The 57,671-nt window shown below is 71.1% G+C and carries 49 protein-coding genes and 1 pseudogene (2 of these 50 only partly in view); 22 read left to right on the forward strand and 28 right to left on the reverse strand.

Annotated features, from left to right (window positions below; translation table 11 throughout):
* From HJG52_RS12320 to HJG52_RS12330, 3 genes are all read left to right on the forward strand, one after another.
* Positions 1-708, forward strand: the 3' portion of a protein-coding gene (locus HJG52_RS12320; RefSeq protein ID WP_171243852.1) for a phytoene desaturase family protein. Its footprint begins 879 nt before the window's first position; only the last 708 of its 1,587 coding nucleotides appear in the window; its start codon lies beyond the left edge, outside the window; its stop codon occupies positions 706-708.
* Positions 709-874: 166 nt separating this feature from the next.
* The gene (locus tag HJG52_RS12325) at positions 875-1,252 is read left to right on the forward strand and encodes a YciI family protein (RefSeq protein ID WP_171243853.1); all 378 of its coding nucleotides are present in this window, start codon (positions 875-877) and stop codon (positions 1,250-1,252) included.
* A gap of 104 nt (positions 1,253-1,356) precedes the next feature.
* Entirely contained in the window at positions 1,357-2,670 is a 1,314-nt protein-coding gene (locus tag HJG52_RS12330; protein WP_171243854.1) for an RNA polymerase sigma factor, read from the forward strand.
* On the opposite strand, the gene HJG52_RS21665 is transcribed toward HJG52_RS12330, so the two are convergent.
* The 4 genes and pseudogenes from HJG52_RS21665 to HJG52_RS12345 form a co-directional block, all read right to left on the reverse strand.
* Positions 2,620-3,072: an alpha/beta hydrolase family protein gene (locus HJG52_RS21665; RefSeq protein ID WP_346767742.1), complete on the reverse strand. Its 453-nt coding sequence runs from the start codon at positions 3,070-3,072 to the stop codon at positions 2,620-2,622. The genes HJG52_RS12330 and HJG52_RS21665 overlap by 51 nt on opposite strands.
* 65 nt (positions 3,073-3,137) lie before the next feature.
* Positions 3,138-3,560, reverse strand: a pseudogene (locus HJG52_RS21670) (alpha/beta fold hydrolase); the annotation flags it as partial.
* A 141-nt stretch (positions 3,561-3,701) separates the two neighbouring features.
* Positions 3,702-4,982: an MFS transporter gene (locus HJG52_RS12340; RefSeq protein ID WP_171243855.1), complete on the reverse strand. Its 1,281-nt coding sequence runs from the start codon at positions 4,980-4,982 to the stop codon at positions 3,702-3,704.
* A gap of 140 nt (positions 4,983-5,122) precedes the next feature.
* On the reverse strand, positions 5,123-5,833 hold the full coding sequence (locus HJG52_RS12345) for an SDR family NAD(P)-dependent oxidoreductase (RefSeq protein WP_171243856.1): 711 nt from the start codon (positions 5,831-5,833) through the stop codon (positions 5,123-5,125).
* Between the two features lie 34 nt (positions 5,834-5,867).
* Here HJG52_RS12345 and HJG52_RS12350 point away from each other — a divergent pair, with 34 nt between their 5' ends.
* A complete protein-coding gene (locus HJG52_RS12350; protein WP_171243857.1) occupies positions 5,868-6,380 on the forward strand; it encodes a MarR family winged helix-turn-helix transcriptional regulator in 513 nt (170 codons plus the stop codon).
* A 122-nt stretch (positions 6,381-6,502) separates the two neighbouring features.
* On the opposite strand, the gene HJG52_RS12355 is transcribed toward HJG52_RS12350, so the two are convergent.
* Positions 6,503-7,105 (reverse strand): pentapeptide repeat-containing protein, encoded by a 603-nt coding sequence (locus tag HJG52_RS12355; RefSeq protein ID WP_206070539.1) that lies wholly within the window; start codon positions 7,103-7,105, stop codon positions 6,503-6,505.
* Between the two features lie 110 nt (positions 7,106-7,215).
* On the opposite strand from HJG52_RS12355, the gene HJG52_RS12360 reads away from it, so the two are divergent.
* From HJG52_RS12360 to HJG52_RS12370, 3 genes are all read left to right on the forward strand, one after another.
* Positions 7,216-8,313 (forward strand): citrate synthase 2, encoded by a 1,098-nt coding sequence (locus tag HJG52_RS12360; RefSeq protein WP_171243858.1) that lies wholly within the window; start codon positions 7,216-7,218, stop codon positions 8,311-8,313.
* Between the two features lie 210 nt (positions 8,314-8,523).
* Entirely contained in the window at positions 8,524-9,669 is a 1,146-nt protein-coding gene (gene serC / locus HJG52_RS12365) for a phosphoserine transaminase (protein WP_171243859.1), read from the forward strand.
* Between the two features lie 135 nt (positions 9,670-9,804).
* Positions 9,805-11,091, forward strand: a complete 1,287-nt coding sequence (locus tag HJG52_RS12370) for a lytic transglycosylase domain-containing protein (protein ID WP_206070541.1) — start codon at positions 9,805-9,807, stop codon at positions 11,089-11,091.
* Positions 11,092-11,325: 234 nt separating this feature from the next.
* Here HJG52_RS12370 and HJG52_RS12375 read toward each other — a convergent pair whose 3' ends face one another.
* Positions 11,326-12,621: an MFS transporter gene (locus tag HJG52_RS12375; protein WP_171243860.1), complete on the reverse strand. Its 1,296-nt coding sequence runs from the start codon at positions 12,619-12,621 to the stop codon at positions 11,326-11,328.
* On the reverse strand, positions 12,618-13,085 hold the full coding sequence (locus HJG52_RS12380) for a MarR family winged helix-turn-helix transcriptional regulator (protein ID WP_206070543.1): 468 nt from the start codon (positions 13,083-13,085) through the stop codon (positions 12,618-12,620). The genes HJG52_RS12375 and HJG52_RS12380 overlap by 4 nt, the downstream gene beginning before the upstream one ends.
* 219 nt (positions 13,086-13,304) lie before the next feature.
* Here HJG52_RS12380 and HJG52_RS12385 point away from each other — a divergent pair, with 219 nt between their 5' ends.
* Complete coding sequence (locus HJG52_RS12385; RefSeq protein WP_171243861.1) at positions 13,305-16,436, forward strand: BTAD domain-containing putative transcriptional regulator; 3,132 nt, start codon at positions 13,305-13,307, stop codon at positions 16,434-16,436.
* 62 nt (positions 16,437-16,498) lie between these two features.
* Here the strand turns inward: HJG52_RS12385 and mraY are convergent, their stop codons facing one another.
* The 4 genes from mraY to HJG52_RS12405 all read right to left on the reverse strand — a co-directional run bounded on the left by mraY (position 16,499) and on the right by HJG52_RS12405 (position 21,303).
* Complete coding sequence (gene mraY / locus HJG52_RS12390; protein ID WP_171243862.1) at positions 16,499-17,611, reverse strand: phospho-N-acetylmuramoyl-pentapeptide-transferase; 1,113 nt, start codon at positions 17,609-17,611, stop codon at positions 16,499-16,501.
* Positions 17,612-17,755: 144 nt separating this feature from the next.
* Positions 17,756-18,610: an ABC transporter permease gene (locus HJG52_RS12395; RefSeq protein WP_171243863.1), complete on the reverse strand. Its 855-nt coding sequence runs from the start codon at positions 18,608-18,610 to the stop codon at positions 17,756-17,758.
* Positions 18,607-19,596, reverse strand: coding sequence for an ATP-binding cassette domain-containing protein (locus tag HJG52_RS12400; protein WP_171243864.1), 990 nt, complete (start codon positions 19,594-19,596; stop codon positions 18,607-18,609). Before HJG52_RS12400 ends, HJG52_RS12395 begins: the two co-directional genes overlap by 4 nt.
* A 162-nt stretch (positions 19,597-19,758) precedes the next feature.
* Positions 19,759-21,303: an MFS transporter gene (locus HJG52_RS12405; protein WP_171243865.1), complete on the reverse strand. Its 1,545-nt coding sequence runs from the start codon at positions 21,301-21,303 to the stop codon at positions 19,759-19,761.
* An 88-nt stretch (positions 21,304-21,391) separates the two neighbouring features.
* Here HJG52_RS12405 and HJG52_RS12410 point away from each other — a divergent pair, with 88 nt between their 5' ends.
* A complete protein-coding gene (locus HJG52_RS12410; RefSeq protein WP_171243866.1) occupies positions 21,392-21,799 on the forward strand; it encodes a MarR family winged helix-turn-helix transcriptional regulator in 408 nt (135 codons plus the stop codon).
* 149 nt (positions 21,800-21,948) lie between these two features.
* On the opposite strand, the gene HJG52_RS12415 is transcribed toward HJG52_RS12410, so the two are convergent.
* Positions 21,949-23,454: an NCS2 family permease gene (locus HJG52_RS12415; protein ID WP_171243867.1), complete on the reverse strand. Its 1,506-nt coding sequence runs from the start codon at positions 23,452-23,454 to the stop codon at positions 21,949-21,951.
* Positions 23,455-23,509: 55 nt separating this feature from the next.
* On the opposite strand from HJG52_RS12415, the gene HJG52_RS12420 reads away from it, so the two are divergent.
* Positions 23,510-23,842 (forward strand): DUF2530 domain-containing protein, encoded by a 333-nt coding sequence (locus tag HJG52_RS12420; RefSeq protein ID WP_346767715.1) that lies wholly within the window; start codon positions 23,510-23,512, stop codon positions 23,840-23,842.
* Positions 23,843-23,980: 138 nt separating this feature from the next.
* On the opposite strand, the gene HJG52_RS12425 is transcribed toward HJG52_RS12420, so the two are convergent.
* From HJG52_RS12425 to HJG52_RS21290, 3 genes are all read right to left on the reverse strand, one after another.
* Positions 23,981-24,916, reverse strand: a complete 936-nt coding sequence (locus HJG52_RS12425; protein WP_171243869.1) for a type IV toxin-antitoxin system AbiEi family antitoxin domain-containing protein — start codon at positions 24,914-24,916, stop codon at positions 23,981-23,983.
* A 177-nt stretch (positions 24,917-25,093) separates the two neighbouring features.
* Positions 25,094-25,843, reverse strand: a complete 750-nt coding sequence (locus HJG52_RS12430; protein ID WP_171243870.1) for a DUF3027 domain-containing protein — start codon at positions 25,841-25,843, stop codon at positions 25,094-25,096.
* A complete protein-coding gene (locus HJG52_RS21290) occupies positions 25,843-26,277 on the reverse strand; it encodes a cold-shock protein (RefSeq protein WP_346767716.1) in 435 nt (144 codons plus the stop codon). Before HJG52_RS21290 ends, HJG52_RS12430 begins: the two co-directional genes overlap by 1 nt.
* A gap of 144 nt (positions 26,278-26,421) precedes the next feature.
* Between HJG52_RS21290 and HJG52_RS12440 the strand changes: the two genes are divergently transcribed.
* The gene (locus tag HJG52_RS12440) at positions 26,422-27,795 is read left to right on the forward strand and encodes an MFS transporter (protein WP_171243871.1); all 1,374 of its coding nucleotides are present in this window, start codon (positions 26,422-26,424) and stop codon (positions 27,793-27,795) included.
* Here HJG52_RS12440 and HJG52_RS12445 read toward each other — a convergent pair.
* Positions 27,723-28,640 carry an aldose epimerase family protein gene (locus HJG52_RS12445; protein WP_171243872.1) on the reverse strand — a complete coding sequence of 306 codons (918 nt, stop codon included), beginning with the start codon at positions 28,638-28,640 and terminating at the stop codon, positions 27,723-27,725. The two genes, HJG52_RS12440 and HJG52_RS12445, sit on opposite strands and share 73 nt — an antisense overlap.
* Before the next feature lie 24 nt (positions 28,641-28,664).
* On the reverse strand, positions 28,665-29,378 hold the full coding sequence (locus HJG52_RS21295) for a hypothetical protein (protein ID WP_171243873.1): 714 nt from the start codon (positions 29,376-29,378) through the stop codon (positions 28,665-28,667).
* Between the two features lie 140 nt (positions 29,379-29,518).
* Between HJG52_RS21295 and HJG52_RS12455 the strand changes: the two genes are divergently transcribed.
* Positions 29,519-31,828 (forward strand): helicase-associated domain-containing protein, encoded by a 2,310-nt coding sequence (locus tag HJG52_RS12455; RefSeq protein ID WP_346767717.1) that lies wholly within the window; start codon positions 29,519-29,521, stop codon positions 31,826-31,828.
* A 23-nt stretch (positions 31,829-31,851) separates the two neighbouring features.
* Here the strand turns inward: HJG52_RS12455 and HJG52_RS12460 are convergent, their stop codons facing one another.
* Positions 31,852-32,787, reverse strand: a complete 936-nt coding sequence (locus HJG52_RS12460; protein ID WP_171244156.1) for a hydroxymethylglutaryl-CoA lyase — start codon at positions 32,785-32,787, stop codon at positions 31,852-31,854.
* A gap of 182 nt (positions 32,788-32,969) precedes the next feature.
* Here HJG52_RS12460 and HJG52_RS20405 point away from each other — a divergent pair, with 182 nt between their 5' ends.
* The 3 genes from HJG52_RS20405 (at position 32,970) to HJG52_RS12475 (ending at position 36,514) form a co-directional block, all read left to right on the forward strand.
* Positions 32,970-33,818 (forward strand): hypothetical protein, encoded by an 849-nt coding sequence (locus HJG52_RS20405; RefSeq protein WP_206070545.1) that lies wholly within the window; start codon positions 32,970-32,972, stop codon positions 33,816-33,818.
* Between the two features lie 5 nt (positions 33,819-33,823).
* Complete coding sequence (locus tag HJG52_RS12470; RefSeq protein WP_171244157.1) at positions 33,824-35,470, forward strand: DNA repair helicase XPB; 1,647 nt, start codon at positions 33,824-33,826, stop codon at positions 35,468-35,470.
* 177 nt (positions 35,471-35,647) lie between these two features.
* The gene (locus HJG52_RS12475) at positions 35,648-36,514 is read left to right on the forward strand and encodes a M23 family metallopeptidase (RefSeq protein WP_171243874.1); all 867 of its coding nucleotides are present in this window, start codon (positions 35,648-35,650) and stop codon (positions 36,512-36,514) included.
* A gap of 68 nt (positions 36,515-36,582) precedes the next feature.
* Here the strand turns inward: HJG52_RS12475 and HJG52_RS12480 are convergent, their stop codons facing one another.
* From HJG52_RS12480 to HJG52_RS12500, 5 genes are all read right to left on the reverse strand, one after another.
* Positions 36,583-37,938, reverse strand: coding sequence for a hypothetical protein (locus HJG52_RS12480; protein WP_171243875.1), 1,356 nt, complete (start codon positions 37,936-37,938; stop codon positions 36,583-36,585).
* A gap of 34 nt (positions 37,939-37,972) precedes the next feature.
* Complete coding sequence (locus tag HJG52_RS12485) at positions 37,973-39,013, reverse strand: ABC transporter permease subunit (RefSeq protein ID WP_171243876.1); 1,041 nt, start codon at positions 39,011-39,013, stop codon at positions 37,973-37,975.
* A complete protein-coding gene (locus HJG52_RS12490; RefSeq protein WP_171243877.1) occupies positions 39,006-40,529 on the reverse strand; it encodes a sugar ABC transporter ATP-binding protein in 1,524 nt (507 codons plus the stop codon). The genes HJG52_RS12485 and HJG52_RS12490 overlap by 8 nt, the downstream gene beginning before the upstream one ends.
* 60 nt (positions 40,530-40,589) lie before the next feature.
* A complete protein-coding gene (locus HJG52_RS12495; protein ID WP_171243878.1) occupies positions 40,590-41,552 on the reverse strand; it encodes an ABC transporter substrate-binding protein in 963 nt (320 codons plus the stop codon).
* A 164-nt stretch (positions 41,553-41,716) separates the two neighbouring features.
* Positions 41,717-42,745 carry a LacI family DNA-binding transcriptional regulator gene (locus HJG52_RS12500; protein ID WP_346767718.1) on the reverse strand — a complete coding sequence of 343 codons (1,029 nt, stop codon included), beginning with the start codon at positions 42,743-42,745 and terminating at the stop codon, positions 41,717-41,719.
* A gap of 320 nt (positions 42,746-43,065) precedes the next feature.
* Between HJG52_RS12500 and HJG52_RS12505 the strand changes: the two genes are divergently transcribed.
* From HJG52_RS12505 to HJG52_RS12525, 5 genes are all read left to right on the forward strand, one after another.
* Positions 43,066-43,773 carry a response regulator transcription factor gene (locus HJG52_RS12505; RefSeq protein WP_346767719.1) on the forward strand — a complete coding sequence of 236 codons (708 nt, stop codon included), beginning with the start codon at positions 43,066-43,068 and terminating at the stop codon, positions 43,771-43,773.
* A gap of 14 nt (positions 43,774-43,787) precedes the next feature.
* On the forward strand, positions 43,788-45,458 hold the full coding sequence (locus HJG52_RS12510) for a sensor histidine kinase (RefSeq protein ID WP_171243881.1): 1,671 nt from the start codon (positions 43,788-43,790) through the stop codon (positions 45,456-45,458).
* Positions 45,459-45,510: 52 nt separating this feature from the next.
* The gene (locus HJG52_RS12515; RefSeq protein ID WP_206070549.1) at positions 45,511-47,130 is read left to right on the forward strand and encodes a S1C family serine protease; all 1,620 of its coding nucleotides are present in this window, start codon (positions 45,511-45,513) and stop codon (positions 47,128-47,130) included.
* A 289-nt stretch (positions 47,131-47,419) separates the two neighbouring features.
* Positions 47,420-49,429 carry a HelD family protein gene (locus HJG52_RS12520; RefSeq protein WP_346767720.1) on the forward strand — a complete coding sequence of 670 codons (2,010 nt, stop codon included), beginning with the start codon at positions 47,420-47,422 and terminating at the stop codon, positions 49,427-49,429.
* Positions 49,430-49,470: 41 nt separating this feature from the next.
* A complete protein-coding gene (locus HJG52_RS12525) occupies positions 49,471-50,121 on the forward strand; it encodes an HD domain-containing protein (protein WP_171243882.1) in 651 nt (216 codons plus the stop codon).
* On the opposite strand, the gene HJG52_RS12530 is transcribed toward HJG52_RS12525, so the two are convergent.
* Together HJG52_RS12530 and HJG52_RS21675 are read right to left on the reverse strand one after the other, a co-directional pair.
* On the reverse strand, positions 50,111-50,620 hold the full coding sequence (locus tag HJG52_RS12530; RefSeq protein ID WP_171243883.1) for an NUDIX domain-containing protein: 510 nt from the start codon (positions 50,618-50,620) through the stop codon (positions 50,111-50,113). The two genes, HJG52_RS12525 and HJG52_RS12530, sit on opposite strands and share 11 nt — an antisense overlap.
* Positions 50,617-51,354 carry a DUF4031 domain-containing protein gene (locus HJG52_RS21675; protein ID WP_346767721.1) on the reverse strand — a complete coding sequence of 246 codons (738 nt, stop codon included), beginning with the start codon at positions 51,352-51,354 and terminating at the stop codon, positions 50,617-50,619. Before HJG52_RS21675 ends, HJG52_RS12530 begins: the two co-directional genes overlap by 4 nt.
* Positions 51,355-51,470: 116 nt before the next feature.
* Here HJG52_RS21675 and HJG52_RS12540 point away from each other — a divergent pair, with 116 nt between their 5' ends.
* Positions 51,471-51,761: a WXG100 family type VII secretion target gene (locus tag HJG52_RS12540; protein WP_171243884.1), complete on the forward strand. Its 291-nt coding sequence runs from the start codon at positions 51,471-51,473 to the stop codon at positions 51,759-51,761.
* 148 nt (positions 51,762-51,909) lie between these two features.
* On the opposite strand, the gene HJG52_RS12545 is transcribed toward HJG52_RS12540, so the two are convergent.
* The 3 genes from HJG52_RS12545 to HJG52_RS12555 all read right to left on the reverse strand — a co-directional run bounded on the left by HJG52_RS12545 (position 51,910) and on the right by HJG52_RS12555 (position 57,208).
* A complete protein-coding gene (locus HJG52_RS12545) occupies positions 51,910-54,456 on the reverse strand; it encodes an FtsX-like permease family protein (RefSeq protein ID WP_171243885.1) in 2,547 nt (848 codons plus the stop codon).
* Between the two features lie 3 nt (positions 54,457-54,459).
* Positions 54,460-55,290 (reverse strand): ABC transporter ATP-binding protein, encoded by an 831-nt coding sequence (locus HJG52_RS12550; protein WP_171243886.1) that lies wholly within the window; start codon positions 55,288-55,290, stop codon positions 54,460-54,462.
* Between the two features lie 214 nt (positions 55,291-55,504).
* Positions 55,505-57,208: an alkaline phosphatase D family protein gene (locus HJG52_RS12555; protein WP_346767722.1), complete on the reverse strand. Its 1,704-nt coding sequence runs from the start codon at positions 57,206-57,208 to the stop codon at positions 55,505-55,507.
* A 275-nt stretch (positions 57,209-57,483) separates the two neighbouring features.
* Between HJG52_RS12555 and HJG52_RS12560 the strand changes: the two genes are divergently transcribed.
* Positions 57,484-57,671, forward strand: the start of a protein-coding gene (locus HJG52_RS12560) for a DUF6069 family protein (protein ID WP_171243887.1). 292 nt of this gene lie beyond the right edge of the window; the window shows 188 of its 480 coding nt (coding positions 1-188); its start codon is at positions 57,484-57,486; its stop codon lies beyond the right edge, outside the window.

Here is a 57,671-nt window from a genome sequence, read left to right on the forward strand (position 1 = left end):
TTGCTGACGTCGGACCAGGTGCCGCCAGGGTTGTTGCGGGACCTCGAGTCGTTCGAGTGGGACCTGCCGACGGTCAAGGTCAACCTGCGCCTGTCGGCACCCCTGCCGTGGACTGCGCAGTCGGCCCGCGGCGCCGGTGTCGTGCACGTCGGCCGCGACAGCGCGGGGCTCGTGCGGTGGGGCGCCGACCTCGAGGCCGGCGTCATCCCGGACGAGCCGTTCGCCCTGCTGGGCCAGATGACGACCACCGACGCCAGCCGGTCCCCCGACGGCACCGAGACGGTCTGGCTCTACTCGCACCTGCCCCGCGAGGTCACCGACGACGCCAGCGCCAACCGGCTCGCCGACCAGCTCGGGGTGATGCTCGACCGGTTCGCACCCGGGTGGCGCGACCTGGTCGTGGACGGCTGGGTGCAGCTGCCGTCCGACCTGGCCGGCGCCGACGCCAACCTCGTTGGCGGCGCGGTCGGCGGGGGCACGTCGCAGCTGCAGCAACAGCTGGTGTTTCGCCCGACCATCGGCCTGGGCGGCCCTCGCACCCCCGTCGCCGGGCTCTACTTGGGCAGCGCGGGCGCCCACCCCGGGGGCGGTGTCCACGGCGGCTGCGGCTACCTCGCAGCGCGCGCCGCGCTGTCCGACCACGCCTGGTGGGGTCGCCCCCGCGCGAAGGCTGAGCTCGCCGCCCTGCACTGGCTGCACGGCCGCTGACCACCCGGGTGGGGGTATCCGCGCGGCCCACCTGCCTGCAAGAGGCATCGGTGAGCACGCGGCATACCCGTCGCAGTATTTTTCGCGAGTCGATGTCGAAAGCCGCGCTTCCCGCTCGACGTACGGGCACGAAGAGCTCCACCCACCTAGCAAAGGACTGATCGAGATGCCGCGTTTCATGGGATTCGTACGGATGGAAGAAGGACAGGGCAACCCGCCGCAGGCCCTGTTCGACGCGATGGACGAGTACATCGGCAAGGAGGCCGCGGCCGGCCACTTCCTCGATGGCGGCGGGCTCTACGGCACCGAGGACGCCGTCAACTTCGTCGTCAAGAAGGGCGAGGTGACGAGGGTCGACGGCCCGTACGCCGAGTCCAAGGAGGTCGTCGGCGGCTGGGCGATCATGCAGTACGACTCACTCGAGGAGGCCATCGCGGGCCAGCAGGACTTCGCCGAGCTGCACCGCAAGTACTGGCCCGAGGTGTCGATGGTCGCCACGCTGCGCCAGATCCCGGACGAGCCGCCCACGCCCGCCGAGGACTGACGCACCGCCCTCGCTTGCGTCTGCGTGAGTGGTTGCCATAGCCACGACTCACGCAGACGTTGCGGGTATGCCGCGGGGTCACCGCCGCCCCCTACGCTCGCCTCATGCCCGAGGCCAGCACGAGCGACACCGCGACCGCTGAGGCGATCACGGCCACCTGGCGCGCGGAGTCGGCGCGGCTCGTCGGCGCGCTGACCCGCATGACCCGCAACGTCGACCTGGCCGAGGACCTCGCCCAGGACGCGCTCGTCGCCGCGCTCGAGCAGTGGCCAGGCCACGGCATACCGGGCAACCCGGCCGCGTGGCTCATGACCACCGCCAAGCGGCGCGGCATCGACCAGATCCGGCGCGCCGAGACGCTGCGCCGCAAGACCGCTGAGCTCGAGCACCAGGCCCGGGAGGAGGACCCCATGCCGGACCTCGACGCCCAGGTCGACCACATCGAGGACGACGTGCTGCGGCTGGTCTTCCTCTGCTGCCACCCGGCGCTGACCCCCGAGTCCCGCGCCGCGCTGACGCTGCGGCTCGTCGGCGGACTGACGACGACCGAGATCGCGCGCGGCTTCCTCGCCGCGGAATCGGCGATGGGACAACGGATCTCGCGTGCCAAGAAGACGCTGACCGAGGCACGGGCGGAGTTCGAGCTGCCCGTCGGAGCCGACCGCGAGAAGCGGCTCGACGACGTGATGGCCGTGATCTACCTGATCTTCAACGAGGGGTATAGCGCGACCGCAGGCGACGACTGGATGCGCCCCGACCTGGCGCAGGAGGCGATGCGGCTCGCGCGGATGCTGGCCGATCTCGCGCCCGACGAGCCCGAGGTGCACGGCCTCCAGGCGTTGCTCGAGCTCCAGGGCTCGCGGATGGCGGCCCGCACCGACGAGGATGGCGAGCCGGTGCTGCTCGAGGACCAGGACCGCAGCCGCTGGGACGAGCTGCTGGTCCGCCGCGGGCTCGGCGCGCTGCGCAGGGCCGAGGCGTTGGCCGCGCGCGGCCGCCCGGTCGGCCGCTACTACCTGCAGGCCGCGATCGCCGCCCAGCACGCCCGCGCGGCCCGCGCCGAGGACACCGACTGGCGCGCCATCGCGGGTCTTTACGACGTCCTCGCCCAGGCCGCGCCGGGGCCGGTCGTGGAGGTCAACCGGGCCGTCGCCCACGGGCGCGCGTTCGGGCCGGATGCGGGGCTGGCGGTCCTCGACGCGGTCGATCCCGACGCCCTCGGCGACTCGCCGGCCGTCCCGAGTGTCCGCGGTGACCTGCTGGCTCGCGCCGGCCGGCATACCGAGGCAGTAGAAGCCTTCACCGAGGCCGCGAGCCGCACCCGCAACGCCGGCGAGCGCACCCTCCTCGAGCGGCGGGCGCAGGAGTCACGCGAGGCGCTCGGCCAGGCGGGCGATCCCGGCCCGCAGCTCGGCTGACCACGACCCACCGCCGTGCCCGGCATCGCCGACGACGACGAGCTCGGCGTCGGGCCACCCCTGCGCCACGCGCCACGGGACGTCGAGGGGGCTGCTGATGTCGGTGCGGCCGTGGACGAGGACTCCCGGGATGCCGGCCAGCCGCGGCAGGTCGCGCAGCAGCTGCCCGTCCTCCACGAACCCGGCGTTGGCCCAGTAGTGCGTCACCAGCCGCGCGAACGTCATCCGGAACACCGGGTCGTCGTAGCGCGGGTCGTGCGTGGCGCCCGGGAAGGTTGCCACGTGCGTGTCCTCCCAGGCGCACCAGTCGAGCGCCGCCTGCTCGCGCACCGCCGGGTCGGGGTCGTGCAGCAGACGTGAGTATGCCGCCGCGAGGTTGCCTTCGCGGTCGGCCTCGGGCACCCCGGCGACGAAGCGTTCCCATTCGCGGGAAAGACCCGACCCATGTCGCTGGTGATCCACTCGACCTCGCGGGCGCTGGTGTTGGTGACGGCGCCGAGGGCCAGGGCGGTCACCCGGTCGGGGTGCACCTCGGCGTAGGCGAGTCCGAGCGTTGCACCCCACGAGACCCCGACGACCATCCACCGGTCGACGCCGACGTGCTCGCGCAGCCGTTCGATGTCGGCAACGAGGTGCGGTGTGGTGTTGGTCGAGAGGTCGACGACGGGCTCCGAGGCGCTGGGCGTCGACCGGCCGGAGTTGCGCTGGTCGAACAACACGATGCGAAACACGTTGGGGTCAAACGTCTTTCGTCGCGATGGAGCGCATCCGCTGCCAGGTCCGCCGTGGAGGAAGACGACAGGTATGCCGCTGGGGTTGCCGGACTGCTCGTAGTGCAGCCGGTGCCCGCCCCCGACGTCGAGCATCCCCTCGTCGAACGGCTCGGTCATCGGCCACGGCTCGGGCAACAGGCGGGCTGGCTCGGACACGCCACCATCCAACCAGCCCCCGCGCCTGCGAGTCTTCGGAAGAATGCCGACGTTCCAGCGTGCACATTGTTCCGAAGACTCGAGGGTCAGGGGGTCCGCGAGTCAGGGGGTCGGGTGGCGGGCGTCGTAGCGGACGAAGCCGGGCTGCAGCCGGGCGAGCACCACCATGGCCAGCACACACGCCACCCCGCCGAACAACGCCGTCCGCCCCTCACCGACGTGCGAGGCGAGGAAGCCACCGGCCATCTCGCCCAGCCGGGGCCCGCCGGCGACCACGACGATGAAGACGCCCTGCAACCGACCGCGCAGGTGGTCCGGCGTCGCGGCCTGCAGGATGGTCTGCCGGAAGACCGAGCTCACCGAGTCCGAAGCCCCGGCGACCGCCATCGCCAGCAACGCGGCATACAACGCCTGGGTGCGGGTGAGCACGCCCCCGGCGGCCAGCATCGACGCCCCGAAGCCGGCGATCGCCGCACCCCACCCCACGATCGCCACGAGGATCGCCAGTCCCTGACGGCGGACGACACCCAGCCGACCCGAGAAGAACATCGCGCCGATCCCGCCGACGGCCGCCGCGGCGGCGAGCGCGCCCACAGTCTTGGCGCCGCCGCCGAAGATCACGGCACCCGCGGCGGGGAAGAGCACGCGCGGTTGCGCGAGGAACATCGCCGCGATGTCGGCGACGAAGGTCATGCGCACGTTCGGTCGGGTCGCGAGGAACGACAGCCCATCGAGCACCGACCGCAGGCCCGGCCGCGTCGGTGCCTCGGTCGCGTCGCCGGCCCGCTCCGGTGGCAGGGGTGGCAGCGTCGACAGGCCCCACAGCGCCGCCGTCGTGATGACCGCATCGACGGTGTAGGCCGCCTTGAACCCGCCCCAGTCGACGAGGAACCCGGCGAGCAGCGGCCCCACCGTGAGCGAGGCGTTCATCGCGAAGACCGACAGGGCGTTGGCCGCTGGCAGTTGGTCACGCTCGAGGATGCGCGGGTAGATCGCGGTCCGCGCGGGCGAGGTCACCGCGAACGCGCCGTTCCAGACCGCGACGAGCAGGTAGAGGACCCACACGTGGGTGTTGCCGAGCCAGGCCTGGAGGGCGCACGCGATGCTCGTGACGAAGGCGACAGCCTGCCCCGCCAGGCCCACCACGCGCCGGTCGAAGTGGTCGACCAATGCCCCGCCGTAGAGCCCCATCGCGACCAGCGGCACCAGCGCGAACAGGCCGACAAGTCCTACGGCCGCAGTCGATTTCGTGAGGTCATAGACCTGGAGCCCCACCGCAACGACCGCCAGCTGCGAACCGACGTTGGCGAAGGTGAACCCCGCATAGAGCCGCCGGTATGCCGCATTGACCCGCAACGGGGTCAGGTCCAGGAGCAACGGCACGACAGCGAGCGTATGCCGCGTGGCCGGCTCCGTTTCCGGCGGCGGGGTGGGGCGCCGCTCCCGGCAATTCGGGCCACCCAGCGCTGACGAACCCGGCCACACCAGCACCCCGTGGCCCGAAGTCGCGGGCGCGCGACCCGTCAGAGCGCCAGCAGGGTGCCTCCGTCGACCCCGAGGACCTGTCCGGTCGTGAATCCCGCTCGGGGAGAGGCGAAGTGGGCGACGGCCTCGGCGACCTCGTCGAGCTCCCCGGGTCGGCCCATGGCGACCTTGGCCAGCCTCCTGCGGACCTCGTCCTCGTCGCGCCGTCCGTCCCAGAACCCGGTGTCCGGGACGTACCCGGGCGCGACTGCGTTGACCGTGATCCCCTCAGTGGCGAGCGCCGCGGCCGTGTCGATGACCCAGTTGTTGAGTGCCGCCTTCGCGGCTCCGTAGGCGCCGGCACCCTTGCGACCCGAGACAGAGCTGACCGCGATGATGCGCCCACCGGGCCGCGGCACCATCGGCAGCAACGCCTCGGTGACCAGGACCGCGGAGAGCACGTTGGCCCGGAAGGTGCCGACCCACTGCTCGGCGAGGTCGCCGAGACCGTCGTCGGCGCCGGGCACCAGGCCACCGGCTGCGCAGACCAGGACGTCGACCCGGTCGAGCTGGGCTGCGAGCGCGGCGACGTCGCTGGGGTCACTCGCGTCCGCCTGCACCCAGCGGGCGGCACGGCCCAAACCCCTGGCGGCTTCCTCGATGACGGAGGCACGGCGACCGACGAGGACGACCTCATGCCCGTCATCGACGAACCTGCGCGCACATGCCAACCCGATCCCGGTACCGCCCCCGGTGATGACGACCTGCATCGCTCCTCCATTCCTTTAGCGCTAAAGTATAACCATGGATGAGGTGGTCGACGAGATCCGCACCGGCTGGGCGCGTGTGCGTCCCGAACTGCCGACCCGGTCGGTCGGCGCCGTCTCGCTCATCTGGCGGCTGGCGCGGATGCTCCATGCCGAACGGGCGCGGGTGCTCGCCGGGCTCGACATCGACCAGGCCACCCTGGAAGTGCTCGCCAACCTGCGTCGCAACAGCGGCGAGGAGCCGATGTCACCGGGCGACCTGGCGGCGGCCTGTGGCGTGACCCCCGGGGCGATCTCGCTCCGGCTGCGCCGCGCCGAGCAGTCCGGCTGGGTGACCCGCACCAGCGACCCGGCCGATGCCCGTGGCGTGCTGGTGTCCCTCACCAAGTCCGGTCGCGGCGCCGCGGAACGCTTCGCGCAGATCGTCCTCGAGCACGACGAGGCCCTCGTGGCAGCCATGAGCGACGGCGACCTCGCACGCCTCGAGCGCCTGCTCGAGCGGCTCGAGGGCTCGATCCACGAGGCGACGCGAGACGCGTCACCAGGCTGAGGGCCCGCTCCGCCCGCCACCTCGGACCACTTCACGCGCAAAGTGTGAGGTTCGCTCGCGAAAAGTTCCCGTGCGAAGCTCACTTTCGCGCGTGACGCGGAAAAGCTGTGGCGGGTCGGGGGTCAGTCGGCGACCGTGATGCCCAGCTCGGTGGCGAGCGCGTCCGCCAGGTCGATCAGCTGGAGGCGCGAGACCGTCGCACCCTTGAGCCCGGTGAGCCCGCTCGGCGCCACCAGCTCCGCCCGGGTCAGGTCCACCGACTTCAGCCGCGCCGCGCGGAAGTCCGCCGCCACCAGTCGCGTCCCCTCGAACCCCACCTTCTCCAGGCTCGCCTCGGCGAAGTCCGGCTCCACCAGCTGGCAGTCGACGAACTCGCAGTCGGCCAGCTTCGCCGACCGCAGGTTGAGGAACTCGATCTTGCACCCCTCGAACCGCACCCGCCGCAGCTCCGCCCCGTGCAGCTGCACCGCCCCCAACCGACCACCGGACACCACACAGTCCAGCCACGTCGACTCGGCGAGGTCCACGCCGGCTCCGCGCACGGCATACCAGCTCGTCTCGGCGAACCGCGCCCGCGGCGCCCGAACCTCCGACAGGTCACAGTCGCGGAAGGCGCACTCGAGGAAGCGTGTGTTCTCGGCGTGCTGCCCGGTGAGGTCGCCGGTGAACGTCTCCCCGTCGTGGTCGTCGTCGGGTCGCAGGGGGCCGCCAGCAGCAGAGTCCATACCGCCCATGGTGACCCACGAGTAGGACAGGGCAGAATGGGGCACTCCGCAGCCGCGCCCACCCCGCGCGTGCCCTTGTGTCAGTGCCGACCAGCCACGAGAGGACACCGATGTCCGACAGCGACTTCAAGCCCGGACTGGAGGGCGTCATCGCCTTCGAGTCGCAGATCGCCGAGCCCGACAAGGAAGGTGGGGCGCTGCGCTACCGCGGGGTCGACATCAAGGACCTCGTCGGCAAGGTGAGCTTCGGCCAGGTCTGGGGGTTGCTGGTCGACAACGAGTTCGACCCGGGTCTGCCGCCGGCCGAGCCGTTCCCGCTCCCGGTGCACACGGGCGACATCCGCGTCGACGTGCAGTCCGCGCTGGCGCAGCTCGCGCCGGTGTGGGGCTTCAAACCGCTGCTCGACGTGACCGACGAGGAGGCCCGCGAGCAGCTGGCCCGCGCCTCCGTCATGGCGTTGTCGTTCATCGCCCAGTCGGCCCACGGCCAGAACACGCCGATGGTGCCGCAGAAGCGCGTCGACGAGGGCCGCACCATCGTCGAGCGGTTCATGATCCGGTGGCGCGGCGAGCCCGACCCCAAGCACGTCGAGGCGATCGACGCCTACTTCATCTCCGCCGCCGAGCACGGCATGAACGCCTCCACCTTCACCGCGCGCGTCATCGCCTCGACCGGCGCCGACGTCGCGGCCTGCCTCTCCGGCGCGATCGGCGCCCTCTCCGGCCCGCTGCACGGTGGCGCCCCGTCCCGCGCCCAGCACATGATCGAGGGCGTCGAGAAGACCGGCGACGCCACGGCATACGTCAAGGGCGTCCTCGACCGCGGTGAGCGGCTCATGGGCTTCGGCCACCGCGTCTACCGCGCGTACGACCCGCGCGCGGCGGTGCTGCGCGACACGTGCAAGCGGCTCGGTGCGCCACGCTACGAGGTGGCGCTCGAGCTCGAGAAGGCCGCCATCGCGGCGCTGGCCGAGCGCTACCCCGAGCGCAAGATGGAGACCAACGTCGACTACTGGGCGGCCGTGCTGCTCGACTTCGCCGAGGTGCCGGGCGACATGATGACGCCGCTGTTCGCGTCCGCGCGCACCGCCGGCTGGTCGGCGCACATCCTCGAGCAGAAGCAGACCGGTCGCCTCATCCGCCCGAGCTCGCGCTACATCGGCGAGGGCCCGCGCGGGCTCGAGTCGGTCAAGGGCTACCAGGCCTGACCCGGGCCCGCGCTGGCTTGCGTCTGCGGAGTTGCCCGCCAGCGGGGCAAGTTCGCAGACGCAAGCGCCCCGGTATGCCGCGTGGCTGGTCCGGGTGGTGGACCTCACGTCCCAGCACGCGGACACCGGTGCGAGACTGTCACCCGACAATGGCGTCAGTCCTCTTGACCCGTGCCGCGTCGCCGCGGCTGCCCCCTCGAAGGTGAACCCGTGACCGAGACCGCCGCAGCGCCCACCCAGACGATCCCCGCAGACCTGCTGCCGAAGGACGGCCGGTTCGGCTCCGGCCCGTCGAAGGTCCGCCCGGAGCAGGTCGACTACCTCGCCTCGCTCGGCACCGGCGCCCTGGGGCAGACGGTCCTCGGAACGTCCCACCGCCAGGCGCCGGTCAAGAACCTCGTCGGCGCCGTGCGTGAGGGACTGGCCGAGCTGTTCAGCCTCCCAGAGGGTTACGAGATCATCCTCGGCAACGGTGGCTCGACGGCGTTCTGGGACATCGCCGCGTTCGGGCTGGTCCGCGAGCGCGCGCAGCACCTCGCCTTCGGTGAGTTCTCGAGCAAGTTCGCGTCGGTCACCACCAACGCCCCGTTCCTTGCCGAGTCGAGCGTCATCAAGGCCGAGCCGGGCAGCCTCGCCACCGCGCGCGCCGAGACCGGCATCGACGTCTACGCCTGGCCGCACAACGAGACCTCGACCGGTGTCATGGCCCCCGTCCAGCGGGTCGAGGACGCTGACGAGGGCGCGCTCGTGCTCATCGACGCCACCAGCGGTGCCGGTGGCCTGCCCGTCGACATCACCCAGGCCGACGTCTACTACTTCGGCCCGCAGAAGTGCTTCGCCGCCGACGGTGGCCTGTGGCTCGCCGCCTTCTCCCCCGCAGCTCTCGCCCGCGTGGACGAGATCGCCGCGACCGGCCGCTGGGTGCCCGACTTCTTCAGCCTGCCCACCGCGATCGACAACTCGCGCAAGAACCAGACCTACAACACCCCCGCGATCAGCACCCTCGCGCTGCTGCGCAGCCAGGTCGACTGGCTCAACGCCCAGGGCGGGCTCACCTGGGCGGTCGAGCGCACCAAGGACTCCTCGGGGCGCCTCTACGACTGGGCCGAGAAGACGGCATACACGACCCCGTATGTCGCCGACCCGGCCGCGCGCTCGCAGGTCGTGGCGACCATCGACTTCGCCGACGACGTCGACGCCGCCGCCGTGGCCAAGACCCTGCGCGCGAACGGCGTCGTCGACGTCGAGCCCTACCGCAAGCTGGGCCGCAACCAGCTGCGCGTGGCGACGTTCCCGGCCGTGGAGCCCGACGACGTGTCGGCCCTCATCGCCTGCATCGAGCACGTCGTCGGCTGACGACGCTCGGCGATGTGGGTGACCGGCCGGTAACTTTCCCGGCCGGTCAGGCCGGAACCGCGTAACCTCGGCGTTCGCCGTTCGTTGTACCCCATGTAACCCCCGGGGTGGGACGACGACGTCGAGGAGCCAGGAATGTCGAGGACGACAGGGAGCGCGCGCACGGTGCGTATGCCGTGGCGCCAGCTCGCAGGCGCGCTGCCCGCGGTCGCGCTGGTGGGCAGCGGCGTTGCCCTTGCCCTGACCGGCGGCAACCCGCAGACCCAGATCGTCACCGACTCCGCGCCACTCATCAAGGTGCCGGACAAGCCGCTCGGTGAGGTCGACCCGGTCGAGCTGCCCCCGCTCCCGGCCCTGCCCGCCCCCAAGGAGCTGTCCCCGACGCCGGGCATCGCCCCGGCGATCCTGCCCACCCAGATGACGGTGACCGGCATCCCGGCCCAGGCGCTCGCGGCATACAAGCGCGCGGCCACGCTGGTGGACGCCGCCGACCCGGCCTGCCGCATCGACTGGGCGCTCATCGCCGCCATCGGCAAGGTCGAGTCCGACCACGGCCGCTACGGCGGCAACGGCCTCGACAAAGACGGCACGGTCCGTCCCGGCATCTACGGCATACCCCTCAACGGCCAGAACGGCACCGCCACCATCAAGGACACCGACGGCGGCGCGTTCGACCGCGACGGCACGTGGGACCGGGCCGTCGGGCCGATGCAGTTCATCCCCGGCACCTGGCGCACGATCGGGGTCGACGCGAACGGCGACGGCCGCAAGGACCCACAGAACATCAGCGACGCCGCCACCGCGACCGGGGTCTACCTGTGCAGCGGTCCCGGCAACCTCAGCACCGAGCCCGGTGCGCGCTCGGCGGTGCTGCGCTACAACCACAGCGACGCCTACGCGAGCCAGGTGCTCGCCATCGCCGCCGGTTACCGCGGCGGCTACACGGTGGTCCCCGACAGCGGCCTGACCGAGGCGCAGCGCACCGGCACGCCGTTCCTGCCGACGGGTGAGCCGCAGACGATGGCCAGCTACGACCCGGTGCTGGCCGCCAAGCCGGCGCCGAAGCCCCAGCCCAAGCCGTCGAAGAGCAAGCCTGCGCCCAAGCCGAGCCAGGACGGCACGGTCGAGGCGGGCGGCGCCAAGCCCGGCACCGGCTCGACGCCCAAGCCGTCGACGACCGCCAGCACGGGCCCGCTCGGTGGGGTCGTCGGCGGGGTCACCGGCACCGTCGGTGGCGTGGTGGGCGGCCTGACCGGCCAGACCCCGGCGCCGAAGCCGTCGACGACCACTCCCACCCCGACCGGCACCTCGGCCCCGCAGCTGCCGCTGCAGGTCCTACCGGTGGGCGGCAAGTGCCCCGACGGATACGACGAGGTGCTCGGTGCGCTCGGTGTGGTCGTCCTGTGCACCCTCGCCAAGTGACCCGCTGACCTGACGCTGACGGCGAGGTATGCCGCGGACTCACCCGACTTCGCACGCGAACCTTGCGCTTCGCTCGGGTTACCAAGGCGTGCGAAGCCAGCTTTCCCGCATGACGCGGGAAAGCTGAGGCGGGGTCAGCGCAGGAGGCTGGCGACCACGGCGGCGGCCACCACGATGACGAGCACCGCGATGGTGACGCGGCGCCGGAAGACGGGGGTCACCGGCACACCCCGGTCATCGGGCGGCCTCGGGCACGGGCTCGGGCGGGCGCACGGGCACGGTGCGGATCTGGATCCGCGGGCGAGCCTGGCTCTCGAAGGTCACCTGCACATTCTCGTGGCGCACGAGCCAGAACGACACCACCAGCAGCGTGACACCGACCGCGATGGTGCCGATGGCGATGGTCCAGCGCGGACCCCAGGCGTCACCGATCCAGCCGATGAGCGGGGCGCCGAGCGGGGTGCCGCCCATGAAGATGGCCATGTAGAGCGCCATGACGCGGCCGCGCATGGCGGGGTCGACGCGGGTCTGGACCATCGCGTTGGCCGTGGTGAGCGCGGTCAGCGCCGTGAGACCGGTCGGGACGAGCGCGATCGCGAACGTCGTGTAGGTCGGTGCCAGCGAGGCGCCCGCGGTCGAGACGGTGAACCCGGCGAGGGCCACGAGCAGCGTCCGCAGGCGGGCCTCCCCGCGACGGGCCGACAGGAGGGCGGCGGTCAGTGAGCCGATCGCCATGATCGAGCCGAGCAGGCCGTACTCCTCCGGGCCCTTGCCGAACTCCTTGGTGGCCATCAGTGCCGTGGTGACCTGGAAGTTCATGCCGAACGTGCCGAGCACGAAGACGAGCAGCATCACGAGCTGGATGTCGCGGCGGCTCCGGACGTAGCGCACGCCCTCCTTGATCGCGCCCTTGCCGCGCGCGAGGCGCGGGGACGGGCGCAGCTCCGAGCGGTGGATGGCCCCGAGCGCGATGAGCACGGCCACGAAGGTGAGCGTGTTGACGAGCAGCGTCCAACCCGTGCCGACCGCGGCAATGGTGAGGCCGGCGATGCCGGGGCCGATGAGGCGACCGGCGTTGAACGACGCGCTGTTGAGCGACACCGCGTTGGTCAGCCGCTCACGCGGCACCATCTCGGAGACGAAGGTCTGCCGCGCGGGATTGTCGAATGCCGTCGCCACGCCGGTCCACAGCGCCGCGATGTAGACCATCCAGAGCTCGGCGTTGCCGGTGACCGCGACGAGGCCGAGCCCCAGCGACGACAGGGCGAGCGCGGTCTGGGTGACGGCGAGCAGCCGCCGCTTGGGGAAGCGGTCGGCGACGATGCCGGTCCACGGCGCGAGCAGCAGGAACGGCAGGAACTGCAGGCCGGTGACGATGCCGAGCGCGGACGAGCTGTGGTTGGTGACCTCGGTCAGCACCAGCCAGTCCTGGGCGACGCGACCCATCCAGGTGCCGACGTTCGAGACGAGCGCGCCCGTGGCGTAGATGCGGTAGTTGCGGACGGACAGTGATGAGAACGTGGGGCTCACTCGTTCGCCACCCGGGTGAGGATCGCGGAGGCCTGCTGGAGGATCTCCTGCTCCTGGGGCGTCAGGTGGCTGACGCGCACGGACATCCAGGCGTCGCGCTTGCGGCGGATCTCCTTGAGCAGGCTCACGGCGTCGGGCGTCAGGGACAGGATGACCTGGCGCCGGTCGGACGGGTCGTCGGTGCGCTCGACGAGGCCGCGCTCGACGAGGGCTCCGACGGTTCGGGTCATGCTGGGTGCCGACACCTTCTCGATCTCAGCCAGCTCCCCCGGGGTGCGTGGCGCGTCCTCCAACCGGCACAGCACCGAGAACTGGTGTGGCGCAACGACATGCGTGCTCTCGAACCGCACGCGGCGGGAGATGCGCATGCACGCCAGACGCAGCTCACCGGCGAGCGCGGAGATGGCGGAGGGGGTGAGACCGGTGTCGGCGGCGCGGCTCTTGCGCGCGGGCGGTGGGGTCATGGCTCACTCCTTCGTTGTTTAGCATAACTCATTACCTGTGCTAACGATTTCCGGACGGTCACTTGGTGAGACACCACCTCGGCGCCTCCGCGCCGCCCGGACCAGCCCCCGGTCTCTCGCCCCCCGCGAACTTTGGGCCAAAGTTCGCCGGGTATGCCGTGTGGCCCGGCGGGTACCCACCTCACCTGCGCGCCGGGAGATGGCGCCTAGGGTGGTCCGGTGACCATCCGGCTGCGCCTCCTCGACGAGGTCGCCGTGGACGGCACCGCCATCCCGGGCGAGCGGCCGGCGGCGTTGCTCGCCGCCCTGGCCCTCCACCCGGCCGGGCTGTCGGACACCCGCCTCGTCGACCTCGTCTGGGGTGACGAGCCGCCCGCGCACCCCACCAAGGCGCTCCAGGTCCTCGTGTCGCGGCTGCGCTCGGTCGACCGCGACCTCGTCGCACGCCGCGAGGGCGGCTACCACCTCGGTCTGGGCCGGCACGCCGTCGACGCGTGGGCGCTCACCGACCTCGTCGCCCGGGCAGAGCAGCTGCTGCGCTCCGACCAACCGGCCGACGCCGCGAGGCTCGCCGCCGAGGCGACCGCAACCGCCGTCACCGACGCACCCGACGGCCCGCTGTCCGACCTGCGCGCCGCAGCCACCGGCACCATCGACTCCGCCCGTCGGGTCCACGCCGTCGCGCTCGCCCGCAGCGGTCACGCCGACACCGCACTGCCGCTGCTCGCGGACCTCCACGCCCAGGCCCCGGACGACGCCACCCTGCTCGCCGAGCTGCTGCGTACCGAGGCCCGGGCCGTCGGCACGGCACCGGCTCTCGCCCGCTACGACGCCTACCGCCGCGACCTCGCCGACCGCCTCGGGCGCGACCCCGACCCGGCCCTGCGCCGGATCCACCGCGAGCTGCTCGCCGCCGACTCCCCCGTCCATACCGGCGTCCGCTACGACCCGGACGAGCTGCTCGGCCGCGACGACGACCTCGCCCGGCTCCGCGCGGCGCTGGCGAGCGGCCGGCTCACCACCGTCCTGGGCCCGGGCGGCATCGGCAAGACCCGCATCGCCCACGTCCTGGCCCGCGAAGCCACGCAGCCGCGGGTCCACGTCGTCGAGCTCGTCGGCGTCGGCTCGGGCGACGACGTCGTCGCCGAGGTGGGCGCGGCCCTCGGCATCCGCGGCTCGGTGACCACGCGGCATACCCTCACCCCTGCGCAGGCGGCGGACGTCCGCGGCCGCATCGCCCGCGAGCTCGACACGGGGCCGGCGCTGCTCGTCCTCGACAACTGCGAGCACGTGCTCGAGTCGGTCGCGGGGCTCGTGGCCTACCTGCTCGTCACGACGCGCGACCTCAGCGTGCTCGCCACCAGCCGCGCACCGTTGCGGATCGCCGCTGAGCGGGTCGTGCCCCTCACCCAGCTGAGCAGCGGTCACGCGGCCGACCTCTTCGCCCGCCGCGCCCGGGCGGCGCGGCCCGATGCGACCCTCGACCCCGAGGCGGTCGACGCGGTCGTGAGCCGGCTCGACGGGCTCCCGCTCGCGGTCGAGCTGGCGGCCGCGAGGGTGCGCACCATGTCGGTCGAGCAGATCCGAGGCGCCCTCGACGACCGGTTCGGTTTGCTGCGCAGCCGCGACCGCACCACTCCGGAGCGTCACCGCACCCTTGCCGCGGTGATCGAGTGGTCGTGGGGGTTGCTGTCACCGCACGAGCGGGAGGCGGCCGCGCGGCTCTCGGTGTTCCACGACGGCTTCGACGCCGCGACGGCGACCACGGTCCTCGGGCCCGATGGCATGGACCTCGTCGAGGCACTGGTCGAGCAGTCCGTCGTCACCGTCAGCGAGTCGGGCGGGGCGACGCGCTTCCGCATGCTGGAGACGATTCGCGAGTATGCCGCGCAGCAGCTCCTCGACTCCGGTCACCACGACGACGCGGTCGCGGCCCAGGACCGCTGGGCGGTCGAGCTCGTCGAGGCGCACGGCTCGATCTTCTTCTCCCCCAACCAGATTGCGAGCATCGACGCCATCCTGGCCGAGGAGGGCAACCTGACCGACGTGCTGCGTCGTGCCCTGGCGACCGGCCGGGCCGCGGTCGGTGTCGGGCTGCTCAGCACCCTGGGCAGCCTGTGGACCATCACCGGCAACCACCCCCGCATCTTCGCCGTGGCCGACGCCGCGTCCGAGCTGCTCGCCGACTTGGACCCCACCGGCTCACGCGAGACCGACGCCGCCTTTGAGGCCGCGGCACTGCTGCTCGTGCACCTCAGCTGGATCCCCGGTCGTGACACCGACGCGATCAGCGCGGCGATGACCAGGTGGGGCCAGCCGACGCACCCGTGGGCGCGCGCGACGCAGGCGATGTTCGGGTCGGACGACGAAGAGGACCCGGGCACGCGGATCGCCGCTCTCGCCGATGCCGAGACCGACCCCTACAACGAGGCGATGCTGCTGATGTGGGCGGCGCTCAGCGCCGAGAACCGCGGCGACATCGAGGCGGCCGCCTCCTACTCCCGCCGGGCCCTCGACTCCGGCGGGCTCACGCCCTACATCGAGGCCTCGCTGCACTCCGAGCTGTCGCAGCTGGCGAGCTACCGCGGCGACCACCACCTCGCGGCCCACCACGCCGAGCTGGCCTGGCCGATGATGATGCGGCTGCACGCCGTCGACGACGCCAACTCGCTGCGGTTCACCTCGGCGGCGTCCCTCATCCTCGACCGCGACCTCGACGGGGCGGAGCGCATACTCGACGAGATCGGCGACCTGCCGGAGGGTGGCCAGCTCGGCTCGCGGATGCTGCTGATCGCCGCCCGCTCCGAGCTCGCCCTGGCCCGCGGCGACGTCGAGGCCGGGCTGGCCGGGTTCGACCGGGCGGTGGACGAGGTCCTCGTCGACCTGCCCGGGTGGGCCGGCGGAGTCACTCCATGGGTGCTCATCGCGGCGTCGGAGGCGCTCACCGCCCACGTCCTGCACGCCCCGCCCGGACCCGACCCGCGGGCCGACGAGCTCCGTTCCCTCCTGCTGGAGGGCGCTGGCGGCGGACTCGTCGGAGTGCCGACCGACGACCTCCCGTTGAGTGGTGTGCTCATGGTGGCGGTCGGCGCGTGGGGGCTGCGCCACGGCGATCCTTCAGACCACGAGAACGCGTTGCGCACCATGGCAGTTGGCCACCGATGGCGTTACAACCGGGGTCTGCCGTCACTCACCTGGGAGCCGCTGGCCGCGCTCGCGGAGCGCGTCGCACCGGGCCGGCTCGAGGCGCTCGTCGACGAGTACGCCGACCGGCCGGCCCGGGACCTGCTGGACGAGGCCCGGGACCTGCTGGCGAGCCTGTCCCCCGGCCCACCCGCGGCACACGGCTGAGCCCCGGGGCGGGGGCGCTGGACTGGGGGCACGGGGGTGAGCACGCGGCATACCCGCACCGGCTATTGGGTGGCGATCCACTCCGCGTAGAACAGGCCGAGCCCGGCGATCACGCAGATGCCGGCCACGATCCAGAAGCGGATGACGATCGTGATCTCGGCCCAGCCCACCATCTCGAAGTGGTGGTGCAGCGGCGCGATCCGGAAGACCCGCTTGCCGGTGAGCTTGAAGCTGGCCACCTGGATCACGACCGACATGGTGATGATGACGAACAGGCCGCCGAGGACGACCAGCAGCAGCTCGGTGCGGGTCATGATGGCCAGACCCGCGAGCGCCGCCCCCAGCCCGAGCGAACCGGTGTCGCCCATGATGATCTGGGCGGGTGAGGCGTTCCACCACAGGAACCCGAAACACGCCCCCGCGATCGCGCACGCCACCACGGCCAGGTCGAGCCCGTCGCGGATGTCGTAGCAGCCCACGCCGGGGGTCAGGGAGCAGCTCTGGTTGTACTGCCACAAGCTGATCCCGCTGTAGGCGCCGAACACCATGACCGACGTGCCGGTGGCGAGCCCGTCGAGCCCGTCGGTGATGTTGACGCCGTTGGAGGCACCCGCGATGAGCAGGTTGGCCCACACGACGAACAGGACGACCCCGAGGACGGGACCGGCCACCGCGAGGTCGATCGGGGTGTCCCGGATGAACGACACCGCCGTCGACGCCGCCGAGCGCCCGTGCCCATCCTTGACCAGCAGCGCGAGCAGGGCGAACGCGACCGTGACCACGGACTGCCCGAGCAGCTTCTGCCTGGAGGTGAGGCCGAGGCTGCGCGCCTTGGAGATCTTGATGTAGTCGTCCAGGTAGCCGACGGTGCCCATACCGACCAGCAGGAACAGCACCAGCAGCGCGCTCAGCGAGACGCGGCCCGGGATCACCGGGAACGACCCGCTCGAGCCGACCGCCCACAACACCAGGTGCGAGCCGAAGTAGCCCAGCACCGCGGCGGCGATGATCATGACACCGCCCATGGTCGGCTTGCCGCGCTTGTAGTGGTGGTGGGCGAGGTCGTCGCGGATGAACTGGCCGTACTGGCGCCGGATCAGGGACCGGATGAACATCGGCGTCCCCAGCAGCGCCACGACCATGGCGATCCCGCCCGCGAGCAGGACGTTGACCATCGAGTTCCGTTCGTGGGGGCTGCGGGGACGCCCTCACGCTATCCGGCTGCCGCGTCGTCGTCGCCTACCGACGCGCAAGCGCGGGTATGCCGCCCGCCCGCGTCGGTGCCGGCCGGTCACCGTGGTGACCGGCCGGCATACCCGTCACATCTTGCGGTTGAAGCTACGCACCGACAGGGGCGCGAAGATCGCGACGACGACGGCGCAGCCGAGCACCGCCCAGCCGACCTCGGCGGTGACCTGGCCGTGGTTGGCCAGCTCCCGGATCGCGCTGATGACGTGGCTGACAGGGTTGACGTCGGCGAAGGCGCGCAACCAGCCGGGCATCGTGGCGGTCGGGACGAACGCGTTGGACAGGAACGTCAGCGGGAACATCACCATCAGCGAGATGCCCTGGACGCCCTGCGCGGTCTTGCCGACGGTGCCGAACCAGGTGAAGATCCACGCCAGCGACCAGCCGGTGACGATGGCGAGCAGGATCGCACCGAACACGCCGAGGACGCCGCCGCCGGGGCGGTAGCCCATCGCGATGCCGGTGCCGAAGGTGAGGGTCGAGGCGATGGCGTATCGGACGAGGTCGGCGACCATGGGTCCGGCCAGCGGTGCGATCCGCGCGATCGGCAAGACCTTGAACCGGTCGAAGACACCCTTGTCCATGTCCTCACGCAGCTGGACGCCGGTGGCGATGCAGGCGGTGAGGACGGTCTGGCCGATGAGGCCGGGGATGATGACGGGCAGGTAGTCCTTGACGCTGCCGCTGATCGCGCCGCCGAAGATGTAGGCGAACATCGCGGTGAACAGCAGCGGCTGGATGGTGACGTCGAAGAGCTGCTCGAAGTTGCGCCGCATCTTCATGGTGGCCCGCCACGCCAGGGTCATCGTCTGGGCGACGGTCTGGCCCAGGGATACATGGGTGGCGAGCCGGCGGTCGAGGACGCCGGTGTCGACGGTGACCCGCTGGGTCGCGTCGCCGGGTGGGGTGGTGGTCAGGGTGCTCATGATGCGGCCTCCATGCTCGCGGAGTCGTCGGTGTCGGAGTCGGCGGTGTGCCCAGTGAGGGCGAGGAAGACCTCGTCGAGCGACGGCTTCTGCACGGTGAGGGACTCGATGCCGATTCCCTTCTCCCGCAACGCAACCAGCACGTCAACGGCCTGCTCGCTGCGCTCGAGCGGCACCGACAGGCGGCGCGCCTCGGGCGACGGCACGGGCTCCTCGCCGACGAGGCCACGAGCAGTGGCGGCAGCGAGGACGAGGTCGTCGCGCTCGGCCAGGTGAACGGTGAGCGAGCTGCGCCCGACGGAGGACTTGAGCTCGTCGGAGGTGCCCTCGGCGACCTTGACGCCACGGTCGATGACGGCGATGCGGTCGGCGAGCTGGTCGGCCTCGTCGAGATACTGCGTGGTCAGCAGGACCGTGCAGCCCTCGTCGACGAGCTCGCGGATGGTGTCCCACATCTGCCCGCGGGTGCGCGGGTCGAGGCCGGTCGTCGGCTCGTCGAGGAAGATCAGCGGCGGGCGCGTGATGAGGCTGGCGGCGAGGTCGAGCCGGCGCCGCATGCCGCCGGAGAACGCGCTGATCGGCTTGTTCGCGGCCTCGGTGAGGTCGAACTGCTCGAGCAGCGTGGCCGCGCGGCGCTTGCTCTCGGGCCGCGAAAGCCCCTGGAGGCGGCCGAAGAGCAGCAGGTTCTCGGTGGCGGTGAGGTTCTCGTCGACCGAGGCGTACTGCCCGGTGACGCCGAGCAGCTGGCGGATGACGTGGCCCTCGCGGCTCACGTCGTGGCCGAAGACCTCGGCGCGTCCACCGTCGATGGGCAGCAGGGTGGCGAGCATCTTCAGGGTCGTCGTCTTGCCGGCGCCGTTGGGCCCGAGGACGCCGAACACCTCGCCGCGGCGGACCTCCAGGTCGATGCCGTCGACGGCCCGCTGGTCGCCGAAGGTCTTGACGAGCCCCTGGGCGTGGACTGCGAGTGTGTCGTTCGTGTGCATGCTCCCAAGGATGGGGGCGGCCGCTTTCACCGTGGTTTCACGGCCGGTCCGGGTGGTTTCACGCCCCCCGTCGCCTCGACTTCGGCCCCCAACCACACGGGTATGCCGCGTGGTCACCCCCGCGGGGACCACGCGGCATACCCGTGCGTGGGTCTGACGACGTCAGGCGTCGACGCGCGCCCGCTCGGCCGCGAGGAAGGTGTCGCGCTGCTCGACGCGAGCGCTGCGCGCCATCCGGGCGACGACGACCCACGAGCCGATCGCGGCCAGCACGACCAGTCCCACGACGACCGCGACGCCGGTGACCATGCCGGGCAGCAGCTCGCCCGGGACGGGCTCGCCGCCATCGGCCGCGGCGGACCCGATGATCGCGGTGACGACCGCCATCATCGCTGCGCCACCGACCTGGACACTGGTGTTGACCAGCCCGGAGGCGAGTCCCTGCTCGTGGTCGGCGACACCGGCGGTCGCCTGGCTGTTGATCGACGGGAAGGTCAGCGCGAACCCGAAGCCGAGCAGCAGCATCGTCGGCAACAGGAACGCCCAGTAGGACGCGCCGGGCTGGACCCGCAGGAACAGCGCGTAGGCGAGGACGAACGCGGTGAGCCCGACGGCGATGAGGCGCTGGGTGCCGAACCGGTCGAGCACGCGGTCGATCTTCGTGGAGCTGGCGACCACGAGCAGCCCGGCCGGGAGGAACCCCAGGGCCATGGCCAGCGGCGACCACCCGAGCGAGCTCTGCAGGTAGATCGTCACGAGGAACTGGAAGGCGGCGTAGGCGCCGAACATGGCCGCGCCGGAGAGGTTGGCGTGCACCAGGTGCACGGAGCGCAGGATGCCCAGCCGCACCAGGGGCGCGGGGTGGCGCAGCTCGGTGACGACGAAGGTCGCGGCCAGGGCGGCGGCCACGGCGAACGACCCGAGCGTCACCGGGCTGGTCCAGCCACGCGACGGCGCCTCGACGACGGCATACACGGCGAGCAGGAGGGCACCGGTCACCGAGACCGCACCCAGCAGGTCGAAGTCACGCAGCCGGATGTGCTCCTGCGCGGCCACCCGCGGCACCAGCCGCCACCCGGCAGCGGCGAGCAGCAGCGCCACCGGCCCGGGCAGGAGGAACGTCGCCCGCCAGCCGAGCTCGGTGAGCAGGCCGCCGAAGACGAGACCGAGCGAGAACCCGCTCGCACCGCAGACGGTGTAGATCGACAGGGCGCGGTTGCGCGCCGGGCCCTCGGCGAAGGTCGTGGTGATGATGGACAAGCCGGCCGGGACGGTGAAGGCGGCGGCGACGCCCTTGACGAAACGCAGCGCGATGAGCGCCGTCGGGTCGCTGAGGACCGCACTGACCACCGACGCCAGACCGAAGACGAGGACGGCGCCGAGGAAGACGCGGCGGCGGCCGAGCAGGTCCGAGCTGCGGCCGCCGAGCAGCAACAGGCCGCCGTAGCCGAGGACGTAGCCGCTGACGATCCACTGGAGCGTGCTGGGGGCGAGCTCGAGGTCTGCGCCGATCGAGGGAAGGGCCACGCCGACCATGGAGATGTCGAGGCCGTCCAGGAAAAGGGCACCGCAGAGCACGACGAGGAGGAGCCACGTGGAGCGGGTCCAGCCGGTGCCGCTGGTGACGGTCGCGTGGGAAACGTCCTGCGGCTCAGTGGTTTCCGCGGTGGGAGCGGGAGCGTGGGAGAGGTCATGGATTGACGTCATGTCGCCCATCATGCATGCACTTGCATTCAATGCACAAGCAAATAATGCATGAACAACTTTTGCACCTGCACGTGGTAGGATCACGCGCATGAGCCGAGCCGACGACGACGCCTTGGCCCAGGCATGGCATGACCTGATGGGCCGTTACCAGCGGATGATGTGCACGCTGGACCGCGAGCTGGAGCAGCACGGGCTGAACGCCAGCGAGTTCGAGGTGCTCCAGCAGCTGCACTCCGGCAAGGCCTGCGAGCTGCCGATGAGCGCCCTCGCCGAGCACGCCCACCTCACCCAGAGCGCCCTGTCCCGCCTCGTCTCACGGCTCGAGAAGGACGGCCTCATCACCCGCAAGACGTGCAGCAACGACCGGCGCGCCCAGTTCGTCGCGCTCACCGACGAGGGCCGCCGCCGCTTCCGCGAAGCCAAGCCGACGCAGCGCCAGGTGCTGCGTGAGGGCGCCGTCGACTGCCCCCAGCTCGCCCCCGCCGCAACCTCCTGACCCCTCCCCTGGCGAACTTTGGCCCAAAGTTCGCCAGGGCTTGGAACCTTCCCGTGCCCCACGAACTTTGGCCCAAAGTTCGGTATGCCGCGTGGCCGGGTGACCCGGCCACCCGGCATACCTGACGTCGCCGTCGGCGACCCCCCGCGTCAGCCGACGCCGAGCAGGGTCTTGACCGGGTCGATCGCGAAGTAGATGACGAACAGTGCCGACACGCCCCACAGGAGTGGGTGGATCTGGGCGGCCTTGCCACGCACGAGCTTGATGACGACGTAGACGACGAAGCCGGCGCCGATGCCCGCCGTGATCGAGTAGGTGAAGGGCATGAGGACGATGGTGAGGAACGCCGGGATCGCGACCTCGAGGTCGTCCCAGTCGATGCCCTTGACCTGCTGCATCATGAGGAAACCGACCACGACCAGGGCCGGCGTCGCGGCCTCGTAGGGGACGATCTTGACCAGCGGCGCGAGGAAGGTCGCCAGGAGGAACAGCACGCCGGTGACGACCGATGCCAGGCCCGTGCGGGCGCCCTCGCCGACACCGGCGGCGGACTCGATGTAGGACGTGTTGGACGAGACCGACCCGGCACCACCGGCGACCGCGGCGAGGGAGTCGACGAGCAGGATCTTGTCGGAGTTCGGCGGGTTGCCCTCCTTGTCGAGCAGCCCGGCCTCGCCACCGATGGCGACCATCGTGCCCATCGTGTCGAAGAAGTCGGCCAGCAGCAGGGTGAAGACGAGCAGGATCGCCGAGACCGCGCCGATCTTGCCGAACGAGCCGAGCAGGTTGAAGTCACCGAGCAGCGAGAAGTTGGGGACGTCGAGGACCTGGTCGGGCAGCTTCGGGACGTTGAGGCCCCAGCCGGCGGGGTTGACGAGCTTGCCCGTCGCGTCGGTCTGGCTGCCGATCTTGCCGACCGCCTCGACGATGACGGCGAGGACGGTGGCGCCGACGATGCCGATGAGGATGGCGCCCTTCACCTTGCGCACCAACAGGATCACGATGGTGAGCAGCCCGACGACGAAGACGAGCGTGGGCCAGCCGTTGAGGAACCCGCCGATGCCCAGCTCGACGGGCACGGGTCCGCTGGCCGGGCGTCGGACCACTCCGGCGTCGACGAGCCCGATGAACGTGATGAACAGGCCGATGCCGACCGAGATCGCGGTCTTGAGCTGCGCCGGGATCGCCTTGAACACCGCCTGCCGGAACCCGGTCAGCACGAGGATCGTGATGATGATGCCCTCGAGGACGATGAGACCCATCGCATCGGCCCACGTCATCTCGGGCAGCTTGGCGATGCCGAACGTCACGAACGCGTTGAGCCCCAGGCCCGCCGCGATCGCCATGGGGTAGTTGGCGACGATGCCCATCAGCAGGGTCATGACGCCAGCGATGAGCGCGGTGCCGGCGGCGACCAGCTGGAGGGCGCGCGGCACGTCACCCCCGCCGAGGAAGCCGCCCGTGCCGTCGGCCTGGGTGCCGAGGATGAGCGGGTTGAGCACCACGATGTAGGCCATCGCGAAGAAGGTCACCAGTCCACCGCGGACCTCGCGGCCGACGCTGGACCCACGTTCGGTGATGCGGAAGAAGCCGTCGAGACCGGTGCGGGAGGGACCGGGGCGCTGCGCCGGGGGCGCGGAGGAGGGCTTGGCCATGGCCGACAGGGTAGGGCCTGCGTGGGGCCCGGTGGTGAAGGCTACGCTGAGGATCGTGACCGAGTCGGAGCCGCCCGAGGCCGCCCGCGAGAGCGGTGTCGCCGACGAGGCCCGGTATGCCGCGGAGCGCGGCGCCGCGAGCGCGTCACCGTCGGGTCGCGCCGGCACCGGTGCCGAGCTCGAGCCGCTGGCCTGGAGCACGGGCCGGATCGTGCTCGGCGGCATCGCCGCCTGGGTCGTCGCGCTCGTCGTCACGCTGGTCGTGCCGGACCTGCACACCGGCGAACGGTCGTGGTGGCCGTGGTGCTGCGTCGCCGGGATCCTGCTCGGCTTCCTCGGCTACAGCTACGTGCGCCGCGGCCGCGGCAACGCCGCCGACGCCCACTGACCCGCCCACCCGCAAACCCCACGTTGCGCGGCATACCTCTCGCCTGCGCGCCTCCCGCAAACCGGGGGTTGCGTGCATGAAACGGGGGTCATTTCCATCCGTTTCATGTCAGCAACCCCCGCTTTGCCAGCGTGCCGCTCACGCGGCGAGTCGCGACAAGGCGGCCCGGATCCGGCTGAGCAGAGTCGCTGGGTCGGCCAGTTCGTCCCAGGTGATGCGCACGACGGCATAGCCGAGCTCGCGGAGGCGGTCTTCACGTCGCTTCTCGGCGATGAGGACCTCCCTCCCATCCTCGCCGCCGTACTTGACCGCCCCGTCGAACTCGACGATCACCCGGCCGGCCACCAGGAAGTCGACCCGTCCCACGAGGTGCCCATCGACGTCCCGGATCGGCACCTGGCTGTCAAAGGGCAGCCCCAGCGCGGCAAGGATCAGCCGGGTGCGGCTCTCCCCCACTGACTCGCACTTCGGGTCGAGCGCCGCCACGGCGTTGCGCAGCCGTCGTTTGCCACGCAGGCTCGGCCCGAGCCTTTCGGCGGCCTCCTCCAGCTCCTCCACTGAGCAGGCGCCGCTCTGCAGGGCGGCATCTCCAGCGACGACACCGGCTGCGGTGCTGACTGACGAGGTGGTCACCACGGCATCGGGGATGCTCAGCACCCGCAAGCCGTCCAGCTCGACCTCGTCAACCAGTCCGCGCGTGGGCATCACGCGCAGGCCTGACACTGTCGTGCTCTCCTCGACATCTGCGGCCACCACAACCAGGTCCCGCGGGACGTGCCACAGAGGAAGTCCGTGCAGTGCCACAGCAGAGTGATGAGTTGCGTACTCCTTCGCGGTTCGGGAACGAAGGACCGCTTGCACCCGGAGGCGATACTGCTCATCGGATCCGGCTGCTGCCCACACGGTGCTGTCGACAAAGGCACCACGTCGAACTCGCACCAGCAGGCCGACCCTCACCCACTCACGGACGAACCTCGGGTCCACGTCGAGACGGATGAAGTCGCGGGCGGTGACGACCCCGGACTGAGCAGCCAGCACCGCGGCCACGGCGGAGTCAAGCATTGGGTCTGCCATGGCTGGAGCGTGACGAGTGCACGCCCCGCCTGCATCAGCCGGATCGGTCGCCTGTGGACGAACTCTCGGCGGTGGCCGCCCTGTGGATGACGCGCAAAACGGGGGTTGCTGTCATGAAACGGGGTGTATGGACGCCCGTTTCATGCCAGCAACCCCCGTATTGCGGGCGTGGCGCCGTCAGACGGGGTCGAAGGCCAGCTCGTCGACCAGGGGGTCGCCGGCCTCGACCAGCGACTCGGGTGCGGGCGCGTCCACCTCGGAGTGGGCGCCGCAGCCGTGGTCAAGGCTCACGACGCGACCGTCGGAGGGTGACCAGGCGTTGGCGCACACGCCGAAAAAAGACCTCAACGCCCCCGCCATCGGCAGGAAGTAGCCGCAGGTCGAGCACGGAGCCGGCGCCTTCTCGGCCACCTCGGAGTGCGGGCCGTTGTCGCCGTCGTACCACCGCTGGGCCGCGGCCTCGCGACCCTCCGCCGACAGCACGCGCGGCCTCCCGAGACCCAGCTCGAACTCAGCCATCTCGTCGACGTCCTCGTCGCCCGTCGCCTCGAACCCGGGCTCGAGCAGCGGGTCGTCCTCCTTGTAGGGGAGTACGTCGCCGGCGCCGAGGTCACCCGGAGCCAGCCGGTCGGCATACGGCACCCAGGCGGGCGCGAGCAGCGCGCCGTCACCGGGCACGAGGTTGGTCTCGCAGATGGTCGCGACCTTGCCGCGCGGCACGCGCGCCACGGTGACGGCCCACCGCCAGCCCGGGTAGGCCTTGGCCGTGCAGGCGAAGTAGTGCGTCCCCAGGCGCTCCTCGTCCATGGTCATGCCGAGGTGCTCGCCGACGGTGCCGGCCTCGGCAATCTCCTCGGCGGCACCGCGCGCGAGCTCGACCGCAGCCGCGAGGACGGCGTCGCTCTTGGCGGGCTTGGCGGCCGCCATCACGGCTCGATCTGGTCGGCGAGGAACCGCAGGACCTGGGCGAGCTTCTTGCCGTGGTCCTTGTCCAGCCGGCGTCCGCGGCGCAGCGAGTTCGACGCGTTGTCGAGCAGCTTGATGGCGTCCTCGACCAGCGGCGCGAGGTCCTCCGGCGACTTGCGGCTCTGCTCGCGCTTGCCGGCGGCGACGCTCGGCGCGGGCTCGAGCAACGTCACCTGCAGCGCCTGCGTCCCCCGCCGCCCCTCGGCCACGCTGAACTCGACGCGGGTGCCGCCCTTGAGCGTCTGCACCCCGTCGGGGAGGGCGTTGGCGTGCAGGAACACGTCACCGCCGTCGTCGTCGGAGATGAAGCCGAAGCCCTTCTCCTGGTCGTACCACTTGACCTTGCCTGTGGGCACCTGTCGTCCCTTTACCTCGAAGTTCGTGTGCGCGGTCACGCGCGGACCAAGCCTAACCGCCGAGGCGAGGTGCCTGCTCAGGTATGCCCGCGGTGCCCGTCTAAGGTGCCCGCGTCGCCACCCGAGGCAGACGAGGAAAAAACCCTATGGAGGCGTGTCGGTGCACGCTGCGAGGATTGGCCGGTGAGTGGGACGACGACCTCCGGGCACGGCATCCGCGACTTCTGGGCGGCGCTGCCGGTCGAGGGGCGGTGGCTGCTGTCGACGGTCGCCGTGCAGACGCTCGGTCGCGGGCTGACGCTGCCGTTCACGGTCATCTACATGCACGAGGTCCGCGGCATCTCCCTCGACCTCGCGGGCGTCCTGATGGCGGTCATCGCGGTGGCTGCACTCGCCGTCACCGGCCCGGGCGGGGCGCTGACCGACCGCGTGGGGGCACGCCGCATGCTGCTCCTCGCGACCACGGCCCAGCTGGTCGGCTGCGTGGTGCTCGCGTTCGCGACGACGCCGTGGCTGTTCGCGCTCGGGTTCCTCTTCCTCGGCTTCAACTTCGGCATCTCATGGCCGGCCTTCAACGCGCTCATCGCCGCCATCGTCACCGGCGAGGCCCGCCAGCAGTACTTCGGCATCAACTTCGCCCTGGTCAACCTCGGCATCGGGCTCGGCGGCATCATCGGTGGGCTATACGCCGACGTCACCAACCCGACGACGTTCACGGTCATCTTCCTCGCCGACGCGGCGTGCATGCTCGTGCCGATCGGGCTGCTGCTCGGCCCGTTGCGCCACGTCCACGGCCGCGCCGAGCGCCCCGCCGACGGGGGCGACGACTCCGGCTCCTACCTGACGATCCTGCGCCAGCCGGCCGTGCTGTGGCTGACGGCCCTGACCTTCCTCGGGGTGTTCATCGGCTACGGCCAGATGGAAGCCGGCTTCCCCGCGTTCGCCCGGCAGGTGAGCCAGGTGTCGACGGGTGTCATCGGGTTCGCGTTCGCCGTCAACACCGTGGTGATCGTGGCCCTCCAGTTCTGGGTGCTGCGGCGCATCAGCGGCAAGCGCCGCACCCGCGTGCTGCTGGTCATGCTGGCCCTGTGGTCCGTGGCGTGGATCTCGTTGGGGCTCACCGGATTCGTGGCCGGGACGGCCGCCGCGACCGCGGGTGTCATCGTTTTCCACGCGTTGTTCGCGCTGGGCGAGACGATGCTCCAGCCGACGATCCCGGCCATCACCAACGACATGGCCCCCGACCACCTCCGCGGCCGCTACAACGCCGTCAACGCCGGCGCCTTCCAGGCCGGCACGATCCTGGCGCCGGTCGTCGCGGGTTTCCTGCTGCGGCACCACCTGTCCACGGTGTTCATCGCGATGCTCGTGGTCGGATGCGCTGCCATGGTCGCCCTGGCGCTGGCTCTCGAGCGACGAATCAGCCCACGGGTCAACGGAGTTGGTCCGGCAGCGGTCGACGAGGCCACCCTGCCGGAGACGGCTCAGCCGAGCGACGGGGCGATCCCCCAGGTGCCGCTCCACGAGTCGCCGGGAGCGAGCACGACGAGTCCCTGACCCGAGTTGAACGCGTCGGCCGGGCAGGTCATCGGCTCGACCGCGATACCGCGCTCACCGGGTTCGTCGTCGGCCCCCTTGGCCGTGAACACCTGCGTCCACGTGAACGCGTCGTCGCCCCACACGGTGACCGGCCCGCGGTCACGCAGCCCCGACACGGTCACCTCCCAACGGCCGCTCGCCGCGTCCCGCGCCAGCCCGGTGTATGCCGTGTCGAGACTCGTCGTGCCGAGCGCACGGGCGGTGCGGAAGTCGTCCTCGGGCCGGACCGCAACGGTCTCGACCGGCAGCGAGCGCTCGTCGACGAGCACCTCGGTGTCGGCGGGCAGCTCGAGCACGACCTCGGCGAGCGGGGTGTCCCCGATCGCCACGTACGGGTGGGCGCCGTAGCCGAACGGCACCGAGCCGTCCCCGGCATTGGTCGCCGCGCTCGTCACGGTCAGGCCGTCGTCGCCCAGCGCATAGCGGACGGTCAGGTCGAGGACTCCGGGCCAGCCCGACTGCGGGAACAACCGGGTGTTCACCGTGATGGCGTCCTCGCCCCGCTCAGTCACCCGCCACGGCGCCCAGCGCACCAGTCCGTGGCTCGCGTTCTGCTTGGCCGGCTCGGTCAGTGCGAGCTGCCGCTCCACCCCGTCGAAGGTGTACTTCCCGTCGCGGATCCGGTTGGGCCACGGCATGAGCAGCTGCCCACGGCCGTAGGTCGCCACCTCGTCCTCGCCATAGCCCGCGACCACGTCGACGCCGTCCACGGCATACCGGCGCAGGCCGCCACCCACCTCGACGACGGTGGCCTCCTGGCCGCCCCGACGGATCGTCCACTGCTCACCAGAGGGAAAGGTCACGCGGCCAACCTAGTGTCCGCCCGCTCAGCGCACCGGGCGGATGCTGACCGCCTTGGAGCCGTCCTTGGTGGCGAGCACGATCACCCGGTCGCCGACGGCGGGCGCCTGGCCGGGCACCCGGGTCGAGCCGTCCACGGCATACGTCGCGGTGAAGTCGTCGCTGCTGCGGACGGTGACCGAGGTGGCCGACGCCTTGGTGACCTCGCCGCGCTGGACGAGCATGGTGGCCGGCTTCCCGTCACCGCCCTGGGTGGTGAACTCACCGTGCTCGACTGCTCCGAGGCCGGGTATGCCGCCCTTGCGGCCGCCGCCGCCCGGCTCGCCCCCGTTGCCCTTGCCGTTGCCGCGGCCCTGGCCGGGTCCCTGGGGTTGGGGCGGCCCTCCCGGCTCGTCGCCGCGCGGTCCGGACCACTTCCGTCCGTCCTCGTGACCGGCGGTCATGCGCTCGGCGCCACCGTGGCCGAAGGCCGCGCGGGCCACGACGAGCGAGCCGATGCCGAGCGACCCCAGCACGAGCAGCGCGGCCAGCCCGGCGGCCACGGCGACCGCGATCCGCCCACCGGTGGTCGAGGTGGCCTCACGCCAGACACCCGGCTTGCGCGGCGGTGGCTCGGCTGGGGCCGCTGCCCCGGTGGCGGCGGCCGGGGGCAGCTGCTGGGTGTCGTGGGTGGGCAGCTGCTCGGTCGGCCGGTCTGTCGGTCGGTCGGTGGGGCCGTGAGGGGGTGTGGGCGTGGGCATGGCGTCTCCTGTCGTTCCCCCGGTGTCGATCCCACCAGTGTGTGGGCAGAACCTGTGACCGCGCCCGTGGATTGCCTGTGAGAACCCCGCGCCGACCCACCACCGGCGCGACCCCGTGCGTGCGGGACTAGTTTGGTGCGGTGACCGCCTCGTCCCCCTCCGGTGCGTCCGGCGCCGGCGCGCGCTCGATGGCCGACGACATCCGTGGTCGCAGCGACGACGAGCTGCGTGCCCTGGTCACCCGCCGCCAGGACCTCGCCCGCCCCGCCCCGGCCGACCTGTCCGCGCTCGCCGCGCGGGCCGGCACCCGGGCCAGCATCCAGCGGGCCGTCGACAGCCTCGACCTGGCGCACCTGCAGGTGCTCGAGGCGGCGTTGGCGAGCGGTGTGCCGGTGCGGCCCGAGACCGTGACGCGGCTGCTCGGCGCCGACGAGGACGACGCGGAGAGCAGCGGCGTCGACGGCAGCGGCGCTGCTGTCGTGGGGTCGTTGCTCGACGACCTCTGGTCCTTGGGGCTGCTGTGGCGCAGCCCCGAGGGCCTGCACCCGGCACGGGCCGTGACCGAGGTGCTCCCCCACCCGGCGGGGCTCGGTCCCCGGGCGGCGGACCTGTTCGTGCGCCTGCCCGACGACCCCGCGACCACGGCGGACGAGGCACCATCGGCCGCCCGCGCGATCCTCGACCGGCTCGCCTGGGGTCCGCCGCTCGCTGTCCTGCCCGCGGGCAGCCCGGCCCGCGTCTCGGAGGGTGCCCGCTGGTTGCTCGAGCACCATCTCGTCGCATCGACGGGTGCCGACCAGCTCACCCTGCCCCGCGAGGTCGCGCTGGCGTTGCGCGGCGGACGCACCCACCGCGACCCGACCCTGACCGTCCCCGCCCCGACCGGCACCACCGTCGACCAGGCCTTTGTCGACTCCGCCGCCGGTCAGCAGGTGACCGACCTGTTCGTGCTCATCGACGAGCTCGCGGCCGAGTGGGGCCTGCGACCACCGCGGGTGCTGCGCTCCGGCGGGCTGGCCGTGCGCGACCTGCGCCGGGTCGCCGCGCTGCTCGACGTCGACGAGGCACGGGCCGCGTTCGTCGTCGAGGTGGCGTATGCCGCGGGCCTCCTCGCAGATGACGGCGCGCTCGAGCCGTCGTGGGCGCCGACCCCCGCCTACGACGAGTGGCAGCAGCAGCCGGCCGGCGACCGGTGGGCGACGGTGGCACGCGCGTGGCTGGGCAGCACCCGCGCCGCCCACCTCGTCGGCACGACGCCGGCGGGCATGACGAGCAGCGTCAACGCCCTCGGGCCCGACGCCCACTGGCCGCCGGCGCGGGGCCTGCGGGCGGACGTGCTGGGCCAGGCCGCCGCTGCCGGTGAGGCCATGGCGGTCAGTCCTTCGACTCTGGCGACGGCGGTGCGCTGGCACCGACCCCGACGGGTGCCGAGCCAGCTGGACACGGTCGTCGAGGCGGTCCTGCGTGAGGCCGAGTGGCTGGGCGTGACCGGACGCGGCGCGCTGTCGAGCGCCGGTCGGGCGCTGCTGGCGGGTGCCGACGACGACGCGATCGCCGCGGCGATGGCCGCGCACCTGCCCGAACCGGTCGAGCACGTGCTGCTGCAGGCAGACCTCACCGCGGTGGCACCTGGCCCCCTGGCCGGGTCGCTCGCGACCTTCATGCGGCTCGTGGCGGATGTCGAAAGCCGTGGCGGGGCAACGGTTTACCGGTTCACTGCTGACTCCGTGCGACGCGGCCTCGACGCCGGCTGGTCCGTCGACCAGGTGCTCGGCACCTTGGCCGAGGCGAGCCCCACCCCAGTCCCCCAACCGCTGGAGTACCTCGTCCGCGACGTCGCCCGGCGGCACGGCCAGGCGCGGGTCGGCTCGGTCAGCGCCTACGTGCGCTGCGACGACGAGACGACCCTCGGCGCGATGCTCGCCGACCGGGAGCTGTCGGCGCTGCAGCTGCGCCGGATCGCACCGACGGTCGTGGTGTCACCGGTGGCCGCCGACACGGTCCTGGGGTTCCTGCGGGACAACGGTTACGCGCCGGCTGCCGAGACCCCGGACGGTGGTGTCGTGGTGCCGTCGGTGGGTCGGCACCGCACCCCGACGCAACGCAGCCGCACGCCCGTCACGGCCAGCGTCGTCGACGACGACCTGGTGACGACGCTCATCGGCACCATGCGCGCAGGCGAGGAGGCCGCGGCATACCACCGCGACCAGCTCGCGACCCGGCAGGGACCGGCGCTGCCGAGCACCGACCCGACCACGACGCTCGCCGTCCTGCGTGACGCCGCCGCCGACCGGCAGGCGGTGTGGATCGGGTATGCCGACGGCGAGGGGCAGGTGCGCCGGTTGCTGTTCTACCCCGAGCGGGTCGAGGGCGGACGGGTGCACGGGACCGCCGACGGCACCACGCGAACGCTGTCGATCCACCGGGTGACCGGGGCGGCGCCCGGCTGACAACCCTTGCGGCACAATGATTTTCAGTCGGAACCCGCGAGTGCCCGCACGACGGCCGAGGGTGACGGGCGGCCGAGGTGGCCGGCCATCCAGACACTTGTCTGCACGAGCGAGGTGAGGTCGACACCGGTCTGCACACCGGCACCGTCGAGCGCCCAGACGAGGTCCTCGGTGGCGAGGTTGCCCGTGGCGCTCTTGGCGTAGGGACAACCGCCCAGCCCGCCGGTGGACGCGTCGACGACGCAGACGCCGTGCCGCAGCGCGGTCATCGTGTTGGCGAGCGCCTGGCCGTAGGTGTCATGGAAGTGCACACCGATGCGGTCCGAGCCGATGCCGACGGCGTCGAGGGCGTCGAGCAGCCGGCTGACGTGGCCCGTCGTGCCGGTGCCGATCGTGTCGCCGAGCGAGAGCTGGTCGGCGCCGAGGTCCATCATCCGCTGGCAGACGTCGACGACCTGCTCGACGGGCACCGGACCCTCCCACGGGTCGCCGAAGCACATCGAGACGTAGGCGCGCACCCACAGGCCGGAGTCCTTGGCGCGCTCGACCACCGGCCGGAACATCTCGATCGACTCGGCGACGGTGCGGTTGAGGTTCTTGCGGGCGAACGTCTCAGTGGCGGAGCCGAACACCGCGACGGCGCCCACGCCCGCCGCGAGCGCGTTGTCGAGACCTCGCTCGTTGGGGACGAGGACGGGGCGGCGCGGTCCGAGGCCGGCATCACCGAGGTCGGCGAGCACCTCCGTGGCGTCGGCCAGCTGCGGCACCCAGGACGGCGGGACGAACGACGTGGTCTCGATCGTCTCGAGCCCGGCGGCCGCGAGGCGACGGATGAACTCGGCCTTGACCTCGGCGGGGACGACCGACTTCTCGTTCTGCAGACCGTCCCGCGGGCCGACCTCGTAGATCGTCACCCGCTCGGGCAGGTCGGTCGCGGGCTCACGCTGCGGCAGTCCGATGCTCACGCCCCGATCCTGCCACGCCCGGCGCAGGCTGCGGCTCACGCAACCTGAGCGCCCTCTGGGGTGCCCAGGTGGCAGCTGACGGGCGGGATCGCCGGACGGGGGGGCGGGGCGGCGGGATAGATTTGGGTGACGGCGACGACCGACGCCGGGCCGCACGACACCGAGGACGACGACACATGACCGACACACCCCGCGAGGACCCGCAGTTCCGCGACCCGACCGCCCCCAGCGATCACGTGTCGGACGAGTCCACCCCGCACTCCCAGCCCGAGCCCGACGGACAGTCCGCGACGTCGTCGGACTCCGCGACGGACTGGTCGATGGACCCAGCGACCGCTGACCAGACACGACCGGTCGACACCGGTGCCACCCGGGAGGTGCCGCGCGCCCAGGACGCGCCGACGCCCGAGCCCGCGACCCCACCCGCCGGACCGACGCCACCGGGCACGCCGCCCGCCCCGCCGGCATACGGCACGTCCAGCGGTGCCCAGCAGAACCCGTACGCCACTCCTCCGGGTGGTACCCACGGCCAGCAGGGCGGCTACGGCCAGGGCGGTTACGGGAAGCAGGGTGGCGGTTACGGCCAACAGGGCGGTTATGGCCAGGGCGGCTACGGGCAGCAGGGTGGCTACGGCCAGCAGCCGACCAACCCGTATGCCGCCGCGGGCGGCTCGGGTGCGTCGCAGCCACCGGCTCCCCCGGCCTACGGGCAGGCGCCGCCGCCCGGGTACGGCACGCCGTACGCCGCGCCGCGAACCATGAGCGGCAACACCATCGCGCTCCTCGTCGTCACCGGTCTGCTGACCGTCGGCGGCTGCGGCGTCGGCATCATCGGCCTCGTGTTCGCGATCATCGCGGCCACGAAGAACGACCAGCCGGCCGAGCAGGCGAAGTTCACCAAGTGGGGCTGGATCGCCCTGGCCATCACGGTCATCCTCGCCATCGTGGGCGTGGTCGCGGCCATCGCCATCGGCGTCGCGTCCAGTGACGGCTACAGCAGCTACAGCAGCTACGACGGGTCTTGATGCCGGTGCCTGATGGCGCACTGATCGTCCAGTCCGACAAGACTCTCCTGCTCGAGGTCGACCACCCGCGCGCCGAGGAGGCCCGGCGGGCGATCGCCCCGTTCGCCGAGCTCGAGCGCGCGCCGGAGCACATCCACACCTACCGGGTCACCCCGCTGGGGCTCTGGAACGCCCGGGCCGCAGGTCACGACGCGGAGCAGGTGGTCGACGCGCTCGTCACCCACAGCCGCTACCCCGTGCCGCACGCCCTGCTCGTGGATGTCGCCGAGACGATGGACCGTTACGGCCGGCTGACCCTCCTCAAGGACGACGAGCACGGACTGGTCCTGCGCACGACCGACCGCCCGGTGCTCGAGGAAGTGTTGCGGCACAAGAAGATCAAGCCGCTCGTGGGCGAGAAGGTCGACGACGACACGGTGCTCGTCCACCCGTCCGAGCGGGGCCACCTCAAGCAGGAGCTGCTCAAGGTCGGCTGGCCGGCCGAGGACGAGGCCGGCTACGTCGACGGTGAGGCGCACCGCATCGACCTCGACACGTCGGGCTGGTCACTGCGGCCCTACCAGCAGCAGGCGGTCGACGGCTTCTGGCACGGCGGGTCTGGGGTGGTCGTGCTGCCGTGCGGTGCGGGCAAGACGCTCGTCGGCGCGGGCGCCATGGCCGAGGCGAAGGCCACCACGCTCATCCTCGTCACCAACACCGTCTCGGCCCGGCAGTGGCGCGACGAGCTGCTCAAGCGCACCACCCTCACCGAGGACGAGATCGGCGAGTACTCGGGCGCCCGCAAGGAGATTCGCCCGGTCACCATCGCGACCTACCAGGTGCTGACGACCCGCCGGAAGGGCACCTACACCCACCTCGACCTGCTCGACGCCCGCGACTGGGGCCTCATCGTGTACGACGAGGTGCACCTGCTGCCGGCACCGATCTTCCGGATGACGGCCGACCTGCAGGCGCGCCGCCGCCTCGGCCTCACCGCGACGCTGGTGCGCGAGGACGGCCGTGAGGCCGACGTGTTCTCCCTCATCGGGCCGAAGCGCTACGACGCACCGTGGAAGGACATCGAGGCGCAGGGTTACATCGCCCCCGCCGACTGCGTCGAGGTGCGCGTCACGCTCGGTGACGGTGAGCGGTTGGCGTATGCCGTGGCGGAGCCCGAGGACCGTTACCGACTCGCCTCGTGCAGCCCGGCGAAGAACCCCATCGTCGAGCGAATCGTCAAGCAGCACAAGGGAGAACCCACTCTCGTCATCGGCCAGTACCTCGACCAGCTCGACGAGCTCGCCGAGCGGCTCGGGGCTGACGTCATCACCGGCGAGACGCCGGTCGGGCAGCGGCAGAAGCTGTTCCAGGCCTTCCGCGAGGGCGAGATCGACCTGCTCGTGGTGTCGAAGGTCGCCAACTTCTCGATCGACCTGCCCGAGGCGAGCGTCGCGATCCAGGTGTCGGGGACGTTCGGGTCGCGCCAGGAAGAGGCCCAGCGGCTCGGAAGAGTGTTGCGCCCCAAGGGAGATGGACGCACCGCGCACTTCTACACCGTGGTGTCGCGGGACACCGTCGACGCCGAGTTCGCCGCCCACCGGCAGCGGTTCCTCGCCGAGCAGGGCTACGCGTACCGGATCGTCGACGCCGACGACGTCGACGCCACCGCCTGAGGCGACCCGGGCAGCTACGCGGCCACGCGGCATACCGCCGCGCCGTGGCCTGAGTGCCAGGCCGCGTTCGCGAGCCCTGGGGGAGTCCTCCCCATCGACCGCAACGCAATTCGCTGGAACGGTCATGCCCAAGGACGAGGCGCACAGGGCGCCGACAGACACCGAGGGGAAACCGAGATGAAGAAGCTCACCACCAAGATCGCGATCGGCAGCCTGGTCGCCGCCGGCGCCATCGGCGGGGCCGTGGCGTTCGGCACCAGCTCCGCGAGCGCAGCGCCCAACTTCCAGCTGCCGTTCCCGTGCGGGCAGACCTGGTCGGGCCAGACCCGCACCAACCACTCGCCGCCGCCGTCGGTGGACTTCAACCGCGCCGACGACTACGGCGACACCGTGGTGGCCTCGGCGGGCGGCACCGTGAGCCGGGTCGCCAACGAGGGCAACACCTCCTACGGCCGCTGGGTCGAGGTGAACCACGGTGGTGGCTACACCACGCGCTATGCGCACCTGTCGCTGCAGAGCGTCCGCGTCGGCCAGCCGGTCAAGGCCGGACAGAAGCTCGGCAACGTCGGCAGCACCGGCGGCTCCACCGGTCCGCACCTGCACTTCGAACAGCGCCTCAACGGCAGCACCATCAAGGCCCGCTTCAACGGCTCCCAGGCGCTCTACTACGGCATGAAGAACTACACCTCGAAGAACTGTGGCGGCGGCAGCTCGACCCCGGTGAACCCGTACTCGCCGACCGACGTCTGCGGCGCCGGCTCGAAGGTCATCGACAGCAAGGCGATCACCGGCGGCAAGGTCTACCTGACCTACAACTCGCGCAACGGCGAGAACTGCGTCGTCACGCTCAAGACGTCCAAGCTCAACACCGCCACCAGGACCTCCGCCTTCCTCGAGGTCAAGGGTGGGACCCGCAGCACCGACACCGGCTCCTACCAGTCCTACGCCGGCCCGGTGAAGAAGAAGGCCCCCAACAAGTGCGTCAAGTGGGGCGGTTCGGTCGAGGGTGCGAGCTACACCAGCCCGTTCGAGCACTGCGGCTGACGCCAGACCAGCCACGACAACTGAATGAGCGCGGCGCCCTCCCTGCGACGGGAGGGCGCCGCTGCGCGTCACGACTCGGCAGGCCCTACCTTCGGGGCGCTCTCCAGCCCGTCGGCCACCCGCTGCCAGTCGTCGAAGTAGCCGAACGCGGTCTTGATCTGGACCCCCACGGGCAGCTCGGGACACTCGTTCTCGCCGTTGCTGCCCCAGTTCACCCAGCCCGACTGACGCCGCTGCACGATCTGGAAGGCGCCCGAGGGCTGGGAGGTCCACCAGACCATGCACCGCCCCGTCCCCGTGTCGTACTCCGCAGACTTGGACGCCGGCCCGGAAAAGATCGTCTCGTGCTCGGTGCCGGAAACGTCCACAGGTTCGTCGGTGATGACCCAGCTCCGCTCCGGCAGGTCGGCCAGGACGTGGGACGTCTCCCGCACCCGAGTCAGCCGCTCGCGAATCTCGTTCTCGGGCAGCGCTTTCTCCCAAGCACAGAACAAACGCCAGTAGAGGTCCCAGTGGGCGGAGGCGAGGTCTCCGGTCAGCGCCTCCTTGAAGGTGCGGAATCTCTCGCTCTCGGCGGGCGAGGTGGCCAAGGTCTCCTCGACCATGTCCGCCAGAACGCCTGCGTAGGGGTCGCCGGCGCGGTAGCGCGTTCCACCGTGGGCGGCGAACCGGTTGAACAGCAGCTCACCCTGACCGCTCTCGAACTCGTCACCGACGGTGATCTTGTTCGTGACCGAGCGTCCGTTGATCTCGGTCTGGAAGTCGTCCACGGTGTACTGCCGCCGGAAGTACGGCGTTCCGTATGTGAACCACCAGTCGATGCTGAACGCCTTTCCGCGCAGCTCCGGAAGCAGCCCGTCAGGGACCACCCCGTGCATGCGGTAGTGCTTGAGCACCGGTCCGTCCTCCAGGACCTCGATGTCGACGGTGGTGTGCTCGGGAGGGTTGATGAGTCCGTTCTCGGGGGTGAAGAAGGGTCCGTAGAACCCGCCAATGGCGTTGTTCCCCGAGGGCAGCAGGTCGATGCCGTCACTGGTGAGCCGGAAATGCCTGATGCCCCACTTGGAGTTGCCGGTGCCCTCGGCGGTGCCAGAGCACAGCTCGAGATCGAAATAGCCCGTGTCCAGGCGCACGAACGAGTCCTTCTCCACGCCATCGAGCTCGACCATGCCGATGACGCCCTCCGGAGCTCCCGGCCGAACTAGGGTCAGCGTGACTGACTCGGTGAAGGACACCGTGGCCACGAAGCTGGTGGTCCCGGGCGTTGACGCGTCCGGGGCGCCCAGCCGTTGGCACAGCACCTCCTCACCACTGTCGGTCACGGCGATCCACAGGTCGCCGTCGAGCTCCCCCGGCACGGTGAAGTGGACGGGCTCGTGGTTTCGGGAAGTGTTCGGTGCGTCGACGATGGTGACGGCGGCCAACGGTGGTTGTCCTTTCGCTCTAGGGATGGTCTGTTCACTCGGCCGGGACTGCACCGGTGGGAACAGCGTTGGCACGGCGACGGATCGGCCGCTGCTTCAACCCGTCGATGGCGACCGCCAGGATGATGACCGCACCCTTGATGAGCAGCTGGGTGAAGAACGGCACATTCATGAGGATGAGTCCGGTGCTGAGGACGCCGAGGATCACCGAGCCGATCAGCGTTCCGTAGATCCGACCCCGTCCGCCCATCAGCGAGGTCCCACCGAGGACTACGGCTGCGATGGCGTCGAGCTCGTACCCCGTGCCCGCTGTGGGCTGGGCGGAGACCACTCGGGCCGCGAAGATGACGCCGGCCAGGCCGGCACAGGCACCGGCGATGACGTAGACGATGCACGTGACGCGCTTGACGTTGATTCCCGCGAGGCGAGCGGCCTCGGCGTTACCCCCGACCGCGTAGACGTGTCGCCCGAACCGGGTGCGCTCGAGGACGAACCACGCCGCGAGGTAGACCAGCACCATGACGACGACCGGAGCGGGGATCCCCGCGAAGTAGCCATTGCCGATGTCACGGAAGTTGAGGGTGTTCGACACGATCGGCTGACCATCGGTCAAGGTGTAGGCCAGACCACGCAACAAGGTCATGGTGCCCAGCGTGATGATGAAGGCAGCAAGACTCAGGTATGCCGTGAGGGCGCCATTGACGAAGCCTGCGGCCGCGCCTGCGAGGATCCCGACGAGAATCGCCACCGGGGCGGGGGCGCCTGCCAACGCGGTCATGACCGCCACGACCCCGGACACCGCCACGATGGAGCCGACCGACAGGTCGATGCCGGCGGTGAGGATCACGAAGGTGAGCCCGGCTGCCAGGATCGCGTTGATGGAGATGGACCGGGCGATGTTGAACAGGTTGTCCACCGACGCGAAGTTCGGGGCGATGACGGCCATCAGGGCAACGAGCACCACGAGGACGGCCAGGATTCCGACCCGGTCCCACCAGTAGGCGAAGTCGAATCCTGCACCGGCCGCCGTGGGCTTGCCTCGGGTTGTGGTGGCTCCGGACGAGTTGTCAGTCATGGGGGTGCTCCTTGGGTTGCGTACCAGTCGCGTGCGCCATGACCTCTTCCTCGGTGGCGCCCGCGGTGGGCATTTCGTGAACGATCTGGCCTCCCCGCATCACCAGGATGCGGTCACTGATGCCAAGAACTTCTGGCAGGTCCGACGACACGACCAGGACTGCGCGACCAGCCGCAGCAAGGCCGTTGATGGCGTCGTAGATCTCGCTTTTCGCGCCGATGTCGACTCCGCGGGTTGGCTCGTCGAGGATCAGGACCTCGGCGTTGCGCATGAGCCAGCGACCTAGCACGGCCTTCTGCTGGTTTCCTCCGGAGAGTGCACGCACAGGCAGGTTGATGGCATTGGCACGCAGCTTGAGCTTGGACATCTGGGCGGCCGCAGCAGCCCGAATCTGCTTGCGCTGCAACACCCCTCGCGGTGAGAACGCGGAGAGGGAGCTCACGGCGATGTTGTCGACGACGCTGTGGTCGAGGAACAACGCCTGGTCCTTGCGACTCTCGGGCACCATGGCGATGCCGGCGCGGATCGCATCCTGGGGCCGCCGCGGGACCACCGACGTGCCGTTGACGGTGACCGATCCGGTCCTGGGACGGTCGGCCCCGAAAATGAGCCGGGCCACCTCGGTGCGACCCGCACCCACGAGACCGGCCAGGCAGACGACCTCGCCGGCCCGGACCGCGAAGGAGACCGGCCCGATCTGCGCGCCGTCACCCAGGCCGTCCACGTGAAGGACCACCGGGCCCTGGTTCTGTCGGTCGTGCTGGTAGAGGTCGTCCAGGTTGCGTCCGACCATCATGCGCACGACGTCCGGCGGGCTGATGGAGCTCTTGTCGCGGGTGCCGACGAGCCGCCCGTCCCGGAAGACCGTGACACGGTCGGCGAGGTCCCAGACCTCCTCCATCCGGTGCGAGATGTAGATCAATCCCGTGCCGGCAGCACGCATCTCGCGGACGATCCGGTAGAGGTGTTCGGACTCCCCCCGCGAGAGGGAAGCCGTGGGCTCGTCGAGCACCAGGACACGAGCATCCTCACTGACGGCACGGGCGATCTCGACCATCTGCTGCATGCCGACACTGAGCTCACCCAGGGTGCGACGGGGGTCGACATCGGCCCCGATACGGTCCAGCTTGCGTTGCGCGTCGACGACCATGGCCCGTCGGTCGAGACGGCCGAACCGGCCGACCGGTTCGCGGCCCAGAGCCAAGTTCTCGGCAACCGTCATGGAGGGAACGGTGTTGAGCTCCTGGTGGATGATGGCGATGCCGTGAGCGGCCGCCTCCCCGGGATTGCGGATGTCGATCTCGTTGCCGTCCAACAGGATTCGGCCAGAGTCCCGGCCGGTGTTACCAGCGAGGATCTTCATGAGCGTGGACTTGCCGGCGCCGTTCTCACCCATGAGGGCGTGGATCTCCCCGGATCGCAGGTCGAAGTCGACCGCATCGAGTGCACGGGTGGCGCCGTACTGCTTGGTCACGCCTTCCAAGCGGAGCAGCGGGGCTCCGGGTGTGTCAGTCATGTGTGCGTCCTCTCGCGACACGCAGGGACCTGGATGGGATGGCTGTCTGGTCCGGCGGACTCACCAGCCCGGGTACTCGTCGACCTTGTCGCGCTCGACCAGCACGCTGGGGATGAGGATGGTGCTGTCGCTGGGCGGGTTGCCGGCCACGATGTCCTGAGCCACCTTGACGGCCTGACGCACCATCTCGGCCGGGTTCTGCGTAGCGGTGGCGATGAAGGGCGACCCGGGTCGCTTGAGCTCCGCGACGGCCTCCGGGCTGCCGTCCACACCGGTGACCTTGACCTGACCCGCCTTGCCGGCCTGCTCCACAGCCAGGACCGCGCCCAGCGCAGAGGGGTCGTTCATGCCGAAGATGCCCTGTACGTCCGGGGTCGCGGTGAGCATGTCGGTGGTCACGGCCAGACCCGACGCGCGGTCGTTCTTGGAAGCCTGCTGCCCGACGATCTTGATGCCGGGGAACTTCTCCTTGACCTTCTTGCACCCGTCGATGCGGTCGCGGATTGTCTGGATGGGGGTGCCGTCGACCAGCAGCACGTTGCCCTTGCCACCCAGCTGCTCGAAGAGGAACGTGCACGACTTCTCACCGGCCTGGACGGCGTCGGTCATGACGACCGCGTCGGCGCCCTTGGCCGGGGTGTCCACGGCGATGACGATGATGCCGGCGTTCCTGGCACGCTCGATGGCCGGCTGCAAACCGTCCTCGTCCACGGCGCTGACGACGATGAGGTCAACGCCCTGTTGGATGAACGCGTCGATCTGGTTGTTCTGGTTGGCCAGATCGAGTTGGGCGTCCTGGGTGTTGGTGGTCGCACCGATGGACTTGGCCGCCTCCTTGGCGCCCTTGTCCATGGCCGAGAAGAAAGGGTTGGACATGTCCTGGACCATCAGGCCGATCCGCTCGATCTTCTCCGGCTTGGCGGCTCCCCCTGCCGGGTCACCGGAGCTGCAGGCGGCCAGGGACAGCACACACGCGGCCCCCAAAGCCAGGAAACCTGGTGCCGTGAAACGCTTGCGGTTCATCTCGATACTCCTTCTCCGGCTCCGTCGGCCGGCATGTTTCTGCGTGTTTCGGTATGGGTGATCCACGGCCGCCGGTTCTCCGGACGGCCTGTGGGTGGCGCAGTGGGCGCGGCGACCGCCGACAGGCGGCGCCGGGGGCTGGAGGGCTGCTGGGGAGAGGTGGCTCAGCAGCCGCAGGAGGCGCGGATGATGAGATCTGCCGAGGCCACCTGACGGTCCTCGGGAAGGTATTTCGGCTTGGGCGGTCGGCCCTCGGTCTCCGCCCGCACCTGCTCGTCGATGATGCGGCTGAGGATGGTCGCCGCCTCGACGCCGATGGCTTCGCTGCCCTCGTTCACCACGGTCAGTGGCGGATCGAGCAGCGGCGCCCACGGGAACTCGTCGAACGCCACGAGGGCAATGTCCTGCGGGATGCGGATCCCCTTCTCGCGCAGGTAGCGCATCGTGCCGTGCAGCAGCGGGTTGTTGCCCGCCACCACGACGTCGGGCGGCACCCTGCCGGGGGTCTCGAACCAGTCCCGGACCTGGTCGAACGCCGACGCCTCGTCGTTGTCGGTCTCGAGCACGTGCAGCTCGGCGCCGGCCGCAGCTGCCGCTTCGCGCAGTCCCTGCTCGCGCGGCTCGCGGGTTGACCACAAGGTCGGGTAGGCGACGAAGAGCCAGCTCGTGAACCGGTGTTCCGCGAGATGACGACCCAATCGCACACTGGCCGCGACGTTGTCGGTGGTGAGCGACGGCACCTGCGTTGCCTCGGCCGGCGGTGCGGAGTCGACGAAGACCACGGGGATGTCCCAGTCGTCGAGGAGCTTCACGTTCTGGGCGCTCAGGGTCAGGGTGGCGATCACGCCGGCGGTGCGCGACTGGATCAGCTGCTGCACCGTGGCGTCCTCGACGGCCCGGGTGTATCGACCCTCCGCCGCGATGTCTGCCACGACGACCGTTCGCGAGGTGGGGCGTAGGACGCGCTGCACGCCCTTCATGAGGTCGAGGTAGTAGGCGTTGGACGTGCTCGCGGTCAGCACGGTCACCGAGCTGCGCGTGTTCTTGCGCAGCTCCTGCGCCGCGCGGTTGGGCACGTAGCCCAGGGCGTTGGCAACCTGGAGGATCCGCTCGCGGGTGCTTGCGGCGACGTCCTGGCCACCCCCCAGGGCGCGCGACACCGTGTAGATCGACACCCCCGCGTGCTGGCTCACGTCTCGCAGCGTTGGCTTCTTTGCCATGATCGTCCTAAACGATTAGGTCGGAAGGAGTGCCACCACAGCGGCGGCTCCCTAAACGATTAGGGAGAAGGTAGCCGCCGGGCCTCCCCTCGGTCAAGACCCCCGGGTCGAAAACTTTTGCGGTAACGAAACCCGCCTGGTGGCGCGGGAATCCGACCGCGATGAGCCTTTCGGTATGCCGCGGGGCCAGCGCCCAGCTCGACCTCACCCCGGCGTCGGGTGAGAGCCGGAGCGCTTCGCGCGCCCAGACGGCATACAGGAAACTCCCAGCCTGCACGCCGACACTGGACGTCGTGACCACTGCACAACCCGAGGCCAGCCTGCTCGTCGTCGAGGACGAACCCAACATCCGCGAGCTGCTCGCGACGTCGCTGCGGTTCGCCGGATTCGAGGTGCACGTCGCCGGCGACGGTGCGACCGCGCTCAACCTGGCCACGCAGCACGACCCCGACCTCGTGGTGCTCGACGTGATGCTGCCCGACATGGACGGTTTCACCGTCACCCGCAAGCTGCGCGACACCGGACGCCAGCTGCCGATCGTCTTCGTGACGGCGCGCGACAGCGTCGACGACAAGATCAAGGGACTCACCGTCGGCGGTGACGACTACGTGACCAAGCCGTTCAGCCTCGAGGAGGTCGTGGCCCGCATCCGCGCGGTGCTGCGCCGCACCCGCGGCGAGGTCGACGAGAGCGCGGCGCTGCGGTTCGAGGACCTCGAGCTCGACGAGGACTCGCACGAGGTGCGTCGCGCGGGCCGGGTCATCGACACCTCCCCCACCGAGTTCAAGCTGCTGCGCTACCTCATGCTCAACCCCAACCGGGTGCTGTCGAAGGCGCAGATCCTCGACCACGTGTGGGACTACGACTTCCGTGGCGAGAGCGGCATCGTCGAGTCCTACATCTCCTACCTGCGCCGCAAGATCGACACCGACGGCCTGGCGCCGCTCATCCACACCAAGCGCGGGGTGGGTTACGTGCTGCGCAAGCCGCCGGAGGCCTAGTGGCCGCCGCCCCCATGACCTCGTCGCCGACGCCGCGCCCCCAGGACCGTCCCTCCGCCAAGGACCGGGCACGCAAGCACCTCGAGGCGTTGCCGCTGCGGGTCCGTCTCATCGCGATCCTGTTGAGCCTGTTGCTGATCGCGCTCATCTTCACGGCGTCGGCAACGGCGGTACTGATCCGCCAGGACCTCATGCGGCGGGTCGACTCCGACCTGCGTTCGGCGGCGACTCCCGTGGCGAACAGCGCGGTGCGGCTCATCCAGGCCGAGCGCGAGACGGGCCTGCCGACCGGGTATGCCGTCGTGATCCAGACCGAGGACGGCAGCACCTTGCCGATCTACCCCACCGGTGAGTCGCGGCGACCGGACGTGCCGGACCTCGCCCTCACCGACCCGCGGGTGAGGTCGCACGCACCGTTCACGATCGGCTCCACCGACGGCACGCTCAAGTGGCGGGCCGTGGCCGGGCCGGTCGTCGACGAGTCGAGCAAGCAGCAGATCGGCACCTATGTCGTGGCCGTGTCGCTCGGCGGCGTCAACCGCACCATCTCGCGGCTCGTGCTCGTGGAGCTGCTCATCGGCCTGGCCGTGATCACGGCGTGCGCCGCCGCCGGTTGGTATGCCGTGAACCGCGCCTTCCGCCCCTTGCGCCAGATCGAGGACACGGCCGCGGCGATCGCCGACGGGGACCTCACCCGCCGCATCCCGACCCGGACCGCGAAGGACGAGGTGACGTCGCTGTCCCGCTCGCTCAACGTGATGCTGGCGCAGATCGAGCAGTCGTTCGCCGCCCGGGAGGCGTCCGAGGAGAAGATGCGCCAGTTCGTGGCCGACGCCTCGCACGAGCTGCGGACGCCACTCGCCGCGGTGCGGGGGTATGCCGAGCTGTACCGCCAGGGCGCCGTGCGCGAGCCCGAGGACGTGGCCAGCGCCATGTCGCGCATCGAGGGGGAGGCCGGTCGGATGGGCGGTCTCGTCGAGGACCTGCTGGTGCTCGCCCGGCTCGACGACCAGCGACCGCTCGCCATCACCGAGCTCGACCTCACGGTGCTCGCCGGCGACGCCGCGCAGGACGCGCGGGCCATCGACCCGGAGCGGCGGATCAGCGTGGTGGGCCTCGACGGTCCGCTCCAGCCCACGACCACCCGCGGTGACGATGCCAAGCTGCGCCAGCTCGTGGCCAACCTCGTCTCCAACGCGCTCAACCACACGCCCGCCGGGTCGCCCATCGAGATCGCTGTGGGCACAAGGGATTCCGCCGCCGGGCAGGGCCCCGGCGCACAGGCCGCCCGGCGCGAGACCAGTGTCGGCGACACGTCGCCCAGCGGCTCGGGCAAGGGCAGGGCCGGCGACCGGCCGGAGCTGGCCGACGAGACCACCTCGGGCATGCCACTCACGGTCGTCGAGGTCCGCGACCACGGCCCCGGTGTCGACCCGGACAAGGCACGCAAGGTGTTCGAGCGGTTCTACCGCGCCGATCCCTCGCGCACGCGAGGTCAAGGTGGCGGCAACGGTCTCGGCCTGGCCATCGCGGCCGCCATCGTCGCCGCCCACCACGGGCGCATCGGCGTGGCCCGCACTGCCGGTGGCGGTGCGACGTTCGTCGTCGAGCTGCCGGTGGCGCCGCAGTCAGCCACCGTTCCCGGGTCCACAGCAAACTCTCAGACTGCGCCCAGCACCTCTTGACGTCGGTCGGTTTGACTGAGGTCAACAGGACGAACGAGGAGCACGAAGAGCGATGACCCAGACCCACCAGGACACCTGGTCCCGAGGCGGCGGCGACGACCGCACGCCGGACCAGCAGCCCCAGTCGGCTGACCAGGGCACGCCTCAGCAGGCTCACCCCCAGCAGCCCCACCCCCAGCCGGCCCAACCGCAGGCACCGGCCCGCGACCCCTTCGCCCGCCCGACCGAGGGCGGCCAGGCCGATGCCTCCGCCCCGGACGTGACGGCGCCGGTCTGGTACGGCCAGACCCGCGAACTGCCGACCGCGGCGCCGGTCGGCGCCCCGCCGGCCCAGGAGCGCACGGCCTTCGGCACCTACCCGGGCCACCCGGCATACCCCTCGACCACTCAGCCACCGGCTGGGCCGCCCCCCTCCGTCACAGCGCGGGGAGGGGCAGAGCCTGCCCAGCCGGCCAAGCGGCGCCGACTGACGGAACTCACCGCCGTCGCGGTGCTTGCCGCCCTGCTCGCCAGCGGTGGCACCTTTGCCGCGGCCCAGCTGCTCGACGACTCGCAGCCTTCCTCCTCTGCGACGTCGTCCAGCCTGGGCCGCGGCACGACCAACGCCCCGGTGGTCCAGGCCGACAAGAACAACCCCAACTGGACCGCGACCGCAGCGGCGGTCTCCCCCAGTGTCGTCGCCATCACCGTGGCCGGCGCCCAGGGCGAGGGCCAGGGCAGCGGCGTCATCATCGACGCCAAGGGCCACGTCCTCACCAACAACCACGTCGTCAACGGTGGCGGCTCCGGTGCCAAGCTGACCGTGACCCTCAACGACGGCCGGTCGTTCCAGGCCAAGGTCGCGGGCACGGACCCGAGCACCGACCTCGCGGTCATCACCCTCGACAACGCGCCCAGCGACCTGAAGCCGATCGCGCTGGGCGACTCCGAGGCGCTCAAGGTCGGCGACCCGGTCATGGCCGTCGGCAACCCGCTCGGGCTCGCGGGCACCGTGACCACGGGCATCGTCAGCGCCCTCAACCGGCCGGTGACCACCCAGGCCGAGAGCAACGACAGCCAGCAGCAGGACCAGAACCCCTTCGGCCAGGGCAGCCCGTTCGGTCAGGGCGGTCAGGGCCAGGGACAGCAGCAGCCGCAGACCGGCAGCGACTCCACGGACGTCGTGACCAACGCGATCCAGACGTCCGCGGCGATCAACCCGGGCAACTCCGGTGGCGCGCTCGTCAACGCGGGCGGCCAGCTGGTCGGCATCAACTCCTCGATCGCCAGCCTGGGCTCGAGCAGCGGCGGCCAGAGCGGCAGCATCGGCATCGGGTTCGCGATCCCGGTCAACGAGGCCAAGGACATCGCGACCCAGCTGATCGAGAAGGGCAAGGCCGAGCACGCGATCCTCGGCGTCACCACCCGCGACGGCACCGCCACCGACGGCTCGAGCCAGCGGGCCGGCGCCCAGATCGCCGAGGTCACCAAGGGCTCGCCCGCCGCAGCGGCCGGCCTGAAGTCCGGTGACGTCGTCATCAAGGTCAACAACGACCCGGTCAACTCCTCGGAGTCCCTCGTCGCCAGCATCCGCGAGCTGGGTGTCGGTGACAAGGTCTCCCTCACCGTCCTGCGCGACGGCAAGCAGCAGACCGTGACCGCCACCCTCGCCGCCAAGCCTGCGACGAGCTGACCAGACCTGTCGCACCCGGCACTTCGCTCGGGTCGCGGCACCCGCCGCACGTGCGAGCGGCGGCCCCGTCGCAGGGCGAGCGACGGGATGCGGGCCGGGTGCACCTCCCAACTCCCCTTCCCGGGATGGTGCACCCGGCTTTCGCACGTCGTGGGGCTTGCCAGGCGGCGTATGCCGCGTGGTCACGTCGCGGCATACGCGCCGGTGGTCGCGACCACACGTCAGGCGACGGATAACCCGTTGGTGCGCCTCGGTCCCCGTGGCAGAATCGCTCCTTGTGCCTGACGCCGTGAGCCCCTCCCCCGAACTGGCCCGCGAGCAGGAGCACCTGGCCACGGCCCGGGCCGCGCTGGCGCGGATGCGCGAGCAGACCCTGTCGCTGAAGATCCAGGCCCACGACCCGATCTCGGCCGAGAACCTCGCCCGCACCCTGCACCTGCGGGCCGCGTCACTCCAGGACGACCCGTCGACGACGCTGTTCTTCGGCCGGCTCGACACCGACACCCCCGAGCGGTTCTACATCGGGCGGCGGCACGTCACCGACGACCACGGCGACCCGCTGGTCATCGACTGGCGGGCGCGCATGTCGACCGCCTTCTACCGGGCGTCCCGGGCCGAGCCGATGGGCGTCGTGCTGCGTCGCCGGTTCGGGTTGGACCACGGCGCGATCACGGCCTACGAGGACGAGCACCTCCAGGACCGCGCCGAGCACGACTCGCGCAGCCAGATCCTCGCCGAGGAGATCGAGCGCCCCCGGGTCGGGCCGATGCGTGACATCGTCGCGACGATCCAGCCCGAACAGGACGAGATCGTCCGGGCGGGCGCCGACACCACCATCTGCGTGCAGGGCGCGCCCGGCACGGGCAAGACCGCGGTCGGCCTCCACCGCGCCGCGTGGCTGCTCTATGCCTTCCGCGACAAGCTTTCGCGCAGCGGTGTGCTCGTCATCGGGCCCAACCGGGCCTTCCTCGAGCACATCGGTGCGGTGCTGCCGGCGCTTGGCGAGGTGGCGGTGGGACACACCACGATCGAGGAGCTCGTCGCGTCGGTGCCGATCCGCGGCACGGACCACACCGAGACCGCCGTCCTCAAGGGTGACGCGCGGCTGGCCGAGGTGCTGCGCCGCGCGGTGTGGTCGGGCGTGGGCCGGCCGACGGAGGCGCTCGTCGTGCCGCGCGGGTCGCGCAAGTGGCGCGTCCCGGCCTACGAGGTGGCCGAGATCCTCGACGAGCTCGTGGCGCGCGGGGTGCGGTACGACGCGGCGCGGCAGATGCTGCCGCAACGGCTCGCGCACGCGGTGCTGCTCCAGATGGAACGCGCTGGCGACTCCCCCGATGACCGCGTGCAGGACTCCGTGGCCCGCTCGGCGGTGGTGAAGAAGTATGCCGCCGGCCTCTGGCCGGCGCTCGACGCCAAGGCCGTGCTGTGGTCGCTGCTGTCCGACCCGGCCGTCCTCGCGGAGCACGCCGACGGCATCCTGACCGAGGACGAACAACGAATCCTGTTGTGGGACAACCCCCCTCGCACCAAGGGATCGGCCAAGTGGTCGCTCGCCGACGCAGTCCTCCTCGACGAGCTGGCCGACCACATCAGCCGCACGCCATCGCTCGGGCACGTCGTTCTCGACGAGGCGCAGGACCTCTCACCGATGCAGCTGCGCGCCGTCGGGCGGCGCTGCTCCACCGGAGCCGCGACCGTCCTCGGCGACATCGCCCAGGGCACGACGCCGTGGGCCACCGGCTCGTGGGAGCAGTCGCTCGAGCACCTGGGCAAGCCGGGCAGCCACGTCGAGGTGCTCGACCGCGGCTTCCGCGTGCCCGCGGCAGTGATCGAGTATGCCGCGCGCCTGCTGCCGCACATGGCTCCCGGTCTCGGGGTGCCGGTCTCGGTGCGTGACAACCCGGGACGGCTCGACGTCGTGCAGGCGGACGGCGAGGCGCTGACCCTCGCGGCGGCGGACGCGGTGGCACAGGAGGTGGCCGAGCCTGGGTCGGTCGGCGTCATCGTCCCCGATGCGATCGTGAGCGCGGTGTCAGATGCGTTGCAGGGCAAGGGCATCGGACACGGCATCCTCGGTGCCGACCACGGCGACATCGACCACCAGGTCGACGTGGTGCCCGCCACCGTCGCCAAGGGCCTCGAGTTCGACCGGGTCGTCGTGGTCGAGCCATCCGCCATCGTCGCTGCCGAGCCCGACGAGCGCACGGGCCTGCGCCGCCTCTACGTCGTCCTCACCCGCGCCGTGTCGGCCCTGACGGTCGTCCACTCCGCACCCCTCCCCGCCCAGCTGACCAGCTGACGCGTGGTCGCGCGGGTGACCACGCGGCATACTGGCTGACCGTGCCGGCCCTCATCACCTGGTGGACCCTCGACCTGCGCGAGCTCGCGCCGCAGGCGCACAGCGATGCCGTCCAGGCGGTCGGTGCCGACCTGTTGCGGCGCTGGACCGAGCCGCACCGGCGCTACCACACGACCACCCACCTGGTGGAGGTCTTCTGGGCCCTGGAGGACCTCGAGCAGGCGGGCGTCGTGGACACCCGGGACGCGGCCCTCGGGCGGCTCGTGGGGTGGTTCCACGACGCGGTCTACGACCCGGCTGCGGCGCTCGGCGACAACGAGACGGCGAGTGCCGCGCTGGCGTCCCGTGACCTGCATGCGTTGGGGCTCAAGGACTCTGACGTCGAGACGGTGCGCGACCTCATCCTCGCCACCGAGCGACACGACCTCGCGCCCGATGGGCTCGCCACCGCGTTCCACGACGCCGACCTGTGGATCCTCTCCGCTCCTCCGGAGCGCTACGCCGCTTACACCGAGCAGGTGCGCGAGGAGTATGCCGCCGTGCCCGATGACGCGTTCCGCGCCGGCCGGGCGGCGATCCTGCGGCCCTTCCTCGACCGCGACACCATCTACGCCACGGACCTCGCGCGGGACACGTGGGAGTCGCAGGCCCGGGCCAATCTCGCTGCGGAGCTGACCGCCCTCACCCAGTGAGCTGGCTGCCGATGAGCGGCCACCAGAACCGGTCGCCCGCCCGACGCTCGAACTCTTCGCCACTCACCCACTGCGGGTCGACCGCGTCGTCCTCGACGGCGACGAGCGGTGGCGCCGCGACGGCGAGCCGGGCGGCATACAGCTGCATCGAACCGCCACCGGGGGGCCAGCGACCATGGCCGGTGAGCGGCGAGAAGCGTTCCTGCCCAACGGGTTTGAGCTGATCGGCCGTGAGCACGAGACCGGTCTCCTCGCGCACCTCGCGGATGGCGCAGCCCACCACCGTCTCGTCGGCCTCCCGACCTCCGCCGGGGATGGACCACTCCTGCCGGCGCGGGCTCCAGACCACGCACCACTGCCCGACCGCGTCCTGCAGGACCACCATCGCGGCGAAGACCTCGTCCGCCGGCACCAGCGCATCGTCGAGCCAGAGCTCGACCTGCGCCGCCGAACCGTCCGCGAAGGTGGCCCGCTCCACCCGTTCGAGCAGTCGCCTCACGCGCGGGGGCCGTCCTCGAGGAGGGGCCACCAGTGCCGCGTGCCGAGCTGTGCCGCCTGGTCGGCGGGTTGCAGCCAGCGCCCGGCCAGGACCGTCGCATCCGGGCCCACCTCACGCTGCCATACGGTGAACGCGGCGCTCGGTGTCGGCCACGGGTAGTCGTCATCGGGCTGCTGGACGACGTTGCGGACGTACCCGATGAGGCGCAGGTCGGGCGGCGCGTCGACGCCGGTCACGACCCGGTGCAGCAGGTCGAGGGCCTGCGCGGGCGTGGCGTCACCGACTGGCGCCGAGGGCAGGTCGGGCCCCCCGCCGTCGGACCGGTCGAGGACCAGCACGTCGTCGCCCCGGAACAGCGCGAGCCGCACGACCACGGTGTGGCTCGGCGGGTTCTCCTGCCGGGAGGCGATGACGTCCGCGCGCGACCCCGGAGGCAGCCACGACGCGTCCGGCACCGAGGCGATGACCTTCTCGTGCCGCCGCTTCTGCACGCGCAGACCGCTCGCCTGCAGGAGCCGCACCAGCTCCCGGCCACCCACCTCACGCGCGCCCGCGGCTACCAGCGCGGCATACCTCTCCTCGGGCACGTCGTAGTGGTCACCTTCGAAGCCGCGGCGCGGAATCCCCTGTGCCGCAGCGAATTCGTGCAGCTCGTCATAGGACGTGTCACTGACCAGGTGGGACCAGAGACGCCCGTGGGCCGGCCATGCGGGCGGGTCGATCCAGATGGTCACCTGCCCGACGCTACCCCGGCACCCGCACACTGTGGATAACTCCGCGGCAGGTGTCGCAGAACCGCCTAGCGTCGGGACAGGCGGTGCACGAGGCACCCGATGAGCAGGAGGACGCGATGTCGGCACAGTTCCAGGTGGACACGGACAGGATCCAGGCGGCGTCGGGCGACATCGCCCGCATCTCCGGCGAGATCGACACCCAGGTGAGCGCGATGATGGCGCGCCTGACCGGGCTGCAGGACGCGTGGACCGGCGCGGCGTCGGCGCGGTTCCAGGCGCTGGTCGCCGAGTGGCAGGGCACGCAGAAGCAGGTGCGGGCGTCCCTCGACTCGATCGGTGCCGTGCTCGCCGCCGCCGGGGTGCAGTACGCGGAGACCGAGGCGCAGACGCTGCGGATGTTCCAGTAGTCCCCGCGTCGCATTGCCCGGCGCACCAGCCCCAGGACCGGCGCCGGGTGGCCACCCTTCCCCCGGGTGACCACCTGGCGCCTTCCAGCCCGCTCACCACTGCGGGCGCGGCGGTATGCCGTCCGGCCCGGACGGCATACCCCTCGCCTCAGTCGGTGGTGATGGCGCGCAGGATGTCCAGGCGCGCGGCCCGCCGTCCCGGCCACAACGCGGCCAGCACACCGACGACTCCGGCGAGGACCACGAACAACGCCAGCTGGGGCACGGGGATGGCCAGCACGTCGATGCCGTCGTCCGCCAGGGTGCGCTGCAGCGCCCAGCCGGCACCGACCCCGAGCACCACCCCGAGGACGGCCCCGACCAGGGCGATCGCCACCGACTCGAGGCGCAGCATGGTCCGCAACTGGCGCCGGCTGAGGCCCACCGCCCGCAGCAGCCCGATCTCGCGCGTCCGCTCGATCACTGACAGCGCGAGGGTGTTGACGATGCCGAGGATCGCGATGAGCACGGCGAGCCCGAGCAGGGCATAGATGATGAACAACAGCTGGTCGATCGGCTTGCGCTGCTCCGCTGCGAAGGCGTCCTGGTCCTTGACCGACACCGTCGGCAGGTCCGCGATGACCCGGTTGATGCCAGCCTCGACGCTCTTGGCGTCGGCGCCGGGTGCGCGCAGCACCATCGTCAGCGAGTCCTGTTGTGGCGCACCGGCTTTCGCCGCAGCGGCCTGGGTGAGCATCACTGGAGGCGCCAGCGTCTGGCGCTTGTAGATGGCGGCGAGGACGTACGGTGCCGGCTTGGCCCCCGCGACGGCCGCCTGCACGGTGTCACCCACGGAAGCCCCGAGCTCGGCCGCCTTGCCGTCGTCGACGAAGATGCTGTTGACCTTGGCTCCGGCGAAGGAACCCGCGGTGAGGTCGAGCGGCACGACCTTGGGGAAGACGGCCGGGTCGATGGCTCCGCTGAACGAGCGGTCGCCGTCGATGTTCACGGCGGTGTAGCGCATCGACGCCACCTCACCCACACCGGGGACGGCAGCGACGTCCTTGGTGATCGCCGCGCTGAACGGCTGTCCGATGGCGCTCGAGACGACGTAGTCGGCGGCGAAGTTCTCACCGATCGTCTTGTCGACGCTGGCCTTGGCCGAGGCGCCGAACACCGACATCATCGAGACCAACGTGAGCCCGATCATCAAGGCGGACGCGGTCGCGGCGGTACGGCGCGGGTTGCGCACGGCATTCTGCTCGGCCATCAGCCCCACCCTCCGGAACATCGCGCGGTAGACGGCCCCGAGCGCCACGATGAGCGGACGAGCCAGCACCGGGCTCGCCGTGATGGCGCCGAGGATGAGCAGGCCCACTCCGCCGCCGACCCACCACGGGCGGTGCCCGAGATCGGTGAGGAACACCCCGAGCACGATGCCCTCGAGCCCGAGCACCATGGCGGCGCCGCCCAGCGCGGTGCGCCACGCCAGGCTCGACTCGGGCAGGGCGATGTCGTCACGCATCGCCGCGACCGGCGGCATCTTTCCTGCGCGGCGCGCGGGGAGGTAGGCCGCCACGAGGGTGACGACGAGGCCCACGAGGTATGCCGCGAGGGCGGTGCGTGGCTGCAGCACCAGCGGGGTGCCGCTGAGGTCCAAACCGAAGGTGGCGAAGAGGGACCGGATGCCGATGGCCAGCACGAACCCCAGCCCCAGACCGACGGTCGAGCCGAACACCGCGACGACGAACGCCTCGAACAGCACCGACCTGCTCACCTGTCGCCGGGCCGCCCCCAGGGCTCGCAGCAGCGCCAGCTCACGGCTGCGCTGGGCCACGAGGATGGAGAAGGTGTTGATGATGAGGAAGGCGCCGACGAACAGGGCGATTCCGGCGAAGATCAGCAGGAACGTGTTGATGAAGCCGAGGGCCTGACCGATCCCGTTTGCCTGCTCCTTGGCGACCGAGGCACCGGTCACGGCTTGGTAGCCGGACGGCAGCTTCGCCTGGACCGCTGTGGCGAGCGCGGCCGGGTCGACGCCGGGTCGCGCCGTCACCCAGGCATCGGTGAACTCGTCCTTGCCGTCGAAGTAGAGCTGCTGGGCCGTCTTGGTGTCGAAGAAGGCGAGAGTGGCGCCGACCAGCCCGCCGTCGCTGAACTTCGACGTGCCGACGAGGGTCGCCCGGACCTTGGGGCGGGCACCGCTGGTCACGAGCGTGACGGTGTCGCCGATGCGGTAACCGGCGCGCTCGGCGGTCCCCTCGTCGAGGTTGACCTCACCGCTGCGCTCGGGCCACCGCCCGTCGACCAACGAGACGGGCGGCTTGCCCGAACCGGTCGGCGCGTCGTTGTGGCTGAGGCCCAGCCCGGGCGGCCCACCGCCGCCGATCAGCTTGCCCTGCTTGGAGACGACGAAGGTGCTGGGGTCGGAGACGTTGCCGTCGGCCCGGGCGGCGCCCTCGACCGATGCCAGCTGGCGCACGAGGGATGCCGGCACGGTCTTGGCGGTGGGGGCGCTGTCGATGGTGGAGCTGGCGGTCGCCGGGCGGACGACCACGTCACCGACGACCTCGGTGATGCCGTTGAACGCCTTGCCGAGGGTGTCGGTGAAGATGAACGACCCCGACACGAACGCGACCCCGAGGACGATCGCGAAGGCGCTCATCGCTAGCCGCAGCTTGCGGCCCAGCAGGCTCTTCCAGCTGGCGTGCAACACCGGTCAGTCCTCCGCGCGCGCGGCGGCGGCGTGCGACGCGGCCGTGCTCGCCGAGCCGGCCGACAGCTCGGCCATCCGCTCGAGGATCCGCTCGGCCGTGGGCTCGCGCATCTCGTCGACGAACTGGCCGTCCGCGAGGAACAGCACCCGGTCGGTGTGCGCGGCCGCCACCGGGTCGTGGGTCACCATGACGATCGTCTGCCCGAACTCGTCGACGCTGCGCCGCAGGAACCCGAGCACCTCGGCACCCGACGTCGAGTCCAGGTTGCCCGTCGGCTCGTCGGCGAAGACGATTTCGGGCCGGCTCACGAGCGCACGGGCGCAGGCGACTCGCTGCTGCTGGCCGCCCGAGAGCTGGTTGGGACGGTGTCCCAGACGGTCACGCAGCCCCACCGTCTCGATGACGAGGTCGAACCAGTCCTGCTCCGGCGTGCGGCCCGCGATGGCCAGCGGCAGCAGGATGTTCTCCTGCGCGGTGAGGGTCGGCACGAGGTTGAAGGCCTGGAACACGAACCCGATCCGGTCGCGCCGCAGCCGGGTGAGCGCCTTGTCCTTGAGGGTGGTGATGTCGACGTCGCCGATCAGCACCTGCCCACCCGAGGCCGCGTCGAGACCGGCCGCGCAGTGCATCAGCGTCGACTTCCCCGACCCGGACGGGCCCATGACCGCGGTGAACTCGCCCCGGTTGACGTCGACGCTCACCCCGTCGAGGGCACGCACCTCCGTCTCCCCCTTGCCGTAGACCTTGGTCAGGTCGACGACGCGCGCCGCGATGGCCCGCGCCGTCGTGGCGTCGCCGGTTGGCGCACTGGTCGTGTCGGTCATGGCTGTCATCTCTCCGGCTCCCGGGTTCGAGGGTGAAACCTGTTCGGAGCCAACGCTAGGCAGACACCGCGACCCGCACCCTCAGGTTCGACCCTGAACCCACCCTGAGGGAACCCCGGGACCGCGTCGCGGTCGATGACGTCTGCGTGAACGGTTGCCATGGCGACCGTTCACGCAGACGCAAGCAGGCGGCATACCGAGTCGTCGGCACCCGCCCCCATGGTCACTGGACGGCGAAGTGCGCGACCTCGCGCGCGTGCGGCTCGTCGTAGAGCTCGCCGACGACCTCGCCCTTCTGCCACTCGACCGCCAGCCCCTCGCCGCGCACCTCGAGGATGGCGATGTTGTTGTCGAACCACGGCCCTTCGGTGACGCTCCAGCGGTATGCCGGGTCGGGCACCTTGGACGACGCGCCCGCCACGAGGCGCATGGGCCGCGCCATCCAGCGGGCCGCGAGTGCGTGCATCGCGCGGACCACGCGGGACAGCGGGTTGCGGATCGGTGAGCAGACCAGCTGGAGCACGCGGCTGGAGCCGGGTGCGAGCTGCGCGGGGTCGAGCTCGCAGACGTAGGAGTTGTGGACGTCACCGGACAGGAACGTGATGGTGCCCGGGCGGCGGCCGCGCTTGCCCTCGGCGACGGCAACGACGAGGTCGAGGACGTGGGCGAAACCCTTCTGGAAGGCCGCCCAGTGCTCGAGGTCGACCATGCGACGCACCTTCTCGCCGACCTTCCCCCAGGGCTTGCCCCAGGCGCCGGACGACCACGCCTCGTTGATCGCCTCGAGGTCGTGAATGCCCGGTGCGATGAGGAACGGCAACGACGTGCCGATGAAGAGGTGGTCGATGTCGCCGGTGAGCTGGCCCTCGAGCCACTCCATCTCGTAGTCGTCGAGGATGCTGCGCCGGCTCGGCTCGAGGACCCGTGCGGCCCGCGAGTCGACGACGACGAGCCGCGACTCGCCGAGGTCGCGCGAGTAGCTCCAGCGGTAGGTGTCGGGGTGCCGGTCGACCCGCTCGGCAAAAGTGTCGAGGACGTCCGTGAGGTCCAGCTCACGGTCGTCACCAGAGGAGACGTGGGCCGAGATCCGTTGCCAGATCTCGTCTTCCGCGAGCTCTTCCGGCGAGAGGTTGCCGGCGTGCTGGTAGACCCAGTAGGACGCGAGGCCGCCGACGATGCGCCCGTGCCACCACGGCGTGGCGTTCATCTCGCGCTGCCAGTCGGCGGAGGTGTTCCAGTCGTCGCGGATGTCGTGGTCGTCGAAGATCATCGCGCTCGGCAGCGTCGACAGGAGCCAGCGGTTGAGCGGGTCGGACCACGCGAGCCGGTAGAGGTGGGCGTACTCGACGTAGTCCTTGAGCTCCTCGCCCGGCGGCTCGTCGATGTCGCGCCGGCTCGCGATGAACTCCTGCATCTCGTCGGAGGTGTCGTCGGCGTAGACCTGGTCGCCGAGGAAGCAGACGAGGTGTGGCCACTCGGCGTCGGTGCGGTCTGGCCGGCTCAGGTGGTAGGCGAACGAGCGCAGCGCGTCGACACCGTTGGTGCGGTTGCCGTCGGCGTCGTGCGGGACGCTCGTGCGGCACGACCCGAACGCCATCCGAGTCGGCTCGGTGTGGCGGAGCGTCCGGATGCGGCTCGGGGGCAGGCCCGGGTAGCCCTGGTCCGCCACGGGCTCGGGCCAGACCCGCTCGCCGTCGATGTGGACCTCGTAGTCGCCGACCGCGCCCGGCTCGAGCCCGTCGAGCACCACGAGCGCGTAGTGGTAACCGTGCACGGTGAAGGTCGGTTGCGACCACTCGCGGTCGAAGGCGCGCACCCGCACCGTCGCCCGGTCGCGGGTCTGCACCCACACGGTTGCGGACGTCTCCCCCACGTACCGCAGCAGCGGTCCGAGCTGGAGGGGGCCGGTCGGGAGGTCGTGGCGCACTCCTCCGTTCTACACGGCATACCTGAGGTCTGCTGATCACCACCTGACCGCCCCCTGTGCCTCAGCTTTTCCGCGTCATGCGGGAAAGCTGGCTTCGCGCGGGTTACTAGCGCGAGCGAACCTCAACTTTCCTCAGCGAAGCGCCCACCCGTACGGATGTACTGCGCAACCGGTGACACGTGACCCTGCCACCGCACCGGCCTGGGTCCATAGCGTCGAGATGTCGCCGACAGACCGGCGAACGACCCACCAAACCATCGACCCGAGGGAATCCCATGACCACCCGCCCGCAGACCGCTCCACCCACGGATGGACCCACCACCGGCACGACCGGCGCGACCGGCGCGGCCGGCGCGACGACTGAACCCGCGACCAAGCCCTTGCCCATCTGGTCGACCCTGGCCGCCACGACCGGTGCCGCACTGGTCGCGTGGTTCCCGCTGAGCCGGTTCGTCGACCTCGA

The sequence above is a fragment of the Knoellia koreensis genome (genome assembly GCF_013041615.1).
Classification (GTDB): Bacteria; Actinomycetota; Actinomycetes; order Actinomycetales; family Dermatophilaceae; genus Pedococcus; species Pedococcus koreensis.

Excerpts from the sequence above, each read along its gene's own strand:
- HJG52_RS12370 (WP_206070541.1), top strand. The coding sequence starts at position 9,805 with ATGTCGAGGACGACAGGGAGCGCGCGCACGGTGCGTATGCCGTGGCGC.
- HJG52_RS12395 (WP_171243863.1), bottom strand. The coding sequence starts at position 18,610 with ATGAGCACCCTGACCACCACCCCACCCGGCGACGCGACCCAGCGGGTC.
- HJG52_RS12425 (WP_171243869.1), bottom strand. The coding sequence starts at position 24,916 with ATGGCAGACCCAATGCTTGACTCCGCCGTGGCCGCGGTGCTGGCTGCT.
- mraY (WP_171243862.1), bottom strand. The coding sequence starts at position 17,611 with ATGGTCAACGTCCTGCTCGCGGGCGGGATCGCCATGGTCGTGGCGCTG.
- HJG52_RS12410 (WP_171243866.1), top strand. The coding sequence starts at position 21,392 with ATGAGCCGAGCCGACGACGACGCCTTGGCCCAGGCATGGCATGACCTG.
- HJG52_RS12400 (WP_171243864.1), bottom strand. The coding sequence starts at position 19,596 with ATGCACACGAACGACACACTCGCAGTCCACGCCCAGGGGCTCGTCAAG.
- HJG52_RS12510 (WP_171243881.1), top strand. The coding sequence starts at position 43,788 with ATGACCTCGTCGCCGACGCCGCGCCCCCAGGACCGTCCCTCCGCCAAG.
- HJG52_RS12380 (WP_206070543.1), bottom strand. The coding sequence starts at position 13,085 with ATGACCCCACCGCCCGCGCGCAAGAGCCGCGCCGCCGACACCGGTCTC.
- HJG52_RS12540 (WP_171243884.1), top strand. The coding sequence starts at position 51,471 with ATGTCGGCACAGTTCCAGGTGGACACGGACAGGATCCAGGCGGCGTCG.
- HJG52_RS12325 (WP_171243853.1), top strand. The coding sequence starts at position 875 with ATGCCGCGTTTCATGGGATTCGTACGGATGGAAGAAGGACAGGGCAAC.
- HJG52_RS20405 (WP_206070545.1), top strand. The coding sequence starts at position 32,970 with ATGACCGACACACCCCGCGAGGACCCGCAGTTCCGCGACCCGACCGCC.
- HJG52_RS12485 (WP_171243876.1), bottom strand. The coding sequence starts at position 39,013 with ATGACTGACAACTCGTCCGGAGCCACCACAACCCGAGGCAAGCCCACG.
- HJG52_RS12330 (WP_171243854.1), top strand. The coding sequence starts at position 1,357 with ATGCCCGAGGCCAGCACGAGCGACACCGCGACCGCTGAGGCGATCACG.
- HJG52_RS12360 (WP_171243858.1), top strand. The coding sequence starts at position 7,216 with ATGTCCGACAGCGACTTCAAGCCCGGACTGGAGGGCGTCATCGCCTTC.
- HJG52_RS12350 (WP_171243857.1), top strand. The coding sequence starts at position 5,868 with ATGGATGAGGTGGTCGACGAGATCCGCACCGGCTGGGCGCGTGTGCGT.
- HJG52_RS12345 (WP_171243856.1), bottom strand. The coding sequence starts at position 5,833 with ATGCAGGTCGTCATCACCGGGGGCGGTACCGGGATCGGGTTGGCATGT.
- HJG52_RS12475 (WP_171243874.1), top strand. The coding sequence starts at position 35,648 with ATGAAGAAGCTCACCACCAAGATCGCGATCGGCAGCCTGGTCGCCGCC.
- HJG52_RS12415 (WP_171243867.1), bottom strand. The coding sequence starts at position 23,454 with ATGGCCAAGCCCTCCTCCGCGCCCCCGGCGCAGCGCCCCGGTCCCTCC.
- HJG52_RS12515 (WP_206070549.1), top strand. The coding sequence starts at position 45,511 with ATGACCCAGACCCACCAGGACACCTGGTCCCGAGGCGGCGGCGACGAC.
- HJG52_RS21295 (WP_171243873.1), bottom strand. The coding sequence starts at position 29,378 with ATGCCCACGCCCACACCCCCTCACGGCCCCACCGACCGACCGACAGAC.
- HJG52_RS12490 (WP_171243877.1), bottom strand. The coding sequence starts at position 40,529 with ATGACTGACACACCCGGAGCCCCGCTGCTCCGCTTGGAAGGCGTGACC.
- HJG52_RS12495 (WP_171243878.1), bottom strand. The coding sequence starts at position 41,552 with ATGAACCGCAAGCGTTTCACGGCACCAGGTTTCCTGGCTTTGGGGGCC.
- HJG52_RS12355 (WP_206070539.1), bottom strand. The coding sequence starts at position 7,105 with ATGGACTCTGCTGCTGGCGGCCCCCTGCGACCCGACGACGACCACGAC.
- HJG52_RS12430 (WP_171243870.1), bottom strand. The coding sequence starts at position 25,843 with ATGGCGGCCGCCAAGCCCGCCAAGAGCGACGCCGTCCTCGCGGCTGCG.
- HJG52_RS12405 (WP_171243865.1), bottom strand. The coding sequence starts at position 21,303 with ATGACGTCAATCCATGACCTCTCCCACGCTCCCGCTCCCACCGCGGAA.
- HJG52_RS12550 (WP_171243886.1), bottom strand. The coding sequence starts at position 55,290 with ATGACAGCCATGACCGACACGACCAGTGCGCCAACCGGCGACGCCACG.